At 70.8% G+C, this 54991-nt stretch carries 53 protein-coding genes and 1 tRNA gene (2 of these 54 only partly in view); 23 read left to right on the top strand and 31 right to left on the bottom strand.

Translation table 11 applies throughout. The annotated features are described in order from the left end of the window. Both hrpB and MWN52_RS19425 read left to right on the top strand, forming a co-directional pair. A protein-coding gene (hrpB, locus tag MWN52_RS19430) for an ATP-dependent helicase HrpB (RefSeq protein ID WP_286575943.1) crosses the window boundary here: on the top strand, positions 1–597 show its 3' end. The gene continues 1908 nt to the left of window position 1, outside the view; the window shows 597 of its 2505 coding nt (coding positions 1909–2505); its start codon lies beyond the left edge, outside the window; it ends in the stop codon at positions 595–597. A 268-nt stretch (positions 598–865) separates the two neighbouring features. Next, positions 866–1285 carry a hypothetical protein gene (locus MWN52_RS19425; RefSeq protein ID WP_130520327.1) on the top strand — a complete coding sequence of 140 codons (420 nt, stop codon included), beginning with the start codon at positions 866–868 and terminating at the stop codon, positions 1283–1285. Between the two features lie 116 nt (positions 1286–1401). Here MWN52_RS19425 and MWN52_RS19420 read toward each other — a convergent pair whose 3' ends face one another. From MWN52_RS19420 to MWN52_RS19405, 4 genes are all read right to left on the bottom strand, one after another. Beyond that, entirely contained in the window at positions 1402–1944 is a 543-nt protein-coding gene (locus MWN52_RS19420; RefSeq protein ID WP_286577805.1) for a pseudouridine synthase, read from the bottom strand. A gap of 81 nt (positions 1945–2025) precedes the next feature. After that, positions 2026–2274, bottom strand: a complete 249-nt coding sequence (locus MWN52_RS19415; RefSeq protein WP_286575942.1) for a DUF2164 domain-containing protein — start codon at positions 2272–2274, stop codon at positions 2026–2028. Continuing rightward, positions 2271–2660 carry a hypothetical protein gene (locus tag MWN52_RS19410; protein ID WP_286575941.1) on the bottom strand — a complete coding sequence of 130 codons (390 nt, stop codon included), beginning with the start codon at positions 2658–2660 and terminating at the stop codon, positions 2271–2273. Before MWN52_RS19410 ends, MWN52_RS19415 begins: the two co-directional genes overlap by 4 nt. Positions 2661–2676: 16 nt before the next feature. Further along, positions 2677–3504, bottom strand: a complete 828-nt coding sequence (locus tag MWN52_RS19405; RefSeq protein WP_205956761.1) for a class I SAM-dependent methyltransferase — start codon at positions 3502–3504, stop codon at positions 2677–2679. Positions 3505–3643: 139 nt separating this feature from the next. Here MWN52_RS19405 and MWN52_RS19400 point away from each other — a divergent pair, with 139 nt between their 5' ends. The 6 genes from MWN52_RS19400 to MWN52_RS19375 all read left to right on the top strand — a co-directional run bounded on the left by MWN52_RS19400 (position 3644) and on the right by MWN52_RS19375 (position 11089). Then, on the top strand, positions 3644–4600 hold the full coding sequence (locus MWN52_RS19400) for an aldo/keto reductase (RefSeq protein WP_286575940.1): 957 nt from the start codon (positions 3644–3646) through the stop codon (positions 4598–4600). Between the two features lie 70 nt (positions 4601–4670). Next, positions 4671–4883 carry a hypothetical protein gene (locus MWN52_RS19395; protein WP_286575939.1) on the top strand — a complete coding sequence of 71 codons (213 nt, stop codon included), beginning with the start codon at positions 4671–4673 and terminating at the stop codon, positions 4881–4883. 329 nt (positions 4884–5212) lie between these two features. Then, the gene (bglX, locus tag MWN52_RS19390) at positions 5213–7399 is read left to right on the top strand and encodes a beta-glucosidase BglX (RefSeq protein WP_286575938.1); all 2187 of its coding nucleotides are present in this window, start codon (positions 5213–5215) and stop codon (positions 7397–7399) included. Positions 7400–8155: 756 nt separating this feature from the next. Further along, positions 8156–8226: transfer RNA gene (locus MWN52_RS19385), tRNA-OTHER, on the top strand. Positions 8227–8686: 460 nt separating this feature from the next. Beyond that, positions 8687–9808 (top strand): slipin family protein, encoded by a 1122-nt coding sequence (locus MWN52_RS19380; RefSeq protein WP_286575937.1) that lies wholly within the window; start codon positions 8687–8689, stop codon positions 9806–9808. Between the two features lie 66 nt (positions 9809–9874). Beyond that, positions 9875–11089 (top strand): RtcB family protein, encoded by a 1215-nt coding sequence (locus MWN52_RS19375; protein ID WP_286575936.1) that lies wholly within the window; start codon positions 9875–9877, stop codon positions 11087–11089. Between the two features lie 92 nt (positions 11090–11181). Here the strand turns inward: MWN52_RS19375 and MWN52_RS19370 are convergent, their stop codons facing one another. From MWN52_RS19370 to MWN52_RS19355, 4 genes are all read right to left on the bottom strand, one after another. Beyond that, positions 11182–11916 (bottom strand): DUF4850 domain-containing protein, encoded by a 735-nt coding sequence (locus MWN52_RS19370; protein ID WP_286575935.1) that lies wholly within the window; start codon positions 11914–11916, stop codon positions 11182–11184. Positions 11917–11993: 77 nt separating this feature from the next. Then, positions 11994–12689, bottom strand: a complete 696-nt coding sequence (locus MWN52_RS19365) for an alpha/beta fold hydrolase (protein WP_286575934.1) — start codon at positions 12687–12689, stop codon at positions 11994–11996. Then, the gene (locus MWN52_RS19360; protein ID WP_205956132.1) at positions 12686–13315 is read right to left on the bottom strand and encodes a flavin reductase family protein; all 630 of its coding nucleotides are present in this window, start codon (positions 13313–13315) and stop codon (positions 12686–12688) included. The genes MWN52_RS19365 and MWN52_RS19360 overlap by 4 nt, the downstream gene beginning before the upstream one ends. Before the next feature lie 78 nt (positions 13316–13393). Next, positions 13394–13666: a metal/formaldehyde-sensitive transcriptional repressor gene (locus MWN52_RS19355; RefSeq protein ID WP_130520305.1), complete on the bottom strand. Its 273-nt coding sequence runs from the start codon at positions 13664–13666 to the stop codon at positions 13394–13396. 54 nt (positions 13667–13720) lie between these two features. Here MWN52_RS19355 and dmeF point away from each other — a divergent pair, with 54 nt between their 5' ends. Then, a complete protein-coding gene (gene dmeF, locus MWN52_RS19350) occupies positions 13721–14698 on the top strand; it encodes a CDF family Co(II)/Ni(II) efflux transporter DmeF (RefSeq protein ID WP_286575933.1) in 978 nt (325 codons plus the stop codon). Positions 14699–14858: 160 nt separating this feature from the next. On the opposite strand, the gene MWN52_RS19345 is transcribed toward dmeF, so the two are convergent. Continuing rightward, positions 14859–15605, bottom strand: coding sequence for an anti-sigma factor family protein (locus tag MWN52_RS19345; protein ID WP_130534167.1), 747 nt, complete (start codon positions 15603–15605; stop codon positions 14859–14861). Beyond that, on the bottom strand, positions 15602–16129 hold the full coding sequence (locus MWN52_RS19340) for an RNA polymerase sigma factor (RefSeq protein WP_286575932.1): 528 nt from the start codon (positions 16127–16129) through the stop codon (positions 15602–15604). The genes MWN52_RS19345 and MWN52_RS19340 overlap by 4 nt, the downstream gene beginning before the upstream one ends. Before the next feature lie 344 nt (positions 16130–16473). On the opposite strand from MWN52_RS19340, the gene MWN52_RS19335 reads away from it, so the two are divergent. Both MWN52_RS19335 and MWN52_RS19330 read left to right on the top strand, forming a co-directional pair. Next, complete coding sequence (locus MWN52_RS19335) at positions 16474–17562, top strand: catalase family peroxidase (RefSeq protein WP_286575931.1); 1089 nt, start codon at positions 16474–16476, stop codon at positions 17560–17562. Continuing rightward, positions 17559–18095, top strand: coding sequence for a cytochrome b (locus tag MWN52_RS19330; RefSeq protein ID WP_286575930.1), 537 nt, complete (start codon positions 17559–17561; stop codon positions 18093–18095). The genes MWN52_RS19335 and MWN52_RS19330 overlap by 4 nt, the downstream gene beginning before the upstream one ends. A 228-nt stretch (positions 18096–18323) precedes the next feature. Here MWN52_RS19330 and queF read toward each other — a convergent pair whose 3' ends face one another. From queF to MWN52_RS19310, 4 genes are all read right to left on the bottom strand, one after another. Beyond that, the gene (gene queF / locus MWN52_RS19325) at positions 18324–19142 is read right to left on the bottom strand and encodes an NADPH-dependent 7-cyano-7-deazaguanine reductase QueF (RefSeq protein WP_286575929.1); all 819 of its coding nucleotides are present in this window, start codon (positions 19140–19142) and stop codon (positions 18324–18326) included. A 257-nt stretch (positions 19143–19399) separates the two neighbouring features. After that, positions 19400–20392 carry an aldo/keto reductase gene (locus MWN52_RS19320; RefSeq protein WP_286575928.1) on the bottom strand — a complete coding sequence of 331 codons (993 nt, stop codon included), beginning with the start codon at positions 20390–20392 and terminating at the stop codon, positions 19400–19402. A gap of 175 nt (positions 20393–20567) precedes the next feature. After that, on the bottom strand, positions 20568–21605 hold the full coding sequence (locus MWN52_RS19315) for an aldo/keto reductase (RefSeq protein WP_286575927.1): 1038 nt from the start codon (positions 21603–21605) through the stop codon (positions 20568–20570). A 32-nt stretch (positions 21606–21637) separates the two neighbouring features. Next, positions 21638–22717, bottom strand: coding sequence for an aldo/keto reductase (locus tag MWN52_RS19310; protein WP_286575926.1), 1080 nt, complete (start codon positions 22715–22717; stop codon positions 21638–21640). 96 nt (positions 22718–22813) lie between these two features. On the opposite strand from MWN52_RS19310, the gene MWN52_RS19305 reads away from it, so the two are divergent. After that, positions 22814–23722: a LysR family transcriptional regulator gene (locus tag MWN52_RS19305; RefSeq protein ID WP_130520284.1), complete on the top strand. Its 909-nt coding sequence runs from the start codon at positions 22814–22816 to the stop codon at positions 23720–23722. Positions 23723–23777: 55 nt separating this feature from the next. On the opposite strand, the gene MWN52_RS19300 is transcribed toward MWN52_RS19305, so the two are convergent. Then, a complete protein-coding gene (locus MWN52_RS19300) occupies positions 23778–24998 on the bottom strand; it encodes a serine hydrolase domain-containing protein (protein WP_286575925.1) in 1221 nt (406 codons plus the stop codon). 162 nt (positions 24999–25160) lie between these two features. Here MWN52_RS19300 and MWN52_RS19295 point away from each other — a divergent pair, with 162 nt between their 5' ends. After that, complete coding sequence (locus tag MWN52_RS19295) at positions 25161–26495, top strand: APC family permease (protein WP_286575924.1); 1335 nt, start codon at positions 25161–25163, stop codon at positions 26493–26495. Positions 26496–26599: 104 nt separating this feature from the next. Further along, on the top strand, positions 26600–27874 hold the full coding sequence (locus tag MWN52_RS19290) for a S41 family peptidase (RefSeq protein WP_286575923.1): 1275 nt from the start codon (positions 26600–26602) through the stop codon (positions 27872–27874). 27 nt (positions 27875–27901) lie between these two features. Here the strand turns inward: MWN52_RS19290 and MWN52_RS19285 are convergent, their stop codons facing one another. From MWN52_RS19285 to MWN52_RS19270, 4 genes are all read right to left on the bottom strand, one after another. Next, positions 27902–28657 carry a glutathione S-transferase family protein gene (locus MWN52_RS19285; RefSeq protein ID WP_130524176.1) on the bottom strand — a complete coding sequence of 252 codons (756 nt, stop codon included), beginning with the start codon at positions 28655–28657 and terminating at the stop codon, positions 27902–27904. A 316-nt stretch (positions 28658–28973) separates the two neighbouring features. Further along, the gene (gene purU, locus MWN52_RS19280; protein ID WP_286575922.1) at positions 28974–29825 is read right to left on the bottom strand and encodes a formyltetrahydrofolate deformylase; all 852 of its coding nucleotides are present in this window, start codon (positions 29823–29825) and stop codon (positions 28974–28976) included. A gap of 44 nt (positions 29826–29869) precedes the next feature. Further along, a complete protein-coding gene (locus tag MWN52_RS19275; RefSeq protein ID WP_130524254.1) occupies positions 29870–30295 on the bottom strand; it encodes an XVIPCD domain-containing protein in 426 nt (141 codons plus the stop codon). Positions 30296–30454: 159 nt separating this feature from the next. After that, complete coding sequence (locus tag MWN52_RS19270; RefSeq protein ID WP_286575921.1) at positions 30455–31327, bottom strand: NAD(P)-dependent oxidoreductase; 873 nt, start codon at positions 31325–31327, stop codon at positions 30455–30457. Between the two features lie 244 nt (positions 31328–31571). On the opposite strand from MWN52_RS19270, the gene MWN52_RS19265 reads away from it, so the two are divergent. Genes MWN52_RS19265 through MWN52_RS19240 form a run of 6 tightly spaced genes read left to right on the top strand, consistent with a single transcriptional unit; the run spans position 31572 to position 38919 of the window. After that, positions 31572–32630: a LacI family DNA-binding transcriptional regulator gene (locus MWN52_RS19265; RefSeq protein WP_286575920.1), complete on the top strand. Its 1059-nt coding sequence runs from the start codon at positions 31572–31574 to the stop codon at positions 32628–32630. Further along, entirely contained in the window at positions 32627–33793 is a 1167-nt protein-coding gene (locus tag MWN52_RS19260) for an L-dopachrome tautomerase-related protein (RefSeq protein WP_286575919.1), read from the top strand. The genes MWN52_RS19265 and MWN52_RS19260 overlap by 4 nt, the downstream gene beginning before the upstream one ends. 44 nt (positions 33794–33837) lie before the next feature. Next, positions 33838–34992 carry an aldo/keto reductase gene (locus MWN52_RS19255; protein WP_286575918.1) on the top strand — a complete coding sequence of 385 codons (1155 nt, stop codon included), beginning with the start codon at positions 33838–33840 and terminating at the stop codon, positions 34990–34992. Continuing rightward, complete coding sequence (locus tag MWN52_RS19250) at positions 34989–36362, top strand: cytochrome c (protein WP_286575917.1); 1374 nt, start codon at positions 34989–34991, stop codon at positions 36360–36362. The genes MWN52_RS19255 and MWN52_RS19250 overlap by 4 nt, the downstream gene beginning before the upstream one ends. 28 nt (positions 36363–36390) lie before the next feature. Continuing rightward, the gene (locus tag MWN52_RS19245; RefSeq protein WP_286575916.1) at positions 36391–37137 is read left to right on the top strand and encodes a gluconate 2-dehydrogenase subunit 3 family protein; all 747 of its coding nucleotides are present in this window, start codon (positions 36391–36393) and stop codon (positions 37135–37137) included. 15 nt (positions 37138–37152) lie between these two features. After that, the gene (locus tag MWN52_RS19240; protein WP_286575915.1) at positions 37153–38919 is read left to right on the top strand and encodes a GMC family oxidoreductase; all 1767 of its coding nucleotides are present in this window, start codon (positions 37153–37155) and stop codon (positions 38917–38919) included. Between the two features lie 23 nt (positions 38920–38942). Here MWN52_RS19240 and MWN52_RS19235 read toward each other — a convergent pair whose 3' ends face one another. The 4 genes from MWN52_RS19235 to MWN52_RS19220 form a co-directional block, all read right to left on the bottom strand. Beyond that, a complete protein-coding gene (locus MWN52_RS19235; RefSeq protein ID WP_286575914.1) occupies positions 38943–40055 on the bottom strand; it encodes an NADH:flavin oxidoreductase/NADH oxidase in 1113 nt (370 codons plus the stop codon). 99 nt (positions 40056–40154) lie between these two features. Next, positions 40155–40982, bottom strand: coding sequence for an NAD-dependent protein deacetylase (locus tag MWN52_RS19230; RefSeq protein WP_286575913.1), 828 nt, complete (start codon positions 40980–40982; stop codon positions 40155–40157). Between the two features lie 80 nt (positions 40983–41062). Continuing rightward, positions 41063–41443, bottom strand: a complete 381-nt coding sequence (locus tag MWN52_RS19225) for a VOC family protein (protein ID WP_286575912.1) — start codon at positions 41441–41443, stop codon at positions 41063–41065. A gap of 3 nt (positions 41444–41446) precedes the next feature. After that, positions 41447–42718, bottom strand: coding sequence for an MFS transporter (locus MWN52_RS19220; RefSeq protein ID WP_286575911.1), 1272 nt, complete (start codon positions 42716–42718; stop codon positions 41447–41449). Positions 42719–42821: 103 nt separating this feature from the next. Here MWN52_RS19220 and MWN52_RS19215 point away from each other — a divergent pair, with 103 nt between their 5' ends. After that, entirely contained in the window at positions 42822–43733 is a 912-nt protein-coding gene (locus tag MWN52_RS19215; protein WP_286575910.1) for a LysR family transcriptional regulator, read from the top strand. Between the two features lie 4 nt (positions 43734–43737). Here the strand turns inward: MWN52_RS19215 and MWN52_RS19210 are convergent, their stop codons facing one another. Beyond that, entirely contained in the window at positions 43738–44856 is a 1119-nt protein-coding gene (locus MWN52_RS19210) for an NADH:flavin oxidoreductase (protein WP_286575909.1), read from the bottom strand. A gap of 101 nt (positions 44857–44957) precedes the next feature. Here MWN52_RS19210 and MWN52_RS19205 point away from each other — a divergent pair, with 101 nt between their 5' ends. After that, positions 44958–45359, top strand: a complete 402-nt coding sequence (locus MWN52_RS19205) for a winged helix-turn-helix transcriptional regulator (protein WP_130520245.1) — start codon at positions 44958–44960, stop codon at positions 45357–45359. A gap of 1 nt (position 45360) precedes the next feature. Here MWN52_RS19205 and acpA read toward each other — a convergent pair whose 3' ends face one another. The 5 genes from acpA to MWN52_RS19180 all read right to left on the bottom strand — a co-directional run bounded on the left by acpA (position 45361) and on the right by MWN52_RS19180 (position 51393). Then, positions 45361–47067, bottom strand: coding sequence for an acid phosphatase (acpA, locus tag MWN52_RS19200; protein ID WP_286575908.1), 1707 nt, complete (start codon positions 47065–47067; stop codon positions 45361–45363). Positions 47068–47202: 135 nt separating this feature from the next. Beyond that, a complete protein-coding gene (locus tag MWN52_RS19195; RefSeq protein ID WP_286575907.1) occupies positions 47203–47733 on the bottom strand; it encodes an energy transducer TonB in 531 nt (176 codons plus the stop codon). Between the two features lie 107 nt (positions 47734–47840). Next, entirely contained in the window at positions 47841–48902 is a 1062-nt protein-coding gene (locus MWN52_RS19190; protein WP_286575906.1) for an aldo/keto reductase, read from the bottom strand. Beyond that, positions 48902–50179, bottom strand: coding sequence for an SGNH/GDSL hydrolase family protein (locus MWN52_RS19185; RefSeq protein ID WP_286577804.1), 1278 nt, complete (start codon positions 50177–50179; stop codon positions 48902–48904). Before MWN52_RS19185 ends, MWN52_RS19190 begins: the two co-directional genes overlap by 1 nt. Then, positions 50179–51393, bottom strand: a complete 1215-nt coding sequence (locus MWN52_RS19180) for an MFS transporter (protein ID WP_345783501.1) — start codon at positions 51391–51393, stop codon at positions 50179–50181. Before MWN52_RS19180 ends, MWN52_RS19185 begins: the two co-directional genes overlap by 1 nt. A 227-nt stretch (positions 51394–51620) precedes the next feature. On the opposite strand from MWN52_RS19180, the gene MWN52_RS19175 reads away from it, so the two are divergent. Next, complete coding sequence (locus tag MWN52_RS19175; RefSeq protein ID WP_286577803.1) at positions 51621–52538, top strand: LysR family transcriptional regulator; 918 nt, start codon at positions 51621–51623, stop codon at positions 52536–52538. Between the two features lie 96 nt (positions 52539–52634). Here the strand turns inward: MWN52_RS19175 and MWN52_RS19170 are convergent, their stop codons facing one another. Further along, positions 52635–53720 carry a PA0069 family radical SAM protein gene (locus tag MWN52_RS19170; protein WP_286575905.1) on the bottom strand — a complete coding sequence of 362 codons (1086 nt, stop codon included), beginning with the start codon at positions 53718–53720 and terminating at the stop codon, positions 52635–52637. A gap of 197 nt (positions 53721–53917) precedes the next feature. Next, positions 53918–54991, bottom strand: partial view of a 2-oxoadipate dioxygenase/decarboxylase HglS gene (gene hglS / locus MWN52_RS19165; protein WP_286575904.1) — the 3' portion only. 282 nt of this gene lie beyond the right edge of the window; 1074 of the gene's 1356 nt are visible here — the last part of the coding sequence; its start codon lies off the right edge, out of view; the stop codon is at positions 53918–53920.

The raw sequence follows: 54991 nt of genomic DNA, 5'->3' as shown, positions 1-54991 counted from the left end.
GAACTCGGCCTGGACGCGCTGCCGTGGACGCCGGGCCTGCGCCAGTGGCAGGCGCGCGTGCAGAGCCTGCGCGCCTGGATGCCCGAGCTGGCGCTGCCCGACCGCTCCGATGCGGCCCTGCTGGCCACGCTGGACCACTGGCTCACGCCCGCCTTCGCCGGCAAGACGCGCCTGGACGCGCTGGACGAGGCCACGCTGGGCGAGGCGCTCAAGTCCGGCCTGGACTGGTCCCTGCGCCAGCGCATCGACACCCTCGCGCCCACGCGCATCGCCGTGCCCTCCGGCCTGGAGCGGCCCATCGACTACGGCCTGGAACACGACGGCAGCCCGCGCGCGCCGGTGCTGGCGGTCAAGCTGCAGGAACTGTTCGGCCTGGGCGATACCCCGCGCATCGCCGACGGGCGCGTGCCGCTGACCCTGCACCTGCTCTCGCCGGGCGGCAAGCCGCTGCAGGTCACCCAGGACCTGCGCAGCTTCTGGGCCAACACCTATGCCGAGGTGCGCAAGGAAATGAAGGGCCGCTATCCCCGCCATCCCTGGCCCGACGACCCCTGGAGCGCCACCGCCACCCACCGCGCCAAGCCGCGCGGCACCTGAGCCCCTTCTTCTTGCGTTCGCGCCCACCTGTAGAGCGGAGCTCGCTCCGCTGCTCTTCGTTCGGTTCGTGGGAAAGCCCCAGCGGAGCAAGCTCCGCTCTACAGGCAGGCCGCTGCGAGATTTGTGGAGACGATTGCTCCCACCCAAGAGCGAGTCCCAAGCGAATCCCGGCATTCAGCCTGCGGCAGGCCTCGCGGCGTGGCGCACACAAGCCTTCCACACCGCGGCCGGGACACTGGTCGCCTGTCATCACCCAAGGGGGTCCCCCATGAGCAAGTTCTCCGACATCAGCGATCGCGCCCTGGAAACCGCCCTGGATCTGGTCCACCAGGCAGGCGACGGCCTGCGTCATGCCGGCAGCAGCGCGCGCGACCTGTTGCCCTCGCGCAGCTCCAAGGCCGCCAAGCTGTTCAAGAGCAGCGCCGCGCTGGGTGCGGTGCGCACCGGCGGCAAGGTCGCCGGCAACTTCGTCAAGCGCAATCCGGTGGCCGTGGGCGCCGCCGCCGCGGTGGGCGTGGGCCTGATCGGCTATGCCGTCTATCGCAAGTACAAGGAAAAGCAGGGCCAGCCGCTCAACGGCAGCGCCCGGCGCCTGGAGCCGGCGACCACCCGCGGCAATGCCGGCGTGCGTTCGCGCTCGACCCGCTACAGCCGCGTGGCGCCCAAGGCAACGCCCGCCAAGGACTAAAGGTTTCACGCTGAGTCCTCGGCCGTCGCGCCGCAACGGCGGTAGCGGCGGCCGAGCCAGCTTCTCACCGACACCCGGCACCTCGCCGGGTGTTCGCGTTTTGGGCGTTGGCTGCTTCAGCCCTGCACGACGCGCCATTGCCCCGGCTGCAGGCCGTCCAGCGCGATGCCGCCCATCGCCACGCGCACCAGCCGCAAGGTGGGCAGCCCCACCGCCGCAGTCATGCGCCGCACCTGCCGGTTGCGGCCCTCGCGCAGGGTCAGCGCCAGCCACGCATCGGGCACGGTCTTGCGCACCCGCACCGGCGGATCGCGCGGCCACAGCGCCGGCGGCGGATCGAGCAGGGCCGCGCGCGCGGGCAGGGTGGGGCCATCGTTCAACACCACGCCCGTGCTCAGCGCCTGCAGCTGCGCAGGCTGCGGCGTGCCCTCCACCTGCACCCAGTAGGTCTTGTCCTGCTTGTGGCGCGGATCGGTCAGCCGATGCGCCAGCGTGCCGTCATCGGTGAGCAGCAGCAGGCCTTCGCTGTCGTAGTCCAGCCGGCCGGCGGCATAGACGTCTTTGGGCAGCCCGAAGCCGGCCAGCGTCGGCCGCGGCGTAGCGCTGCGGTCGGTGAACTGGCACAGCACGTTGAACGGCTTGTTGAAGGCGATCAGCACGGCGAAGCGGCGCGGGATGCAGGGGCCGCGCATTATCCCCCGTGCGCAGCGACCCCATCACGAGGATCGCGACGCGCGCCGCTACCTGCGGAACTCGGTCGGCTTCTCGAGCTGCACGATGGCCTCGTTGAGATCGTCCACGCGCGCGGCCAACACAGCCTGCGCGTCGTACAAGCCGCGGTTGTAGAAGTAACCGCCGATCTCCTCGGCGAAGAAGTCCAGCAGGAACTCCGCATCGAAGCGCCCGATCTCCTGGCGCAGCTCCTGATCGAAATACAGCTGGATCCGGCGCACGATCGCCGCCTTCTCCTCGGCCTCGAACCGGATCATTCCCGCGCCTCCGTTCCCGTCGCCGCTCTGGTCCGCCTTGCCGAGATCCACATGCGGACGACCAACAGCACGACGAACGCGATCACTGCGATCCGTGTCAGTACCGGCACCTGCGTTACGCCCTGCGGCCAGAACACGAGCCAGAGCGAAAGCAACGCCAGCGCGGACAGCGCCAGGAAGAGCAGGGCGCGCGCCACGCGCGACGAGAAGGGCCATGCGAGCGCCGGGGCGGAAAACAGCAGCAGGCCGATCGCCTGCATGACCCATCCGGTCTGTCCCTGCGCGACATTGCCTGCGACCGCGGCCGCCAGCATCAGCACGGCCATCGCGGCCAGAACCGCGCCCAGCAGCGCGACCGCGCCGGTCAGCAGGGCTCGCCCGCGCATGCCGGGTCCTCTTCGCTCAGGGTTTGATGAAGCGCAGCGTCATGCGGTCGCTTTCGCCGATGGCGCGGTACTTGGCGTCGTCGGCCGGCGGGTGCTTGTTGGTCGGCGGCAGGGTCCACACGCCACCGGGATAGTCCTTGGTGTCGCGCGGGTTGGCGTTGATCTCGCTCTGCCCCTCCAGCCGGAAGCCGGCCGCGGTGGCCAGCGCGATCACCTGCGCCTGGCCGACGTAGCCGCTCTTGTCGTCGTCGGCCACGTCGCCCTTGGCGCGATGCTCGACCACGCCCAGCGTGCCGCCGGGCTTGAGCACGGCATAGAAGCCCTTGAACATCGCCTCGGCGTTGTCGGCCATGCGCCAGTTGTGCACGTTGCGGAAGGTGAGCACCACATCGGCCGAGCCGGCCGGACCGAACACCGGGGCGGCCGGCGAGTAGCGCACCAGCCTGGCCTTGCCGTAATGCGCCGGATCGGCGTCGAACAGCGCCTGCAGGCTGTCGGCGGCCTTCTGCTGGTAGGCGCGCGAGGATTCGGCCACCGCCGCCGGGTCGACCACTGCGGCGATGTACTGGCCTTCGGCCTGCAGGTAGGGCGCCAGGATTTCCGAGTACCAGCCGTTGCCCGGGGTGATCTCGATCACCGTATCGTGCGGCTGCACGCCGAAGAAGGTCAGCGTCTGGCCCGGATGGCGGTACTTGTCGCGTTCGACATTGTCCGGCTTGCGCCAGCTGCCATCGACGCTGGCCTTCAGCGCGGGCGCCACAACAGACGGCGGGCTCGCCTGCTGTGCGAGGGCCACTGGCGCCAGCGCGGCGCACAGGGTGAGAACGGCAAGCGATCTGCGCATGAGCACATCCCATCAGCGAAGGTGCGCGCGAGCCTAGCATGTCGTGTGGACGTCACCAGGCGTGGACGCGGCGTTAAACGCCCGCGGCCTACCGTGGGGTGTCCTTGTTGTTTCCCCACGTTCAGGACAGGAGTGCCATATGACCATTTCGCAACGTCCGCTCGGCAGGAGCGGCCTGGCCGTCGCACCGCTGGCCTTCGGCGGCAACGTGTTCGGCTGGAGCGTCAAGGACGCGGCCGGGACGGCGAAGCTGCTCGATGCCTTCGTCGACGGCGGCTTCAACCTCATCGACACCGCCGATGTGTATCCGGCCTGGGTGCCGGGCAACCGGGGCGGCGAATCGGAGACGCTGATCGGCCAGTGGCTCAGGTCCAGCGGCAAGCGCGACCAGGTGGTGATCGCCACCAAGGTCGGCAAGTGGGACGAGCTGCCCGGCCTGTCGCCGGACAATATCGAGACCGCGGTGGACCAGTCGCTCAAGCGCCTGGGCGTGGACACCATCGACCTGTACCAGGCGCATGCCGACGACCCCTCGATCCCGCTGGAGGCCACGCTGGGCGCCTTCGCGCGGCTGATCGAGAAGGGCAAGGTCCGCACGATCGGCGCCTCAAACTACAGCGGCGAGCGCCTGGCCGAGGCGCTGGAGGTGGCGCAGGCCCAGGGCCTGCCGCGCTACGAGACGTTGCAGCCGGAGTACAACCTCTACGACCGGGCCGATTACGAGCAGACGCTGGAGCCGCTGGCCAAGGCGCACGGGCTGGGCGTGATCAACTACTACGCGCTGGCATCGGGCTTCCTGACCGGCAAGTACCGCGACCCGGCGGATGCGTCCAAGAGCCCGCGTGGCGAGGCCGCGGTCAGGAAGTATCTCAACGAGCGCGGCCGCCGGATCCTGGCGGCGCTGGACGAAGTGGCCGCCCAGCAGCGCGCCAAACCCGCGCAGATCGCGCTGGCCTGGCTGATGGCGCGCGACTCGATCACCGCGCCGATCGCCAGCGCCAGCAGCGTCGAGCAGCTGCAGGAGATCCTGCGCGCGGCGCAGCTGACGTTGACCCCAGAGCAGATCCAGGCGCTGGACCAGGCCAGCGCGCCCTGACGCGGGTGTAAACCGTTGCGCGGCGTGAAGGATTGCCGGCACGGCGTCCACCCGCGCATGACGAGGCCGGATGGACATTCCGCAGCGCGCCGCCGCCCTAGCATCGCGGCGCGAGGAGGCCGTCGTGAGCGTTGCGCATCGCTGGTTCATCCAGCCCGGACCGTCCCACGAGTCCGAGGATTTCCTGCCGCTGCCGCCGGGCAGCGGCGAACCGCCGTGTCCGGTCCAGGCCGGTGATCCGCCCGAGCGTCGTGAAGACGAAGGCCCGCCACAGCTGCATTAGCGTGGGCGCCATCGTCGCTTTCGATCGCGTCGCCACCTTTTTGTAGAGCGGAGCTTGCTCCGCTGCATTTCGGTTGGATCATCGGGAGAGCCTCAGCGGAGCAAGCTCCGCTCTACAGGGGGTGCCTTTGGGGGCGGTTGCAGCGCGCTTTCCGGGTTCAGGCGCGCGCTCCCGAACCACTGCCGGCCGCCGCCCGTGACCGCGCGCTCACTCGTGTCTCGACAGATGGCACCGACCGGGTGCAGCCTTGGCTGTTTGGAGCCCCCGAGGGCTTGGCATCCCCGGGGCATGGCCTAGAATGGCTGTAAACGTTTTCATGGCGAGACCGGATGTCGAATTCCGAACGGATTGAAGCCCTCATCGCGCAGATGACGGTCGAAGAGAAAGTGGGCCAGCTGGGAATCTTTGCCGACGCGCTGCGGCCGTTCGCCCCGGACGTGAACCCGGAGGCCAACGCGCTGGACGCCGCGCAGGTGCGCGAAGGCATCCGCGCAGGGCGCATCGGCGCGCTGTTCAACGGCGTCGGCGCGGCGCAGGGGCGCGAGGCCCAGCGCATCGCGCTGGAGGAGTCGCGCCTGGGCATCCCGCTGCTGTTCGGCTCGGACGTGATCCACGGCATGCGCACGGTGTTCCCGATCCCGCTGGGCGAGGCGGCCAGCTTCGAGCCCGACCTGGCCCGGCGCACCGCGCGCGCCACCGCCGTGGAAGCCACCGCCGCCGGCATCCACTGGACCTTCGCCCCGGCCGTGGACATCGCCCGCGACCAGCGCTGGGGTCGCGGCGCCGAGGGCGCCGGCGAGGACGTGGTGCTGGGCTGCGCCTTCGCCGCCGCGCGCGTGCAGGGCTTCCAGGGCCAGGCCGGGCTGCAGGCCGAGGACTGCCTGCTGGCCACGCCCAAGCACTTTGCCGCCTACGGCGCGGTGGCCGGCGGCCTGGAGTACGCCAGCGTGGACATCTCCGAGCAGACCCTGCGCGATGTGCACCTGCCGCCGTTCAAGGCCGCCTTCGATGCCGGCGCGATCACGGTGATGAGCGCCTTCAACGACATCAACGGCGTGCCGGCCAGCGCCAACCGCTGGCTGATGACCGACCTGCTGCGCGGCGCCTGGCAGTTCCCCGGCCTGGTGGTGTCCGACTACACCGCCGACATGGAACTGATCGCGCACGGCTACGCCGCCGACGAACGCGACGCCACGCGCCGCGCGTTCACCGCCGGCCTGGACGTGAGCATGCAGAGCGGCTTCTACCAGCGCCACCTGGGCGCGCTGGTGGAGAGCGGCGAGGTGTCGATGGCGCAGCTGGACGAGGGCGTGCGCCGCGTGCTGTGGGTGAAGGAGCAGATCGGCCTGTTCGACAATCCCTACCGCTCGCTCGACGCCGCCCGCGAGGCCGACACCACGCACCTGGCCGAGCACGAAGCGCTGGCGCGCGACGCGGCGCGGCGTTCGATCGTGCTGCTGAAGAACGACGATGCGGTGCTGCCGCTGCGCAAGCAGGGCCAGAAGATCGCGCTGATCGGCCCGTTCGTGCGCGACCGCGACAACATCGAGGGCTGCTGGACGCTGTTCGGCGACAAGTCGCGCTACGTCACCCTCGAGGCCGGCGTGCGCGCCGCGCTGGGTGAGCAGGCGCAGCTGATCGTCGAAGACGGCTGCGGGCTGGAAGCGGCGATCGAGGGCGGCATCGAGGCCGCCGTCGCCGCGGCGCAGGCCAGCGACGTGGTGGTGCTGGCCATCGGCGAGCCGCAGCGCTACAGCGGCGAGGCGCAGTCGCGCACGCAGATCGTCGTGCCGGCCGCGCAGCAGGCCCTGGCCGAAGCGCTGGCGGCGACCGGCAAGCCGCTGGTGGTGCTGCTGCGCAACGGCCGCGCGCTGGCGCTGCAGGGCGCCGTGCGCGACGCGCAGGCCATCGCGGTGACCTGGTTTCTGGGCAGCCAGACCGGGCATGGCGTGGCCGACGTGCTGTTCGGCGACTACAGTCCCTCGGCCTGCCTGCCGGTGAGCTTCCCGCAGGACTCGGGCCAGCAGCCGCTGTTCTACAACCACCCGCGCACCGGCCGTCCCGAGCTGCCCGACGTGCACGAGTACAAGTCGCGCTGGCGCGAGTTCACCGCCGACGCGCTGTATCCCTTCGGCCACGGCTTGTCCTACACGTCCTTCGCCTACGGCACGCCGCAGCTGTCCACGGCGCAGCTGGGCTGGGACGAGACGCTGGTGATCACCACCACCGTCACCAACACCGGTGCGGTGGCGGGCGAGACCGTGGTGCAGCTGTACGTGCACGACCGCGTCGCCAGCCGCGTGCGCCCGGTGCGCGAGCTCAAGGGCTTCAACAAGATCGCGCTGCTGGCCGGCGAATCGGCGCAGGTGCAGTTCCAGCTGGACCGCCATCTGCTGGCCTTCACCGGCACCGACCTGGTGTTCGGCGCCGAGCCCGGCCTGTTCGACCTGTGGGTCACCGACTCGTCGGCCAACGGCAGCGCGGTGCAGTTCGAGCTGCTGGCGCCGAAAGGCTGATCGATCCGCCGGGCGCCGTCACCGCGGCGCCCGGCGATGATGCGGCGATATGTGTGGGTCGCGCCGATTATCTCGGCGGGCCGATTATTTTTAGAAAAAGTGCTTGCGCACCGATTATGTGCGGTGTATCGTGCGCGCCCATCGCAGGACGCTCCTGCGTTTTAATCCAGCCAATCCAAGCTCATGAACTTCCAGCCCCGCCACCAGATCATCCGCATGACGCAGCTGCTGCGCGTCGCGGGCCTGCGTGCGCTGGAAGCGGCGCGCGGCGCGCACAAGGCGGACAACCGCTGACGCCGGTCGACTCCACGGGAGATCGGCCACCGGCGATCTCCCGAGGCACTGCGAATGCCCTCGGGTCTTGAAAACCCGGGGGTTTTTTCTTTCCAGGCATTCGCAAAGGCTTTTCGTGCGACCACGCACAACCCACCAACATGGCTTTCCGATCCGGAACCGACAGGTTCTGCCCTGGAGCATCCAGGCGTGCTGGCGCACGCCCTGAGGCAAGGGCGCGGCTGCAACCGGCGCATGTGCGCCGCGTGGTGATGCTCCAGCGCGGGTGGCGCGGGGCGGGAATCCATCATTAACTCGTCCGATTAACAAAATCGGACGCACCACATTATCCGCGGATCTGCGCGGGTAATCGGGGAAGTATTGCCTGATGTTTCCAGCGGCCCGGATTTTCATTCCGGCCGGTGCGCGCGGCGCTGCCGTGGCGTATGCCGGAAGCACGCAGGAATGCGGCCACGACGATGCGGGCGGTAGCTCACCTGGAGAGAGCGCCGGGGCGACCCGGAGGGTCAGGTTCGACACCTGGACGCCCACCACTGGATAGCTCAGTTGGGTAGAGCAACGGACTTGTAATCCGTCAGTCGCGGGTTCGAATCCCGCTCCACGCTCGCAAGAGCACATGACCTTTCACGTCATGACACCGGGCGCAAGCCCATCAGGAAACACCCCGTGCGCAAGCGGGGTCGCCCCGGCGAAGGACCGCCGGGCGACAGGCGCGGCGCAGCGGCGCTCGCACCGGGCCGGGGCCCGCGTGGGTCGCGGCGACGGAGGTCGGAACGTGCGCATCGCAATGCATCGCGGTGCGCACGCTCCGGCGCCGTCGGCCCCGGCACATCGCGCGCCTCACGCTCCGTGCGGTCGACGTCCAGGGGTGTTTCCACCTTCTTACTTCTGCCCGCGGCGCGGTGCCGCAGGCGCCGTCCGCGCGTCTTCGTCGATCTGCGCGCGGGCCTGTCTCTTTCGATCGACGACGCCAGACCACAAGGAGAAAGTGCCATGTTCTGGACCAAGCGGGTCGTGATCGGTGACGGCGAGCGCGGCCTGGTGTTTGCGGATCGTCAGTTCCAGCGGGTGCTCGACCCGGGCGTGTACCGCCTGTTCGACGCCTTCAACAAGATCGAGGTGCGCGTGCATCCCACCGTGCCGGCCGAGTACGCCGGCAAGGACAGCGAGGTGCTGATCGCCGCGCTGGGTGCGCGCCTGGACGCGAGCTTCGTGCTGGCCGACCTGGGCGCCGACGAGGTCGGCCTGGTCATGAAGAACGGCAAGCTCGAAGACGTGCTGCCGCCCGGCACGCGCAAGCTGTACTGGCGCGGCCCGGTCGACGTCGAAGTGCGCGCGCTGCCGCTGACCGCCGGCCTGGAAGTCCCGGCCGAGGTCATGCGGCGCCTGCGCCAGCTCGGCGCGCTGTCCAGGCAGGCGGTGGTGGCCGATGTGCCGGCCGAGTTCGCCGGCCTGGTGTTCATCGACGGCAAGCTGGCGCGCACGCTGGCGCCGGGCAGCATGGCCTTCTGGAACTTCCAGAAGAACGTGGTCGTGGACCTGATCGATCTGCGCGTGCAGGCGATCGAGGTGCAGGGCCAGGAGCTGCTGACCCGCGACAAGGTCTCGCTGCGCGTCAACCTGGCCGCCAGCGTGCGCGTGACCGACCCGGTCGCCGCGCGCACCAAGGTGGCCAAGTACGTCGACCAGCTGTACCGCGAGCTGCAGCACGGCCTGCGCAAGGTGGTCTCGTCCAGGACCCTGGACGAACTGCTGGGCGACAAGGCCGGGCTGGATGCGGAGATCTTCGCCGCCGTGCGCGGCAAGCTCGACGCGTTCGGCGTGGAGGTGCTGGGCGTGGGCATCAAGGACGTGATCCTGCCCGGCGAGATGCGTCAGATCCTCAACGGGGTCGTGCAGGCGGAGAAGCAGGCCCAGGCCAACCTCATCCGCCGTCGCGAGGAGGCCAACGCGACGCGTTCGCTGCTCAACACCGCCAGGCTGGTGGACGAGAGCCCGGTGCTGATGCGCCTGAAGGAGCTGGAGGCATTGGAGAAGGTGACCGAGAAGATCGATCGCCTGACCGTGTTCGGCGGCCTGGATGGCGTGCTCAAGCAGCTGGTCACGCTGAAGTAGCAACACCCCGGGCGCGCCGCAGGGACGCGGCGCGTGCGGGTTCAACCAAGGATCGAGGTGAAACAGATGAGTACATTCGAATTGCTGCACGCCGAGGGCAGCGCCACGCCGATCAAGGGCTGGGTGCGCGGCGTGCCGCTGGAGGAACAGGCCCACGCGCAGCTGCGCAACATCGCCGCCATGCCCTTCGTCGGGCCGTGGGTGGCGGTGATGCCGGACGTGCACCTGGGCAAGGGCGCCACGGTCGGCTCGGTCATCCCCACGCAGGGCGCGATCATCCCGGCGGCGGTCGGCGTGGACATCGGCTGCGGCATGGCGGCCGTGCGCACCACGCTGCGCGCCGAGGACCTGCCCGACAGCCTGGCCCAGCTGCGCAACAGCATCGAGCGCAGCGTGCCGGTCGGCAACGGCCGCGGCGGCGAGCACCACAGGCTGCCCGACAGCATCGGCACGCGTGTGGCGCAGTCAGGCTTGGCCGCGAACCTGGATGCGATCAAGGCCAGGCACCGCAAGATCCGCACCGACAAGCTGGACGGCCAGCTGGGCACGCTGGGCGGCGGCAATCACTTCATCGAGCTGTGCCTGGACGAGACCGGCGCGGTGTGGGTGATGCTGCACAGCGGCTCGCGCGGCACCGGCAACCTCATCGGCACGTACTTCATCGAACGTGCGCGCGAGCAGCTGGCGCATCGCGTGCTGGGCTATCACGTGCCGGACAAGGACCTGGCCTTCTTCATGGAAGGCGAGCCGCTGTTCGACGACTACGTGGAGGCGGTGTCGTGGGCGCAGGACTACGCCCGCGAGAACCGCGAGGCGATGATGGCGCGGGTGCTGGCCGAGATGCGTCACCGTCTGCCGAAGTTCCAGCTGCAGGCACAGGCGGTGAACTGTCACCACAACTACGTGCAGAAGGAGACGCACGCAGGGCAGGAGCTGCTAGTGACCCGCAAGGGCGCGGTCAGCGCCAAGGCGGGCGAGCTGGGCATCATCCCGGGCAGCATGGGCACGCGCAGCTACATCGTGCGTGGCCGCGGCAATGGCGAGAGCTTCCACAGCTGCAGCCACGGCGCCGGCCGCGTCATGAGCCGCACCCAGGCACGCGCCAGCATCACCTTGGCCGAGCACCGCCAGGCCACCGCCCACGTCGAATGCCGCAAGGACCAGGGCGTGATCGACGAATCGCCCGCCGCCTACAAGGACATCGACGCGGTGATGGCGGCCCAGGCGGATCTGGTGGAGGTGGTCCACACGCTGCGCCAGGTGTTGTGCATCAAGGGCTGACGCGTATCGTCGGCCCACTGAACGGCTGCCGCGAGGCGGCCGTTCTTTTTTTTCGCCTTCCTGCCGCTACCAGCGCGTCCCGTGGTCCGCGCTCAGCGCGCGTCCTTCTCCGGCAGGCGCCAGTCGAGGATGGCGCGGGCCAGGGCGTGCTGGTCCGGCGGCAGGCGCACGCGCAGGTCGTGGTAGGGCAGGTCGGCCTTGCCGTCGAACCAGGCCAGCCCGTCCACCGACAGGGCGCCGGCCTGGCTGTGGTAGCCCAATGTGTGCGGGCCCAGCGCGGTGGTCTTCAGGTCCGGGCCCGCGCCTTCGTAGACGAAGAAGTCCTCCTTGTGCCCCTGCTCGCGGGCCTGGGCGAAGAAGGCGCTGGCCGCGCCGACCGCGCAGCCCACGCAGGCGCCGGCGTCGTACAGCGAAACCTCGCCCTGGCCGTCCTCGGCAAGGAAGGCGATCGAAGCCGAGCCGTCCACGCCCAGCGCGCCGCGTACCGGCTGCCAGCCGCGTGGCACCAGCAGCCAGCCGCGCGGGGTGGACCAGGCGGTGAGCCGGGCGGCCAGAGCCGGAGCCAGCGTGGCGTCCAGGGTCAGCGGCGGCGCGTCCGCGGTGCTCCAGCCGCTATCTTCCGTCGGATCGACCGCGATGAGCTGCATCGCCGGCAGGCGCACGCCGTTGTTCAGCGCCAGCTCGCCCAGCGCGCGGCTGCGCGGCGTGGCGTCGGCGGACGCGCGTTCGGGCGGGGTGTCCAGGCGATAGATCTCGGCCTGGGCCAGGCCTGCCAGGAGCAGCAACAGCAGCCCGCTGCAGGGGCGCAGGAAGGACGGGAGCGACATCGGCATCGACTCACAGGGGCGGCGTGCGCGGAGCATAGGCAGCCGGTTTGGCGGGCGTGTGTCGCCCCCGGTGGCTGCTAGCGCAACAGCCAGTCGCGCAGGGCGCGGCTGACCGCGTCGGGCTGCTCCAGCGGGCTCAGGTGACCGCACTGCGCCACCCGCACGAGGGTGGCGTCGGGCAGCAGGGCGGCCATCTGTTCGTGCACCGCCGGCGGGGTGATCGCGTCGTGCTCGCCGACCAGCACCAGCGCCGGCCCGGCGAAGGCGCGCAACACCGCGCTGCCATCGACACGCGCGAACGCGCTCTGGCGCAGGAAGACCTCGGCGCCCAGGCGCTGGGTCATGCCGCGGATGCGCGCCAGCAGCGCGGCATCGCCGTGGTGCGAGGGATCGGTATAGGCCCGCATCAGCGCCTCGCCGAAGCCATGGAAGGCGCCGCGCCGGACCGCGGCCTGCTGCGCGCGGCGCTGTTCGGCGCGGGCCGGCGTGTCGGGCAGGTAGGAGGTGTCCAGCAGCGCCAGCCGCGTGACCCGCTGCGGGGCGATGCGCAGGATCTCCTGCGCGACGTAGCCGCCCAGCGAGAAGCCGGCCAGGGCGAACGCCGGCGGCGCGGCCGCCAGCACCTGCTGCGCCACCGCGTGCAGGCTCTCGCCCTGGGTCAGGTCGCCGACCTGGCAGTCGGCCAGGTCGGCCAGTGCCTCCAGCTGCGCATGCCACAGCTCGGCATCGTTGAGCAGGCCGGGCAACAGCAGCAGCGACTCGCGTGCGCTCATGCCTTGGTCGGACGGCGCATGTCGAACATGGCCTCCGGGCCCACGCGCACATACGCGCCGGGTCCGCCGGCGCGCAGGATCGGCGCGGCCGCGGCGGTGTCGTACACGCCATCGACCAGGAAGCGCCGGTCGATGTGCACGCCGACCACCTCGCCGAGCACCAGCCACTGCGGCAGCGCGCGGCCCTGCGCGTCGTTGAGCTGGATCAGCTGGGTCAGCCGGCACTCGAAGGCGGCCGGCGTGCCGGCCACGAACGGCGCATCGACCACGCGCCCGGGCAGGGCCTCCAGGCCGCTGCGTTCGAACTCGTCGACCTCGGCCGGGAACGGCGCCGAGCTCTGGTTCATCTGCGTGGCCTGCGCGGCGGTGGCCAGGTTCCAGGTGAACACCCCGGTGGCCTGGATGTTGCGCACGCTGTCCTTCCATCCCGAACTGCTGAAGCCGATGAGCGGCGGCGTGTCGCCGAAGGCGTTGAAGAAGCTGTAGGGCGCCAGGTTGCGCACGCCTTCGGGCGAGACCGAGCCGATCCAGCCGATCGGTCGCGGCGCGACGATGGCCTTGAAGGGGTCGTGCGCCAGGCCGTGGCCGTCGGCGGGGCGATAGAAGTGCAGGTCGGGCACGCGCAGGTCCAGGGCGACACCAGGGGCGCACAGCATGCCTGCGCGCGCGTGCCGACGCCGGCAACGTCCGCGCCCGGCGTCCCGCTATTTGAGATACGAGCGCAGGATCTTGTTCACGGCGGCGACCTCGGCGCGGCGCGCGGCGGGGTTCTTCTCCTCGGCCACGTGCGACTGCATATGGCCTTCCAGCACTTCCAGCAGCAGGCTCTGCGCCGCGCCGCGGATGGCGGCGATCTGGGTCAGCACGGCCAGGCATTCCGGCTCGCCGGCCAGCGCCTTTTCCAGGGCGGCGACCTGGCCCTTGAGGCGCTTCACGCGCGGGGTCAGGCGCGGGGCGTCGTGGATCACATGCGACATGGGGCCGGGCTCGTGTATACCATGGGGGGGTATCCTACACCCCGGACCCGGCCCATGTCCCTCGACCACGCGCTGCATGCGCATCGCCACGACCACCAGTTCGTCACCGGCAATGCCGCCGGCGAGCGCAACACCCGCCGCGCCGTGGTGCTGACCGCGCTGATGATGGTGGCCGAGATCGCCGGCGGCTGGCTCTTCAACTCGATGGCGCTGCTGGCTGATGGCTGGCACATGAGCTCGCACGCGCTGGCACTGGGCCTGTCGCTGCTGGCCTACGCGGCGGCGCGGCGCTATGCGCGCGACGCGCGCTTCGCCTTCGGCACCTGGAAGATCGAGATCCTGGGCGGCTACACCAGCGCGGTCCTGCTGCTGTGCGTGGCGCTGCTGATGGCCTGGCAGTCGGTGCAGCGCCTGGTCGATCCGCTGCCGATCCGCTACGACCAGGCCATCGTGCTGGCGGTGCTGGGCCTGGCGGTCAACCTGGTCTGCGCGTGGTGGCTGAAGGACGACCACACCCATCACCACCACGGGCACGACCACGGCCACGCGCATCACCATGACGATCACCACGGGCATGCCCACGGCGACCACGCCCATCACGCCGACCTCAACCTGCGCGCCGCCTACCTGCACGTGCTGGCCGATGCCGCCACCTCGGTGCTGGCGATCGCCGCGCTGCTGGCCGGGCGTTTCTTCGGCGCGGCCTGGCTGGACCCGGTGATGGGGATCGCCGGCGCGGTGCTGGTCACGGTGTGGGCCGTGGGCCTGCTGCGCGCCACTGGCCGGGTGCTGCTGGATGCGGAGATGGATGCGCCGGTGGTGGAGGAAGTGCGCGAGGTGGTCGCTGCGCTGCCGCAGCCGACGGCGATCAGCGACCTGCACGTGTGGCGCGTCGGCCGCGGCCAGTATGCGGCGATCGTCTCCCTGGTCAGCGCCGCCGCGCTGTCGCCGCAGGCGGTGCGCGCGGCGCTGGCCGTGCATGAGGAGCTGGTGCACGTCACGGTGGAGATCAATGCCGCGCAGGCGGCCTGATCCGCGGGCTGTGTGTCGCTGGCAGCAATCGCCACCCAAATCTCGGTAGAGCGGAGCTTGCTCCGCTGCTCTTCGTTCGGGTTCGTGGGGAAGGCCCTAGCGGAGCGAGCTCCGCTCTACAGGGGGAGCCATCGCGATGGCTTCCACAACCGTGCAAGCCTCAGCCGCGCGGCGCCAGCGCCGAGGCGACGCTGCGGGCGCGCGGATCGTCGAACGGGCTGACCACCGCGAAGCTGGCATCGCCGCGCGACCAGTACTGGGCGAGCAGGTCGCCGTCACGGCGCTGTCCGGGCCGGCGGAACCAGCCGCCCGGGCGCACGTACAGGCCCAGGCGCGTGCCCTGCGCGTCGGCGTAGACCAGCATGGCCGCCGCGCCCTGCTCGGTGGACAGACGCTGGCCGCCGACCAGGTGGAAGCCCTGGGCCGAGAGGTCGGGCACCCGGTCGAGCGCGCCGAAGTGCAGGGCCAGCCAGTCGCGCAGCTGCGCGGGCGAGGCGCTGTCCAGCGAGGCCAGGGTGTCGCTGGTGGCGAACAGCCGGTAGGCGGCCACCGCATCGGCCATCGGCAGGCGCGCGACCGGGTTCTGCGCCTGCTTCGCCTGCCAGCCCAGGCCGACGCCGACGCACAGCGACAGCGCCATCGCCGCGGCCATGCCCAAGCGGGTTCTGCGCCGCGCGCGGACCTGGCGGCGCAGGCGGGCCGGGTCCAGCAGCGGGTTGGCCGGCCAGTGTTCGGGCAGCGCCTGCTGCACGCGCAGGCGCTCGGCATCGCGCTTCCAGTCGGCCACCACCGCCGCACGCTCGGGGTGGGCGGCCAGCCAGCGCTCGATCTCGGCGCGCGCACTCGCGTCGAGCTGGCCGTCGACATAGGCGTGCAGGTCCGCTTCGCTGGGCGCCAGATGGATCATCGCAGCACCTTCAGCGCCGGCCGCGCCGGCTTGGGTTCGGTATCGCTGGCCGCGCGCAGCGCCTGGCGCGCGCGGGCCAGGCGCGACATGACCGTGCCGATCGGCACGCCCAGCGTGTCGGCGACCTCGCGATAGCCGAAGCCCTCCACGCTGACCAGCAGCAACAGCGCGCGCTGTTCGGCCGGCAGGGTGTCGAAGGCCGCCAGCGTAGCGTGCGAGGCGGCCACGCGTTCGGCCGAGGGCGCGGTCTCGGCGTCGCCACCGCCGAACAGCTGCGCCAGCCGCCGCCAGCGCTGGCCGCGGCGGTGTTCGTCGATGAACTGCCGGTAGAGGATCGAGAACAGCCAGGCCTGCAACGCATCGGGCGTGTGCCGGCGGCGGGCGTGGAGCAGCGCGCGTTCCAGCGTGGCCTGGACCAGATCGTCGGCCGCGGCGGGCTCGTGCACCAGCGAGCGCGCGAACCGGCGCAGACGCGGGATCAGCGTGCGCAGCGTGGCGTCGTCGAGATCGGTAGGGGTGGGCATGGCGGCCAGGCGTCGCGGGGATCTGGATAGGACGAACCAGGGCGCAGGGTATTCCCGAATGGCAGGCTTTGCGTGAGCAGCGAGTCTGGAGGCGCATGGACCATCGAGGCAGCTGCCGACTGCTCCCTCCCTTTCACGCGCAGCGTGAAGGGGAGGGTTGGGGAGGGGTGCTTTTGTTGTTGCTTCTCGCTCCAGACGACAGCAAAAGCAAAGGCCAACCCCTCCCCAGCCCTCCCCTTCGCTGCGCGAAAGGGAGGGGGCAAAAAGCGCTGCGGCGCGATGCGGGAATAAATCCCCCGCCGCAACGTCCTACCTGCACTCCCCAGCCATCGCCAGGTCCGCCCATGTCCCAGCCCCCTGCTCCCCCGCCCAAGCGCAGCGCCGTGCCCGCGCTGGCCGGGATCGCCGCCATCGTCGCCGTCCTGGCCGTGGCCTTCGCCTGGGTCGGCGGCTGGTTCGGCCGCGGCCTGACGCCGCAGCAGATGACCGACACCATCGAGGCCGGCAAGCCGCATCCAGGCTTCCGCCGTGCCCACACCAAGGGCGTGTGCGTGGCCGGCGCGTTCACGCCCAGCGCGCAGGCGCCGCAGCTGTCCAAGGCGCGGGTGTTCACCCAGCCCAGCACGCCGATCCTGGGGCGGCTATCGATCGGCGGCGGCGATCCGCATGGCGCCGACAGCCAGGCCCGGGTGCGCAGCGTCGCGCTGCTGCTCAAGACCGATGACGGCCAGGAATGGCGCACGGCGATGAACAGCTTTCCGTTCTTCGTGGTCGCCACACCGGAAGGCTTCCAGGCGCAGAACCTCGCCTCGGCGCCCGATCCGGCCACCGGCAAGCCGGACCCGGCCAAGATGGCCGCGTTCCTGGCGCAGTATCCGGAAGCCAAGAAGTTCCTGGCCTGGGCCAAGTCGGCGCCGTGGTCCAACAGCTGGGCCAATACCCAGTTCAACGGCGTCAACAGTTTCTGGTTCACCAATGCGCAAGGCGAGCGCCATGCGGTGCGCTGGTCGTTGCGGCCGCAGGCGCCGTTCGAGGCGCTCAGCGAAGCGCAGCGTGCGCAATCCGACGCGGACTTCCTCAGCGAGGAGTTCGATACGCGCCTGGCCAAGGGCCCGGTGAAATGGGATCTGGTCGTCACCGAGGCCGGCGACGGCGATCCGATCGACGATCCCTCGCAGCCCTGGCCCGACGACCGCACCCGGATCGTGGCCGGCACGGTGAGCTTCACCGCCACCTCGCCGCAGGACACCGGCGCCTGCCGCGACATCAATTACGACCCGACGGTGCTGCCCGATGGCATGGCGCCGTCGAAGGATCCCATCCTGGCGGCGCGCTCGGCGGTGTATTCGGTCTCCTTCAACCGCCGCGAGCACGAAATCGGCACGGGCCAGGCGCCCGAAGCCACCGGCGCCGCGAAAGGAGACGCGAAATGAACCGCGACGGGCACTTCGACGCGCTGGCGCGCGGGCTGCATTGGCTGATGGCCGCGATGATCCTGGCGATGCTGTTCATCGGCGCCGGCATGGTGGTCTCGCTGGCCTGGCGGCCGACCCTGCTGGACCTGCACCGGCCGCTGGGCATCGCGATCCTGCTGCTGGTGATCGTGCGGCTGATCAACCGGCTGCGCAGCCCGCCGCCGCCGCTGCCGGCCGACCTGCCGGCGATCCAGACGCTGGCCGCGCACGCGTCGCACTGGCTGCTCTACGGACTGATGTTCGCCATGCCGCTGATCGGCTGGGGGATGCTGTCGGCCGGCGGCTATCCGATCGTGCTGTTCGGCGGCGTGCATCTGCCGCCGATCGCGCCGCACAGCGCCGACCTGTACGCGCTGCTGCGCCCGGCGCACACGGTGCTGGCCTATGTGCTGTTCGCCACCGTGCTGGGCCATCTGGCCGCCGCGCTGTTCCACGCCTGGGTGCGCCGCGATGGCGTGTTCGCCAGCATGGCGCGCAGCGGGAAGCGGTAAGGCATGGGTCGTGGTGGTGGGTGCTTGGGTGTTGGGTGGGAGCCGCCACGGCGGCGAGAAGGCTTTACCGGCAAAGCCTTATCGCCGCCATTGCGGCTCCCACCTGTAGAGCGGAGCTCGCTCCGCTGCTCTTCGTTCGGTTAGTGAGGAACGCCCCAGCGGAGCGAGCTCCGCTCTACAGAAGTGCGGCTGCTGGAGTTGAGGAGACAGTTGCTCCCACCCAGCGAGTCACTGCCGCAGTTCGCGGATCGGCGCGGTGATGCCGGCGTCCCAGCCGGGCGTGATGCGCCAGGGATTGATGTCCAGGCCGCCGCGGCGGGTGTAGCGCGCCTCCACCGACAGGCGCTGCGGGGCGCAGCGCGCGGACACGTCGGCGAAGATGCGCTCCACGCACTGCTCGTGGAAGCCGGCGTGGTCGCGGAAGCTCACCAGGTAGCGCAGCAGGCCGGCGTGGTCGATGCGCGGGCCGTCGTAGCGCAGCACCACCGTGCCCCAGTCCGGCTGGCCGGTGACCGGGCAGTTGGACTTGAGCAGGTGCGAGACGAGCGTCTCGCTGGCCGGGTCGTCCGCGTCGGCCGCCAGGTGCGCGGGGTTGGGCGGGCCGTAGTCGTCGATGTCCAGCTCCAGCGCATCCAGCAGCGTGCCCGGCTGCTCACCGAAGGGCGGCAGGCCGGCCTGCACCGTCACCGCGCCGCCGGCGCGCGCGGACAGGTCGGCCGCCACGCGTTCGCAGACCGCATCGAGGGTCTCGAAGCGCTCGGCATTGAGCGAGTTGAGGTAGAGCTTGAGCGACTTGGACTCGATCAGGTTCGGCGCATCGGCCGGCACGGTCAGCGTGGCGATGGCGACCTGCGGCTTGCCGCGCGTGTCCAGCCATGCCAGTTCGTAGGCATGCCAGCGGTCGTGGCCGGTGAAGGGCAGGGCGGCCGCGTCCAGGCCGATCTCGGCGCGGGCGGCCGCGCGCGGGATCGGGAACAGCAGGGCCGGGTCGTAGTGCGAGGGATAGGCGACCTCGCGACCGAGCAGGGACTCTTGTGGGGTGTTCATGCGGGCATTTTAAGCCCGACGCCGGAACCCTACTGCGGCGGCCGCCGGCGCCTGCCACCGGATCTTGCGGTGCAACGTGCTTTCGCCCTGGGCGACGTACTCCTGCATCGACGCGGCGTACTGTCACGGCAGCGGTGGGCATACAGGGCCGCACTCGTGCGGAGCAGTAGAAGTCGCGAGCGGTCGCCTTTCGCAAGGCGCCGCTCGTCGTCGGCCAAGCGCCCCTGCGCAAAGGCAGAGGCGCCCGCCCGAGTCCCTCAGCGATGCACGGCCGCCATGCTCTGCTCCGGATAGCGCGTGCCCGCCGCAGCACCGACGGGGAACACCGCGTCGATCGCGGCCAGGTCGGCCGCATCCAGCACCAGATCGATCGCGCCCAGGTTCTCCTCCAGATTGGCGATGCGGCGGGTGCCGGGGATCGGCACCAGGTCCTCGCCCTGGGCCAGCACCCAGGCCAGCGCCAGCTGGCTGGCGGTGACGCCCTTGGCCTCGGCCAGCGCGCGCACTTTGTCCACCAGCGCCAGGTTGCGGTCGAAGTTGTCGCCCTGGAAGCGCGGGTTGTGGCGGCGGAAATCGTCGGCGTCGAAGTCCTCCGGCCGCTTGATCGCCCCGCTCAGGAAGCCGCGTCCCAGCGGTGAGTACGGCACGAAGCCGATGCCCAGTTCGCGCACCGTGGCCAGCACGCCGTTCTCTTCCGGATCGCGGGTCCACAGCGAGTACTCGGTCTGCAGCGCGGTGATCGGGTGCACGGCATGCGCGCGACGCAGGGTGTCCGGCGCGGCCTCGGACAGGCCGAGATAGCGCACCTTGCCTTCCTCCACCAGGCGCGCCATCGCGCCCACGGTGTCCTCGATCGGCACGGTCGGGTCCACGCGGTGCTGGTAGTACAGATCCACGTGGTCGGTACCCAGGCGGCGCAGGCTGCCCTCGATGGAGGCGCGCACGTACTCGGGGCGGCCGTTGATGCCGCGCGCCTGCGGGTTGGCCGGGTCGCGCACGATGCCGAACTTGGTGGCGACGAACACGGCCTCACGGCGTCCCTGGATCGCCTTGCCCACCAGTTCCTCGTTGGTGTGCGGGCCGTACATGTCGGCGGTGTCCAGCAGGGTCACGCCCAGGTCCAGGGCGCGGTGGATGGTGGCGATCGAGGTCGCGTCGTCGCGCGCGCCGTAGAAATCGCTCATGCCCATGCAGCCCAGGCCGAGCGCGGAGACGGTGGGGCCATTACGGCCGAGGATGCGGGTCTTCATGGGATGCTCCTGTGGAGGGAAATCGGTGCAGCGGCCGCGCGCGCGCGGCGATCTGTCGTCATTGTCTGGTGCGGATGCGTAGGTGACGGTGCACATGGATGCGCCGCACTGTTTCCTGCGCGCCGATGCCCCGCTCTGCGGGACGCTGCCTGGGGACAGGGTCTGCGCAAGGCGATCAAGGGGCCCGGTCCACCATCGCCGCCTCGGTCGCGCCGTAGCGCGGGCCGGCCACGTCGGGCACGAACACCGCCTCCAGCCTGGCCAGCGCGTCGGCGTCCAGCTGCACGTCTACCGCGCCGGCGTTGTCCTCCAGGTACTTGCGGCGCTTGGTGCCGGGGATGGGAACGATGTGGAGTTCGTTGCGGCCGTCCGCGGCGCGCGCGGGCTCGCCCTGTGCCAGCACCCAGGCCAGCGCGACCTGGGCGGGGGTGGCGCCGACGTCGGCGGCCACCGCCTTGACCGTGTCGGCCAGGCGCAGGTTGGCGGCCAGCGCTTCGGCCTGGAAGCGCGGGTTCTTGCGGCGGAAGTCGTCCTCGTCCAGCTGGTCCGGCGTGGCGATGGCGCCGGTGAGGAAGCCGCGCCCCAGCGGCGAGAACGGCACCAGGCCGATGCCCAGTTCGCGCACGGCCTCGAGCACGCCGTTGCCTTCCAGTTCGCGCGTCCACAGCGAGTACTCGCTCTGCAGCGCGGTGATCGGATGCACGGCCTGCGCCCGGCGCAAGGTATGCGCGGAGACTTCCGAGAGCCCCAGATAGCGCACCTTGCCCTCCTCCACCAGGCGCGCCATGGCGCCGACGGTGTCCTCGATCGGCGTGGCCGGGTCGAGCCGGTGCAGGTAGTACAGGTCGATGTGGTCGGTGCCCAGGCGCACCAGGCTGGCCTCGACCGCCTGGCGCACATAGGCCGGCGAGCCGTCCACCCGTGGGCCCTGCCCGGCGCCGAACTGGCCGCTGCCCGCGATGAAGCCGAACTTGGTGGCCAGGAACACCCGCTCGCGCCGGCCCTTGAGCGCGCGGCCGAGCAGGGTCTCGTTGGTGTGCGGGCCGTAGATGTCGGCGGTGTCCCAGAAGTCGATGCCGAGCTCCAGCGCGCGATCGAGCGTGGCCAGCGATTCGGCGTCGTCGCCGGTGCCGTAGGCGTGGCTCATGCCCATGCAGCCCAGGCCGAGGGCGGAGACAGTGGGGCCATTGCGGCCGAGGGTGCGGGTCTTCATGGGGAACTCCTGTCGTCTTGTAGGGAAGGGACTCAGGCCGCGCGCGGCTGGACCCGCGTGCCGCCGAACACCAGCTGCTGCGGGATCGGGCTGCGCGCGAAGTCGTGCGGGAAGCCCAGCGCCACCGCGCTGACCTCGTCCAGGCGCTGCAGCTGGGACGCGTCCAGGCGCACGTCGAGCGCGCCCAGGTTGTCCTGCAGCTGCTGCGACGTGCGCGCGCCGATGATCGGGATCGGCGCGTCCGGGCGCTGCAGCAGCCAGGCCAGCGCCACCTGCGCGGCCGAATGCCCGGTCTCGCCGGCCACGGCCTTGACCACCTCGGCGATGGCCAGGGTGCGCTCGTCGAACATCGCATGGGAATAGGCCACCGCGCCGCGGCCGCCCTCGCCGCCGGGCGTGCTGCCGCTGCCCTGGGCGCGGGCGCGCTCCAGGTCGGCATGGGTGTACTTGCCGGTGAGGATGCCCATGGCCAGCGGCGACCAGGCCAACACCGACAGCCCCAGGCCGGCGGCCATCGGCACCAGCTCGCGTTCGACCGTGCGCTGGGCCAGCGAGTACTCGATCTGCAGGGCCACCAGCGGCGCCCAGCCGCGCAGCTCGGCCAGGGTCTGCATGCGTGCGACCTGCCAGGCCGGCGTGTCGGAGATGCCGGCGTAGAGCAGCTTGCCGGCGCGCACCAGATCGTCGAAGCCGCGCATCACTTCTTCCACCGGCGTGGTGCCGTCCCAGATGTGCAGGTAGAGCAGGTCCAGGTAGTCGGTGCCCAGCCGCTTGAGGCTGGCCTCCACCGACTGCATCAGCGCCTTGCGGTGGTTGCCGCCGCCATTGGGATCGCCGGGGAAGGGGTTGAGCGTGTACTTGCTGGCGATCACCAGCCGGTCGCGCCGGCCGGCGGCGAAGCGGCCCAGCAGGGTCTCCGAACTGCCGTCGGTGTAGAGGTTGGCGGTGTCGAGGAAGTTGCCGCCGGCATCGACATAGGTGTCGAACAGGCGGCGGGCGTCGGCTTCGTCGGCGCCCCAGCCCCAGTCGGCGCCGAAGGTCATGGTGCCCAGGCACAGCGGGCTGACGCGCAGGCCGGAGCGGCCGAGCAGACGGTAGTGGTCCAGGGACATGGCAGGGCCTCGTTGGGGGGAGGGCGACAGTCTGGAACTGGCGGACCTGCGGATAAACCGGGATGATCCGGATCGTCCTTGAAGCAAGGCTTCACAATGGCCGCCTATCCGCTGCCCGCCGTCGTCGCCTTCGCCTGCGTGGCCCGGCACGGCAACTTCACCCGCGCCGCCGCCGAGCTGGGCGTGTCCACCTCGGCGCTGTCGCAGAGCGTTCGCGCGCTGGAGGGCCAGCTGGGCGTGCGCCTGCTGGCCCGCACCACGCGCCGGGTGGGCCTGACCGAGCATGGCGAGCGCTTCCTGCAGCGGGTCGCGCCCGGCCTGCAGCAGATCGACGCCGCCTTCGCCGACCTGGACTTCCTGCGCGACCGGCCCGCCGGGACGCTGCGCATCAACCTGGCCGCGGTGGCGGCCGAACAGCTGGTGTGCCCGTATCTGCCGGAGTTCCTGGCGCGCTACCCGGAGGTGACGGTGGAGCTGTTCGTCGACCGCCGCCTGGCCGACATCGTCGAGGGCCACTTCGACGCCGGCATCCGCCTGGGCGAATGCCTGCAGCGCGACATGGTGGCCCTGCCGCTGGGCCCGCTGCAGCGGCAGACCATCGTGGGCACGCCGGCCTATCTGGACCGGCACGGCGTGCCGGCCACGCCCGATGACCTGGCGGGGCACGCCTGCCTGCGCTGGCGCCGCAGCGACGGCCGGATGCAGCCCTGGGAGTTCACCCGCGACGGCCGCGATTTCGAGATGGAGGTCGATGGCCCGCTGGTGGTCAACGACACCGTGCTCGGCCTGGACGCGCTGCGGCGCGGGCTGGGGCTGGGGCAGGTGTTCGCCTGGCAGGTGCGCGAGGACATCGCCGCCGGCCGCCTGCGCAGCGTGCTGGACGACTGGCAGGCGCCGTTTCCGGGCTGGTACGTCTATTACCCGCAGCGCGAGCACCTGGCGCCCAAGCTGCGGGTGTTCATCGACTTCCTGCGCGAGCGGCTGGCTGGCGCGCCGTGCCCGTAGCCGCGACGGCCGCGCTCGCGCGCCGCAGACCTTCGCGCAGGGCGCGCCGCCGCCCTCAGGGCTGGGAAGAGGGCACCGTGCGGCCGTACACCGCATCGCGCACCTGGCCGACCAGCGGGCCGGACATGCCTTCGAAGGCGGTGTCGGTCAGCAGGATCACGCTGAGCCTGTTGGCCGGGTCGACGAACCAGTTATGCCCGTAGGCGCCCCCCCACTGCAGCGTGCCCTTGCCCTGCGGGCTGTGCGCGGCGGCCGGATCGTCCAGCACCGCCCAGCCGTAGCCGAAGCCCCAGCCGGGGCCCTGCGTCTGCGCCTGGGCGCCGACCTGGTCGCGGCGCGCGTCGGCCAGCGTGGCGGGCTTGAGCAGGCCGCCGCTGCCGGTGCGCACGAACTCCAGCAGGCGCAGATAGTCGTCGGCGGTGCCGATCATGCCGGCGCCGCCGGACGGGAAGGCCTTGGCGTCGAAGGCGCGCCTGGGCGAGAAGCGCACCGCCGACCCCAGGCCTTCGGGCAGGGGCACGTCCATGTTCTCGGTCATCCGCAGCGGCGGGTGGCCATCGGCATAGGGCACGGCCAGCGGCGTGCCGGGCGCGGCGACGAAGGCGAGGTGATCCAGCCGCAGCGGCCCGGTCACCAGGGCGTGCACGGCCTCCGGCAACGGCGTTCCGGTGACCTGTTCGATCACCGCGCCGACCACGTCGATGCCCAGCGAATAGCGCCAGCCCTGGCCCGGCGGGAAGTACAGCGGCGCCTGCGCCAGGCGCTTGAGGTTGTCCTCCAGGCCCAGGCCCGCATCGTCCAGGCCGTCGGACACGCCCAGCCGCGCGTAGACGCCCTCGGCCGGTTCCTCGAAGCGATAGCCCAGCCCGGCGGTGTGGGTGAGCAGCTGGGCCAGGGTGATGGCCGGCGCGGTGCCATCGGCCAGCCGCGGTCGGAACCACGGCAGGTAGCGCGTCACCGGCGCCTGCAGCTCCAGCCTGCCTTGTTCGGCCAGGCGCAGCGCGGCCAGCGTCACCACCGGCTTGGTCATCGACGCCAGCCGGAACGGCGTGTCCGGCGTCATCGGCGTGCCCGCCTCGCGGTCGGCCTGGCCCACCGCGCGTCGATACACCACCTGCCCGTCGCGGGCCACCAGCACCACCGCGCCGACGATGCGCTGTTCGGCCACGGCCGTGTCGAGCACGGCGTCCAGGCGCTTGGCCAGCGCGGGATCGGGCGGCGCAGGCGTCGGCGTGGCGAGCATCCCGCCCAGCAGCAGACCGGTCAGCGCAAGCATTGGACACCTCTCGACTCGCAACGGAAGCGGGCCGATCATGCGCGCCGCGTTCGGGCCCGCTCAACGACGCCTGGGCAACGCGGTATTCCATGCGGGGCACGTGGACCATGGCATGGCGCGGGCGGGCATGCGACGCTGCCGCGTCTTCCCAGCGCCGCGCCCATGTCCGCCTCCACCCCGACCAAACCCCTGCAGGGCGACGCCGCCCTGATCCGCGCCGTGGGCGCCTTCGCCCTGACCGCGGCGGTGATCAACATCATCGTCGGCGGCGGCATCTTCCGCATGCCGGCCGCGCTGTCGCTGCAGATGGGGCCGACCGCGCCGCTGGCGCTGCTGGTCGGCGCGCTGGCGGTGATCCCGGTGACGCTGTGCTTCGCCGCCATCGGCAGCCGCGCCAGCGCCACTGGCGGGCCGTACACCTATGTGGGCACCGCGTTCGGCCCGTTCGCCGGCTTTATCACCGGCGCGCTGATGTGGATCGGCAACGTCGCCTCCAGCGCGGGCGTGGCCGCGGCCTTCGCCACCCAGGTCGCCAACCTGGTGCCGGCGCTCGCCGGCCCGGGCGCGCGCATGGGGCTGATCGCGGCGCTGTATGCGGTGCTGTTCGCGCTCAACGCCTTCGGCGTCAAGCTGGGCGCGCGCGCGATCGCGGTGCTGGCCACGGTCAAGCTCACGCCCCTGTTTCTGCTGGTGGCGTGCGGGATCTGGTTCGTGGACTGGAGCCAGGTCAGCTTCCTGCCGGGCGAGGTGCCATCGTGGAGCGCGCTGGGCATGTCGATGGTGCTGGTGATCTTCGCCTACTCGGGCGTGGAGACCGCGCTGATCCCCTCGGGCGAGGTGCGCGACCCGTCGCGCAACGTGCCGCGCGCGACGCTGGCGGCCATTCTTCTGGTGGTGGTGTTGTACCTGGGCCTGCAGATCGTCAGCCAGGGCCTGCTCGGGCCCGCGCTGGCGCACAGCGGCGTGCCGCTGGCCGACACCGCCGCGGCCCTGTGGGCGCCGGCGCGCGCGCTGCTGCTGATCACTGCCTGCGTGTCGATGGCCGGCTTCGTACTGGGCAATCTGCTGGCGTCCTCGCGCTCGCTGTTCGCGCTGGGGCGCGACGGCTTCCTGCCGTCGGCCTTCGCCCGGGTCAGCGCGCGCCACCGCGTGCCGCTGCTGGCGCTGGCGGTGCACGCGTCGATCGCGCTGGCGCTGGCCCTGGGCGGCAGCTTCGATGCGCTGGTACTGGTCTCCGGCGGCGCCAACTGCCTGGTCTACCTGCTGGTCTCCATCGCCGCCTGGCAGGCCCAGCGCCTGGACCTGCGCGAGCGCGGCGAACCCTTCGTGCTGTGGGGCGGGCCGCTGGTGCCGGTGCTGGCGGTCGGGTCGATGGCGGCCATCGTCACCACGCTGACGCGCAAGGAATGGCAGGCCATCGGCGTGGCGCTGCTGATCCTGGTGCTGATCTATGCCGTGCTGCGCGCGATGGGGCGCAAGGTGCGCGCGCCGGAGTAAACACGTAAAAGCAAGCATTCTCCAGCACTGGTAGGGCGGTGATAAAAAAGGTTCGTGCGTTCCAGCGGGGCCTGGACGATGAACTTTTCTTCCAAGGAATGAAAATGATGCCTATCAAGCGACTCACTCTCTGGCTCCTGTGCGCGGTATGCATTCATGTCTCCGCCGCAAACGCAGTCGAACCGCAGCGTTGGACCGAAAAGGAGAGACTACATCTGGTCAATCTGGCGATCGGACTGGTAAGTCATCCTCAAGTTTACGGCGCACATCCTTGGCAAAGCCTGGATTCGGAGCGGCTCTTCGAAATTTACCTGCGGGAGCTCTCCAAGCGCGGCAAGATAAAGATGGCGATCGCCGGAGATACACAGAAATTTCGGGGCGAATTCTCCAGTGGAGCGTGGAGGAGCGACCTAAGTCCTGTTTATACGCTCTATGCGGATCAAGAGCAGAGTGGCGCCGTCATCAGTGAGGCGGATAAAGATGAGGCCATCTCCATCCTGATATCCGCGATCGCGGGGCTTCAGTACCGGAATAATGTTTTCTCGGTCGGCGGAAAACCTTACTCGGTATCCGATAAGGCCGCCCGAAATGACACGATACCCACGACTTCCAGCATGATGGGAAACATCGCCATCGTCCGGCCTGGAAACAAAAGCATTACGACAGCCGTCCTCTTGCCGAATACTGCCGATTTGGGCGCCGAGCTCAAGGCACTCGGTCGGCACGATGCCGATGGCATGATCGTCGATCTGCGGTCGCATCCGGGATTCGGCCTGAAGGATCTGCTTGCGCTCGTGGGACTATTCGCTGGAGAAGGGCCCGCGATGCAGATCAAAGCAGCGAACGGCGCGGTTGATCGTGTGAATTCAACAGGAAAACAGGTCTGGCATCGACCCGTCGCGGTTTTGGTCGATCAAGATACCGGGAGCGGCGCCGAGGCATTCGCGGCTGTTCTGCAGGATAGAAGTCGTGCGCTGATCATCGGTCGACGCACAGCAGGCGACATGAGGATCAGAAGCAATATCCTGATGAGCGATCCGGCTGAAAAATCCGCAAATGACCAGGTGGAAGTAACGGTCGTCGTCGCGGAATTATTTAGGCTCGATGGCATGCCCATCGATGGCGCTGGTGTAGAGCCCGACATCCGGCTCGGTCCTGTGGAGGCCAAGCCCAGCGAGACAAGTCGCCTGGAGACGATTTCGCCTTGGCCAGGGCTGGCCCGGAGGAAGGACGCAAAAGTGGATACACCCGGTTCGCACGACGGGCCTTCCTGCCCGCCTCGACAAGGTTCGGTCGACGTTTGCCTGCAGAACGCCGTGCAGGCATTCCAGCAGGCGCTCGCAACGCAGCGTGGCCATGAGGGCAATGCGGACAGTTGACATCGCGCGTGATTCACGAGCGCGGCGCTAGTCCAGCCGCATCACACCCTTGCGCGCCACCTCGGTGCCCAGCGTGGCCTCGCTGAGCGGTTCGCCGAGCGAACGCAGCAGCGCGCGCTGTTCGCTCAACGGCGTGCGGGCGATGGTGTCCTCGATGCCGGCCAGACGCGCGAACTCCGGCAGCGTCAGCACGCGCCGCAGCCAGGCCGCGGTGCGCGGCCAGCGGGCGGCGTCCACTTCCACGCGCACCATCGCCGCGTTGCGGAAGAACGCGGCGATGGCGATGTCGGCGATCGACAGCGCGCCGAGCAGGAAGCCGTCCTGCGGCATCTGCGCCTCCAGCCAGTCCAGGCTGGCGGGCAGGGCCACGTCGCGGGCGTGGTTGAAGCGCGCCTCGTCCACGGGCTCCTTGAACAGGAAGCGCTTGGGCCCGCGCTGATAGAACAGGTCGGCGACGATCACCTCGCCCAGGCGGGCATCGGCGTACTCCTCCAGCCAGCGCGCCTGCGCGCGTTCGCCGATGTCGGCCGGGTACACCGAGGGGCTGGGGTGGCGATCCTCCAGGTACTGGCAGATCACGCTGGAGTCGTTGATCACGCGCGCGCCGTCGATCAGCACCGGGACGCGGCGCAGCGGGCTGATGCGCTGGAAGGCATCGCCGCCGACGAACGGGGCGATCGGGTCGATGGTGTAGCGCAGGCCCTTGAGCGCCATCACCACCAGCACCTTGCGCACGTAGGGCGACACATAGCTGCCCACCACGTGATAGATCGGATCGCTCATCGCACCCTCCCGGATCGAAGCAGAAGCGCAAGCCTACCGGCTTGTGGTGGTGGTTGTTGCCACCTGTAGAGCGGAGCTTGCTCCGCTGGGGCCTTCTCTACGAACCCAACGAAGGGCAGCGGAGTCCCCAGGAGGGGATTGCCACAAGCTCCGCTCTACAAGGAAGGCGCGAGGTGAGCGGGAGAGAAGGTTGTCCCAGAAAGCTGGAAGCCTCAGCGCTTGCGCTTCTCCAGCAGCAGCTTGATGCCCACCGCGACCAGCGCGATCACGAAACCCGCCGCCAGCGCGATCAGGATCAGCAGCAGCCACGCGCCCATCAGCGGAACACCACGGTGCGGTGGCCGTTGAGCAGGATGCGGTGCTCGACATGGCGGCGCACCGCGCGCGCCAGCACCAGCGATTCGGTATCGCTGCCCAGGCGCACCAGCTCGCGCGGCGTCATGGCGTGGTCCACGCGCGCCACGTCCTGCTCGATGATCGGGCCCTCGTCCAGGTCCGGGGTGACGTAGTGCGCGGTGGCGCCGATGATCTTGACCCCGCGCGCGTGCGCCTGGTGATACGGCTGGGCGCCCTTGAAGCTGGGCAGGAAGCTGTGGTGGATGTTGATCGCGCGTCCGGCCAGCGCCGCGCACAGCGCCGGCGAAAGGATCTGCATGTAGCGCGCCAGCACCACCAGGTCGATGCGCTCGCGTTCGACCAGGTCCAGGATCGCGCGCTCCTGTGTGGCGCGCGTGGCCGCATCGACCGGCAGGTAATGGAACGGCACGTCATAGGACGCCGCCAGCGGGGCGAAGTCCTCGTGGTTGGAGGCCACCGCGGCGATGTCCACCTTCAGCTGGCGGCTGTGCGCGCGGAACAGCAGGTCGTTGAGGCAGTGGCCGTGCTTGCTCACCAGCACCAGCAGGCGCGCGCGGGCCTGCGCGTCGTGCAGCTGCCAGTCCATGTCGAAGGCGGCGCCCAGTTCGGCCAGCCGCGCGCGCAGCGTCTCGGGCTCCAGCGCCTCGGGCCGGTCGAAGTGCACGCGCAGGAAGAAGCGTCCGCTGTCGGCATCGCCGAACTGCTGCGCATCGAGGATGTTGCAGCCGGCGTCGAACAGCAGGCCGCTCACGCGGTAGACGATGCCGGTGCGGTCCGGGCAGGAGAGGGTGAGGATGTGGTCGCGGGGCATAGGGCGGGCATCTTACGCACAGGCCCACCGCGGCGGCGACGGTTTCAGTCGGTGCCGTCTTCGCCGCGGCCGCGGCGCTGGCGCCGCCGGCGCGCGTTGGCCTCGTCCAGCCGGCGCAGCGAGTCGGCCACGGGCGTGGCGGTGGCCTCGTCGGTGGTGATGAAGGCGCGCTTGTGGCCGGGATCGTCCAGCCGGCCCTGCACCAGGAACACGTGCTCGCCCTGTTCGACCAGGCCGATGTGGCGGCTCAGCACCACGTGGTCCACGCGCCTGAAGCCCTGCTCGCGCGCCAGCGGCATCAGCCGGGCGATCATGCGCGCGCTGGCCGCGTCCGGCGTGCGCCCGGCCTCGGCATCGAGCCGGTGCACGCCGCGCGCGATCTGGGTGTAGAGGCGGTGTTCGGGGTGCTCGGGATGTTCCGGGCCGATCACCTCGGAGGACTGCGCCTGCACCGGTGCCGAGGCCCTCATCGCGGCCATGCGCCGTGCCGGTGGTGGATGTCCCTGGATGCGTGCATGTGTCCTTCCGTTGAACGCGCCGTCGTGCCGAGCGCCTGCGCACCTTAGTCGCAGCGCGCCGCGCGGCTCAAGCCGCGCCGCGGCGATCCGCGACGCAGGTCCGCCGCGCGCCTAGGCCTGCCCGGCGCGGCGGGCGGAGACCTTGGCCAGCGCCGACCAATCCAGTTCGCCATCGCCCTGGGCGATGCCTTCGAGCAAGCCGTCGCGCAGGGTGCTGGCGATGGGCATGGGCACATGCTTCGCCTCGCCGGCGGCCAGGGCCAGGCGCACGTCCTTCAGGCCCAGGGTCATCTTGAAGCCGGCCGGCGAGTACTGCTGGCGTGCGATCAGCCCGCCATAGCCCTGGTAGGCGGGCGCGGCGAACACGGTGGAGGTGAGCATGGCCAGGAAATCCGCCGGCGCCACGTCGTGCCCGCGCACCAGCGCGCCGGCCTCGGCCATGGTGCCGATGGCGCTGGCCAGGCAGAAGTTGGCCGCCAGCTTGACCGCATTGGCCTGCTCGGGCCGGACGCCGAAGTGCCAGGTCCTGGCGCCCAGCACATCCAGCAGCGGCTGCACCCGGGCGATGTCCGCGGGCTCGCCGCCGGCCAGGATGTTGAGCTTGCCGGCCTGCGCCACGTCCACGCGGCCCAGCACCGGCGCGGCCACGTAGGCCACTCCGCGCGCGGCGTGCGCCTGGGCCAGTTCGTGTGCGAAGGCGACCGAGACGGTGGCCATGTTCACGTGGATCGCGCCCTTTGGCAGGGCGTCGAGCAGGCCGCTGTCCAGCACACTCTCGCGCACTGCCTGGTCGTGGGCCAGCATCGAGATCAGCACCGGTGCGGCGGCCTGGCGCGGGGTGTCGCAGGCGTGGGCGCCTTCGCCGGCCAGGGGTTCGCGCGGGGCGGCGCCGCGATTCCAGACGCGCAGGCTGTGGCCGGCCTTGAGCAGATTGCGCGCCATCGGCGCGCCCATCGTGCCCAGGCCCAGGAATCCGATGTCCATCGTGAAGGTCGCTTCGGGGGAACGGGGAGCACCAGTGTCGACCCGCGCCGGTATGGGAGGCGCGAAGCACGCCCCGGGTGCGGCACCGCCTGACGGGCTCGTGCGCGGTTTCATGCGGTGATCGCGTCCCGGGCTGGTATGGTTGCGCAACCATCCACGCTTTGATCGCCATGTCCGCCCCCCGGTTTACCCCAGGCTGTCCCGGCTTCGGCCCGCGCTGCGCGCTCGCTTCGCGGGGGGCCGCGTGAGCGGCGCACGCGTCGGCAAGCGGCCGGTCACGCTCAAGGACGTGGCCGCGCGGGCCGGCGTGGGGGCGATCACGGTCTCGCGCGCGCTGCGCGAGCCGGCCGCGGTCTCGGCCGCCCTGCGCGCCCGCATCGAACAGGCCGTGGCCGAACTGGGCTACGTCGCCAATCACGCCGCCAGCAGCATGGCCGCCGGCCACAGCCGGATCGTGCCGGTGGTGGTGCCCACCCTGGCCCATCCGGTGTACGTGCCGTTCCTGGACGGGGTCAACGCCGTCCTGGACGAGCAGGGCTACCAGGTCCTGCTGGGCACCACCGAGTACCGTCAGGACCGCGAGGCGCGCCTGGTCGAGGGCCTGCTGGGCTGGGCGCCGGCCGGGCTGCTGCTGGCCGGCGTCGACCACACGCCGGCCCTGCGTGCGCGGCTGCAGGCGCTGGCGCGCACCCGGCCGCTGGTGGAATTCATGGACCTGGACGGCGAGCCGATCGACCTGATGGTGGGCTTCTCGCATCGGGCGGTGGGCCGGGCGGTGGCCGACTGGTTCGCCGATCGCGGCTTCCGCCACATCGCCATCGTCAGCACCGGCGCCGAGCACGACCTGCGCGCCGCGCGCCGTGCGCAGGCCTTCGCCGAGGCGCTGGCGGCGCGTGGGCTGCGCAACGACTACATCCTCGATGGCCAGGGCCCCTCGTCCATCGCCGGCGGCGGCCTGCTGCTGGCCGAGCTGTTGCGGCGCCATCCGCAGGTCCAGGCGGTGTTCCTGGCCAACGACGACCTGGCCGCCGGCGCCCTGTTCGAGGCCCAGCGCCGGGGCCTGCGCGTGCCGCAGGACCTGGCGCTGATGGGCTTCAACGATGCGCCGATCGCCGCGGCCGTGGTGCCGGCGCTGTCCTCGGTGGCCGTGGACCGGCGCGGCATGGGCCACACCGTGGCCACGCTGCTGCTTGAGCGCCTGGCCGGCGCCACGCCGCAGGCGCGCGTGATCGACACCGGCTTTTCCATCGTGGCGCGCGCCAGCACCGACGCGCCGCCGCGCCCGACCGGAGACCTGACATGACTCCCTTGCGCGCCGCGTTTGCGCTGGCCTGCCTGCTGTCCCCGCTGCTGGCCTGGGCCGGCGAGGCGCACGACCCGGCCGCGCTGCCGGTCGGCCAGCTGGAGGTGGTGGCCCGCTTCGACGGACCCGGCCCCTCGGGCATCGCGGTGACGCCGTCAGGACGGGTGTTCGTCGGCTTCCCGCGCCACGCCGAGAACCATGCCGGCATGACGCTGGGCGAGCTGGTGCAGGGGCGGCTGGTGCCGTTTCCCAATGCGGCCATGAGCCTGCCCTCGCAGGTGCCGGACGCGCAGCGGCTGGTCTCGGTGCACGGCATGACCACCGATGCCAAGGGCAATCTGTGGGTGATCGACGACGGCAAGCGCGCCGGCGTGCCGGGCATCCCGGACGGCGCGGCCAAGGTGGTGGGGTTCGACCCGGCCAGCGGGCGGGTGCTCGCCTCGGTGGTGCTCAAGGCGCCGACGCTGCTGCAGGACAGCCACATGAACGACCTGCGCGTGGACCTGAGCCATGGCGCCAAGGGCACGGCCTATGTCAGCGATTCCTCCTTCGGCACCTCGCCGGCGCTGGTGGTGGTGGACCTGGCCAGCGGGCGCCAGCGCCGCGTGCTGGCCCATCACCCCTCCACGCAGCCCGACCCGGGCTTCGTCGTCACCCTCGACGGCAAGCCCATGCGCTACAGCGCCAGGTCGCCGACCTTCCCGGTGGGCGGCGTGGATGCCGTCGCGCTGAGCCCCGACAACGGCACGCTCTACTTCGCGCCGCTGAGCAGCCGGCGCCTCTACAGCATCTCCACCGACGTGCTGGCCAACTTCGACAACGACGAGGCCACGCTCGCCGCCGCGGTGCGCGACCTGGGCGAGAAGGGCTTCGCCGATGGCATGGACAGCGACGCGCAGGGCCGGCTGTACATCACCGACAGCGAGCACGACGCGATCGTGCGGCGCTGGCCGGATGGGCACTTCGACGTGGTCGGCCGCGATCCGCGCATCGTCTGGCCCGACGGCATCGCGGCCACCGATCGGTACGTGTACGTGACCCTGGGCCAGTGGGACCGCCTGCCGAGCTTCAACGGCGGCAAGGACCTGCGCCAGCCGCCGTACCTGCTGGTGCGCCTGCCGACCGATCCGGCCGGTCCGCTCAGCGCGGCGGGTGCGCCATGAGCGCCTGCGCCGCCGATGTTCCCCTTTCGCCACTGGAGCACACCATGCTGCATCGCCGCCGTTTCCTGACCGCCGCCGCCGCCGGGACCGCCGCCCTGGCGGCCAGCCCGCTGCTGGCCCAGTCGACCGCGCCGGGGCCGGGCAGCGTGCTGCCGACCAAGGGGCGCGGCACCGGCGCCCCGCTGCCGTCCAATGCGCCGCGCAGCGGACGGTTCCGGCCGACCTCGCGCCTGGGCCTGGGCGGCGTGGCGATCGGCAACGGCTTCGCCCCGGCCACCGACGCGCAGAGCGAACAGACCCTGGCCGCGGCCTGGGCGGCGGGCGTGCGCTACTTCGACACCTCGCCCTGGTATGGGCTGGGGCTGAGCGAGCGCCGCTTCGGCCACCATCTGCACACCCATCCGGCCGATCGGTACGTGCTCTCCACCAAGGTCGGGCGGCTGCTCACCGCCACCGCCGGGCCGCTGCAGGAGACGATGTGGCAGTCGCCCTCGCCCTTTCGCTATGGCTACGACTACTCGGCCGCCGGCACGCGGCGCTCGGTGGAGGACAGCCTCAACCGGCTGGGGGTGGCGCAGCTGGACGTGGTGTTCATCCACGACCTGTCGCCGGACAACGAAGAAGATCTGGGCATGCCCTGGGAGCAGCGCTTCGCCGAGGCCGCCAAGGGCGCCATGCCCGAGCTGACCCGCATGCGCGAGGAGGGGCTGATCAAGGCCTGGGGCTTCGGCGTCAACCGGCCCGAACCGGCGCTACGCGCGATCGAGGAGGCCGACCCGGACATCTTCCTGCTGGCCTGCCAGTACTCGCTGCTGGATCACGCCAGGACCCTGCACGAGACCTTTCCGAAGATCGCCGCGCACGGCGCGTCGGTGGTGGTCGGTGCGCCGCTGCTGGCCGGCTATCTGGCCGGGCGCGATCGCTATCTATACGACGGCAAGGTGCCGGACTGGGCACCGGCCAAGCGCGCCAGGGTGCAGGCGGTGTGCGATCGCCACGGCGTGGACCTGCGCACGGTGGCGCTGCAGTTCGCCAACGCGCCGGCGGTGGTGTCGGCGGTGATCCCCGGCGCGCGCACGCCGGCGCAGGTGCAGGCCAACGTCGCCTCGATGGCGGTCGCGGTGCCGCAGGCACTGTGGGATGAGCTCAGGCACGAGGGCCTGATCGACGCCGACGCGCCGGTGCCGGCGGCGGCATGATGCGGAAGAAGCGTCTGTTCATCGCCGCGCTGGTGGCGGCGATCCTGTTCCTGTCGGCGTTCGCCATCGCGCTGCTGCCCACGCGGACCCGCGCCATCGCCCCGGTCGCGCAAGGGCAGGCCGCCGCGCTGCTGGAGCAGGGCCGCTATCTGGCCGCGGCCGGCGACTGCACCGCCTGCCATACGGCACAGGGCGGCGCACCGTTCGCCGGCGGTCTGCCGATCGCCTCGCCGATCGGCACCATCTACAGCACCAACATCACACCGGACCCGGACACCGGCATCGGTCGCTATTCGCTGGACCAGTTCGACCGCGCGCTGCGGCACGGCATCCGCGCCGACGGCGGCACGCTCTATCCGGCCATGCCGTATCCGTCCTATGCGCGCATCGGCGACGACGACGTGCGCGCGCTGTATGTCTATTTCATGCAGGGCGTAAAGCCGGTCGAACGCCACAACCAGCCCACCGGCATCGCCTGGCCGCTCAGCCTGCGCTGGCCGCTGGCGCTGTGGCGGCGCATGTTCGCGCCCTCGCCCGATGCGCTGGCGGCCAGGCCCGCGCTGGCGGATGCCCGGCTCGCCCGGGGCGCCTATCTGGTCGAAGGCCTGGGCCACTGCGGCAGCTGCCACACCCCGCGCGCGCTGACCATGCAGGAACAAGCGCTGGACGCCTCAAACAAGGCCTACCTGAGCGGCGGCCAGGTGATCGATGGCTGGACCGCCATCAACCTGCGTGGCGATGCGGGCAGCGGGCTGGGCGGCTGGTCCGAGCAGGACATCGTCGATTCGCTGCGCACCGGCCGCAATCCGCACGCGGGCACCATCGGCAGCCCGATGGGCGATGTCACCGTCCACAGCATGCAGTACCTGCGCGCGGACGATCTGCACGCCATCGCGGCCTACCTCAAGACCCTGCCGGCGCAGGATCCGGCGCATCCCGGCTTCCGCGCCGACCCGTCTACCGCCGCGGCCCTCGCGCAGGGCGAGGACGCTACGCCCGGCGCGGCGCTGTACCTGGACAACTGCGCCGGCTGCCACCGCAGCGACGGCGCCGGCGATACGCGCACCTTCCCGTCGATCGCCGGCAACCCCACCGTGCTGGCGCCCGCGCCGACCTCGCTGCTGCGCCTGATCCTGGACGGCAGCAGGATGCCGGCCACGCCGGCGGCGCCTTCGGACCTGGGCATGCCCGGCTTCGCCTGGCGGCTGGACGATGCGCAGGTCGCGCAGCTGGCCAGCTTCGTGCGCGCGGGCTGGGGCAATCGCGCCGACCCGGTCAGCGCCGCCCAGGTGCGCAAGGTCCGCGCCCAGCTCGAGCGCGAGCGCGCCGACCGCGCCAAACCCCACGACCCGACTTCCACGCGCGATTGATGCGCGCCGCTGCCCCTTGGTGACCCGCATGAGCAAGTCTCCCCAGACGCCCCAGGCCGATGCGCCGACCGCGACGACCCGCCGCGCCTTCCTGCGCCTGTCGCTGGCCGTGGCCCCGGCCGCGGTCGCCCTTGGCGCGTGCGACGGCCAGCAGGGCGAGGCCGGCCGGCGTGAAGGCGCCAGCGCCGCGGATCCCGCGCCTTATCAGCCCACGTATTTCAGCGCGGCCGAATGGGCCTGCCTGCAGGCCGTCGTGGCCCGGCTGATCCCCGGCGACGCCCAGGACCCGGGCGCGCTGGAGGCCGGCGTGCCCGAATACATCGACCGCCAGATGGGCACGCCCTGGGCGGCCGGGCGGTTGTGGTTCATGCAGGGGCCGTTTCAGCCCGATGCGCCGGCCACGCTGGGGTATCAGCTTCGGCTGGCGCCGCGCGAGCTCTACCGGCTGGGGCTGGCCGATCTGGACCAGGCCTGCCATGCCGCGCACGGCAAGGCCTTCGCCGAACTCGACGCCGCGCTGCAGGACGGCGTGCTGCAGCAGCTGGAAGCCGGCGCGCTGGCGCTGGCGCAGGTGCCGCCCAAGGCGCTGTTCGGCCTGCTGCTGGCCAACGCGCGCGAGGGCTTCTTCAGCGATCCGCGCCACGGCGGTAACCGCGACCTGGTGGGCTGGAAGCTGATCGGCTTCCCCGGCGCGCGCGCGGACTTCATGGACTGGGTCGAGCGCGACGTGGCCTATCCGCTGCCGCCGGTGTCCATCGACGGGGTGCGGGGCTGAGCCATGGCGACCACGATGAAGAAGACCGATGTGGTGGTGGTGGGCTTCGGCTGGGCCGGGTCGATCATGGCGCGCGAGCTGACCGAGGCCGGCCTGCGCGTGGTCGCGCTGGAACGCGGCGCCGCGCGCGACACCCAGCCCGACGGTGCCTACCCGAGCACGCTGGACGAGCTGACCTACAGCGTGCGCAAGAAGCTGTTCCAGGATCTCTCGCGCAGCACCGTCACGATCCGTCATACCGAGGCGGATACCGCGCTGCCGTATCGGCAGCTCGGCGCCTTCCTGCCTGGCGATGGCGTCGGCGGCGCCGGCCTGCACTGGTCCGGCGTGCACTTCCGCGTCGACCCGGTGGAGCTGAAGCTGCGCAGCCATTACGAGCAGCGCTACGGCAAGCGCTTCATCCCCGAGGGCATGACCATCCAGGACTTCGGCGTGAGCTACGAGGAGCTGGAGCCGCACTTCGACTTCGCTGAGAAGGTGTTCGGCACCTCCGGCAGCGCCTGGAGCGTGCGGGGCGAAGTGGTGGGGCGGGACAAGGGCGGCAACCCGCTGGCGCCGGACCGCTCGGCGCCGTTCCCGCTGCCGGCGCAGAAGCGCACCGTCTCGGCGCAGCGCTTCTTCTCGGCCGCCGCCGGGCTGGGCTATCACCCCTACGACATGCCCTCGGCCAACGCCTCCGGCCCCTATACCAACCCCTACGGTTGCCAGATGGGCACGTGCAACTTCTGCGGCTATTGCAGCGGTTATGCCTGCTACAACTATTCCAAGGCCTCGCCCAACGTCAACGTGTGGCCGGCGCTGCGCCAGCAGCCGCTGTTCGAGCTGCGCACGCATTGCGAGGTGACCCGGGTGGAGCTGGCGCCCGATCGCAAGACCGCCACCGGGGTGACCTACGTCGATGCGCAGGGGCGCGAGGTGTTCCAGCCCGCGGACCTGGTGATCGTCTCGGCCTTTCAGTTCCACAACGTGCGCCTGCTGCTGCTCTCGGGCATCGGCACGCCTTACGACCCGGCCAGCAACACCGGCGTGGTCGGGCGCAACTTCGCCTACCAGAACATGGCCACGGTCAAGGCGTTCTTCGGCCGGGACGTGCACAGCAACGAGTTCATCGGCGCCGGTGGCAACGGCGTGGCGATCGACGACTTCAACGCCGATCACTTCGATCATGCGGCGGCCGGCTTCGTCGGCGGCTCACCGATGTGGGTCAACCAGGCCGGGGTCAAGCCGATCAGCGGCATCGCGCTCCCGGCGGGCACGCCGGGCTGGGGCCAGGCGTGGAAGCGCGCGGTGGCCGAGCACTACACCCACACCGTGTCGATGGACGCGCACGGCGCGCACATGAGCTATCGCAGCAACTACCTCAGCCTGGACCCGACCTATACCGACGTCCACGGCCTGCCGCTGCTGCGCATGACCTTCGACTGGCAGGAGAACGACACGCGCATGGCGCGCTTCATGGCCGACAGGCTCGACGGCATCGCCAAGGCCATGGGCCCGGCCTCCACCCGCAAGCTGGTGCGCGACTTCGGCGATCACTTCGATACCACCAGCTACCAGACCACGCATCTGAACGGCGGCGCGATCATGGGCACCGACCCGGCCACCAGCGTGCTCAACCGGTATCTGCAGAGCTGGGACGTGCACAACGTCTTCGTCCCCGGTGCGTCGGCCTTCCCGCAGGGCTTGGGCTACAACCCCACCGGGCTGGTGGCCGCGCTGACCTACTGGTCGGCGAAGGCCATTCGCGACCAGTACCTGTCCTCGCCACGCGCGTTGGCGTAACCAACGCGCGTCTCGGGATCGCCTCAGCGCGGCTTGAACACGCCGCGCGCCTCGCGCGGTTCGCTGCGCAGGTACTGCGAGGCGATCGGCAGGGTCGCGCCCAGCGCCACCGCCGCGTGCCAGGGCCAGCGCGGGTCGTACAGCGCGGCGCGGGCGATGGCCACCGCATCGGCCTTGCCTTCGGCCACGATGCGCTCGGCGTGCGCCGGCTCGGTGATCAGGCCGACCGCGACCACCGGCATGGTGGACAGCGCCGCCTTGATGTCGCGGGCGAACGGCACCTGGTAACCGGGTTCCACCGGGATCTGCTGGCGCGGATCCAAGCCACCGCTGGACACGTGCAGATAGCTGCAGCCGCGTGCTTCCAGCGCCTGCGCCAGGGCGATGCTCTGCGCCACGTCCCAGCCGCCTTCGACCCAATCGCTGGCCGAGATGCGCATGCCGACCGCCATGCTGTCCGGCACCGCCGCGCGCACCGCGTCGAACACCTGCAGCGGCAGGCGCAGGCGGTTCTCCAGCGAGCCGCCATAGGCATCGGTGCGATCGTTGCTCAGCGGCGAGAGGAACTGGTGCAGCAGATAGCCGTGCGCGCCGTGCAGCTCGATCAGGTCGAAGCCCAGCCGGTGCGCGCGCTGCGCGCTGTCGACGAAGGCCTGCACGATCGCCTCGACGCCGGCCTCGTCCAGGCGCTGCGGCGCCGGATCGCCTTCCGCGTACGGACGATCGGTGGAGGAGACCGTCTGCCAGCCGTGCGGCGCGTCCGGCGCGATGGCCGCGCCATCGTGCTCCCACGGCTTGTGGGTGGAGCCCTTGCGCCCGGCGTGGGCCAGCTGGATGCCGAGCCGGATCGGCGACCAGCGCCGGATGCCTTCCACCACAGGGCGCAGGGCCTGCTCGGTGGCGTCGTCCCACAGGCCCAGATCGGCCCAGGAAATGCGTCCACGCGCCTCGACCGCGGTGGCTTCCAGAATCAGCAGGCCGGCGCCGGACTGCGCCAGATGACCCAGATGCATGGCGTGCCAGGCATTGGCCTGTCCATTGTCATCATCACAGGAGTACTGGCACATCGGCGCGATGACGATGCGGTTGTCCAACGACAGCGGCCCCAGGGACAGGGGCGAAAACAGCGTGCTCACGAAGTGTGGCCTTACAACGGGGGGAGAGCCCACATTGCAACGCGCGGCGTTAGCACCCCGCAAGCGCACCGCTGGATCAGCCTGTCGCGCGCACGACGCTCACGCCGTCACACCGTCCTCGAGAAAGGCCAGCGCCTGCGCGCAGTCGTGCTGCACCTTCAGCGTGAGCAACGCGTCGGCGCGCGTGCGGCCGTGGTTGAGCGCGGCCACCGGCAGGCCGGCCGCATGCGCCCACTGCACGAAGCGCAGGCCCGAGTACACCATCAGCGAAGAGCCCACCACCAGCAGCGCATCGCTGCGTTCCAGCACCTCGCGCGCGGCGACCACCCGCTCGCGCGGCACGTTCTCGCCGAAGAACACCACGTCCGGCTTCAGCACGCCGCCGCAGTGCGCGCAGGCCGGGATGTCGAATGCCGCGAAGTCCACGCCCTCCAGATCCGCATCGCCATCGGGCGCGATACCGGCGTGATGCCGGTCCCAGCCTGGATTGCGCGCGACCAGCTCGGCCTGGAAGTCCTCCCGCGGCGTGCGTCGCTCGCAGCCCATGCAGCGCACCACATCCAGCCGGCCATGCAGATCGATCACCTGGCGGCTGCCGGCGGCCTGGTGCAGGCGGTCCACGTTCTGGGTCAGCAGCAGGCAGAGCTGCCCGCGCGCCTCCAGCGCCGCCAGCGCACGGTGCACGCCGTTGGGCCGCGCGGCGCCGAAGCGCGGCCAGCCGACCAGGCTGCGCGCCCAGTAGCGCTGGCGCGTGGCCAGCTCGCCCATGAAGGCCTGATAGGTCACCGGCTGCGGCCGCTTCCACGCGCCGTCGCGGTCGCGGTAATCGGGGATGCCCGAATCGGTGCTGCAGCCCGCGCCGGTCAGCACGAACAGACGCTCGTGGCGTTCGATGAAATCGCGGAGGGCGGGGTGCGGGACGTTCATGCGGGCCTGACCGGGCTGGCGTGTGTCCTATCTTGGGGGCGCACCGCGACACCGCAAGGACAGGCCCGTGCGTCGGCGCGTCAGGCCGGGCGGCTGATCTCGATCAGGTTGTCGTCCGGGTCGCGGAAGTACAGCGAGGTGATCGGCCCGGTGGCGCCCGTGCGCGCGACCGGGCCTTGCTCGATGACCACGCCCAGCGCCTGCAGCTGCGCCTGGGCCTGCTCGATCGGCGTGTCGATCAGCAGGCACAGGTCGCCCGAGCCCGGCGTGGGTGTGCGCGCCTTGGGTTCGAACTCATGCCCATGCCGGTGCAGGTTGATCTTCTGCTGACCGAAGGCCAGCGCCTTGCGGCCCTGGCCGAAGGTGATCACCTCCATGCCCAGCACGCGCGCATAGAAGGCGCAGCTGGCCTCGACGTCGGCGACGGTCAGGACCAGGTGGTCCAGGCGTTCGACTTTCATCGCTCATTCTCCTCTGGGCGGGTGCGGACCGAAGCGTCCGTAGGGTCTGCTGTCGTCGGCGCCCTTGCGCAGCACCTGCGCGGCCAGCAGCGCCAGCGCCTGCAGCGCCAGGCAGAAGATCACCAGCGCGCCCCAGCCGCCGTGCTGCCAGAACCAGCCGCTGACCGAGCCGATCACGCTGGAGCCGATGTAGTAGGCCAGCAGATACAGCGAGGCCGCGTGGCTCTTGCTGGCCTTGCCCAGCCGGCCGACCCAGGCGCTGGCGGCCGAGTGGGCGATGAAGAAGCCGATGGTCAGCAGCACGATGCCGAAGATCACCAGCCACAGGACATGCGACAGCGTCATCGCCACTCCGGCGATCGCGCAGACCGTGCCGGCCAGCACCACCGGCCCACGGCCGAAGCGATCCGAGGCCGATCCGGCCACCGAGGACGAGACGATGCCGAACACATAGGCCGAGAAGATCAGGCCGATCTGGCTCTGGCTCAGGCCGAACTCCGGCCCGCCCAGGCGGAAGCCTGCGTAGTTGTAGACGCTGACGAAGGTGCCCATCAGCAGGAACGGGATCGCGAACAACCACGGCAGATAGCGGTCGCGCAGATGCCCGCCCCAGGCCTGCACGTGGTAACCCAGCCGCACCCCGGTCTTGCGCACGAAGTTGCGCGAGGGCGGCAACAGCAGCACGAAGCCGATCGCCACCAGCAGGTCGACCGCGCTGAGCGTGGCCAGCGCCGTGCGCCAGCCCAGGTGGTCGGTCAGCACGCTCATGCCGATCCGGCCCATCATCCCGCCGAAGGCGTTGCCGGCCACGTACAGGCCGGTGGCCGCGCCCAGCTTGTGGCCCGGAAGCTCCTCGGCCAGGTAGACCATGGCCACCGCCGGCACGCCGCCCAGCGCGATGCCCGAGAGCATGCGCACCACCACCAGCGACTCCCAGTGCGGCAGGAAGGCGGCCACGCCGTTGAGCACCGCGGCCAGCGCGATGGAGGCGAACATCAGCCCGCGCCGGCCCAGGTTCTCCGACACCGCACCGGCGCAGAAGATCGCCACGGCCAGCCCACCGGTCGCCAGCGACAGCGGCAGCGAGCTGGCGGCCGCGCTGACCCCGAAGCTCCTGGCGAACTCGGGCAGCAGCGGCTGCACGCTGTAGAGCAGCGAGAAGGTGGCGAACCCGGCCAGGAACAGCGCCAGGCGGATGCGCCCCAGCGGCAAGGACGTGTCGAGGTCGGCGGACGCTGGACCTGCGTCCAGGGCAGTGGCGGAAGCGCGGGGCATGGCGAACGAAGCTGGCGCAGGGGGAGGGCAGTATCTGACCGCCATGACCACGCGTCCAATATATGATGCAGGCAGTCGCCATACGTCCTACATATGGAGCATCATGGAGTTGCGACACCTGCGCTACTTCCTGGCCGTGGCCGAGGAGGCCAACTTCACCCGCGCCGCCGCGCGCGTCGGCATCGGCCAGCCGCCTTTGAGCCAGCAGATCCAGGCGCTGGAGAAGGAGCTGGGCACGCCGCTGTTCGTGCGCACCCCGCAAGGCGCCCAGCTGACCGACGCCGGTCAGGCCTTCCTGCTGGAGGTGCGGCGCGTGCTGGTCGACGTCGAGCGCGCCGCCGACAGCGCGCGCCGGGCCGCGCGCGGCGAGAGCGGCCGCCTGCGGCTGGGATTCACCGCCTCGGCCGCGTTCAACCCGGTGGTGCCGCAGCTGATCCGCGACTACCGCCGCGCCTGGCCCGCGGTCGAACTGGCGCTGGAGGAGACCAACACCGCCGGCCTGCTCGACGGCCTGGCCCAGGGCCGGCTGGATGCGGCCTTCATCCGCTACAGCGTGGCCACCCCGCCGGAGCTGGCGCTGATCCGCTTCCCGGACGAGCCGATGAAGATCGCCGTGCCGGCCGCGCATCCGCTGGCGGCCCGGCGCAGCGCGCCGCTGTCGGTGCTGGCCGGCGAGCCCTTCATCCTGTTCCCGCGCAGCTTCGGCACCAGCCTGTACGACGAGATCCTGTCCGCCTGCCGCCAGGCCGGCTTCAGCGTGGCTATCACCCAAGAGGCGCCGCAGATGTCCTCCATCGTCAACCTGGTCGCGGCCGAGCTAGGCGTGTCGGTAGTGCCCGAATCCACCGCCCAGCTGCAGCTGCCCGGCGTGCGCTATCTGGACATCGAGGGCCCGGTGCCGATGGCGCGGCTGGCGCTGGCGGCCATGCCTACCCAAGCCCATACCCCGCCACCCTTGCGCCATCTGCTGGCGCTGGCGCGCGGCGCCGACCCGATGCAGGCCGGCGCCGCCTGAGCGATCAGTCCAGCCGGCCCAGCGCCGCGGCGTCGAAGTCGCGCAGTTCGTCGGTGGCGCCGCGGTGGATCTTCTCCGCCCAGCGCGCATCGCTGAGCAGCGCACGGCCGACGGCGATCAGGTCGAACTCCTCGCGTTCCATGCGGGCCACCAGCCGGTCCAGGCCGACCGCGCTGGAGCCCTCGCCGCCGAAGGCGCCCATGAAGTCGCCCGACAGGCCGACCGAGCCCACGCTGATCGTCGCCGCGCCGGTGAGCTTCTTCGCCCAGCCGGCGAAGTTGAGCCCGTCGGCCCCGTCGATCTCCGGGAATTCGGCCTCCCAGAAGCGCCGCTGCGAGCAATGCAGCACGTCCACGCCGGCCTCCACCAGCGGCACCAGCCAGGCAGCCATCGCCTCGGGCGTGTCGGCCAGGCGCGCGCTGTAGTCCTGCTGCTTCCACTGGCTCAGGCGCAGGATGATCGGGAAGTCGGGCCCCACGGCCGCGCGCATGGCCTGCACCACCTCGACGGCAAAACGCGAACGCTCGGCCAGCGTGGCGCCGCCGTAGCGATCGTCGCGCGTATTGGTTGGCGCCCAGAAGAACTGGTCGAGCAGATAGCCGTGCGCGCCGTGGATCTCCAGCGTGTCGAAGCCCAGGGCCTGGGTGTCGGCCGCCGCGCGCGCATAGGCGGCGATGGTGTCGGCGATGTCCTCCTCGGTCATCGCCCGGCCGCGCGGCTTGCCCGGCGCCTCCAGGCCCGACGGACTCTCGACGCCGTCCTGCTCCCAGGCCGTCTGGAAGCTCTGCACCGCGCCGACATGCCACAGCTGCGGGCCCATCCGGCCACCGGCCTGGTGCACCCCGTCGATCACCGCACGCCAGCCGGCCAGCGCCGCCTGCCCGTGGAAGACCGGGATGCCCGGGTCGTTGCGCGCGCCCGGCCGGTCCACGACCGTGCCCTCGGACAGGATCAGGCCGACCTGGTGTTCGGCGCGACGCCGGTAATAGGCCGCCACGTCGGGGCCTGGCACGCCCTCAGGCGAGAACGCGCGCGTCATCGGCGCCATCACGATGCGATTCTTCAGCGCCAGCGACTTGACCTGGAAAGGGCGGAACAGCACCTGCGCAGCAGCAGAGGACATGGGCAACTCCGTGGGGGAAGGGAGGCGCAAGAGAGTATATTTCGTATACCAGGTGTCAATCAGGCACCCTCAAGCGACCAGGTATCTCCAAGGAAACCACCATGCACGCGCCGCAGCCCCAGGTGCTCTCCGCCGCCGATTGCCCCAGCCGCCTGCTGCTGGACCAGATCGCCGACAAGTGGTCGGTGCTGGTGCTGGCCGCCCTCTGCCGCCAGCCGCTGCGCTTCAACATGCTCAAGCGCACCCTGGAAGGCATCACCCAGAAGGCGCTCACCCAGACCCTGCGCCGGCTGGAGCGCAACGGCATCATCGAGCGCCGCGTGGTCACCGCCTCGCCGATTGCGGTGGAGTACCGCATCACCGCGCTGGGCCGCACGCTCAAGGCGCCGTTCGAGGCGCTTCACGCCTGGACCCGCGAGCACCTGCCCGATGTCGAGCGGGCGCGCGAGGCCTTCGACGCCCGCGAGCAGGCGCAAACGCTGCCCGCGGCCGCCAACGACTGATTCAAGCCTGGTTGAAATCCAGCGCGCCGGTCAGATCGCCCGGCGGCGGGCCGCCGGCGGCGACCATCGCGTCCTCGCGCAGCTTCAGGCCCGGCAGCTTCTCCAGGCCGAAGCGGCGCGTGATCAGGCGCGCGATCGAGCCGGTGTCGTAGATCGTGTGGTCCACATGCCCGCGCTTGGCGAAGGGCGAGATCACCAGCGCCGGGATGCGCGTGCCCGGCCCCCAGCGATCGCCCTTGGGCGGCGCCACGTGATCCCACCAGCCGCCGTTCTCGTCGAAGGTGATCACCACGACCATCTGCTTCCACTGCGGGCTGTTCTGCAGGGCGTGCACGATCGCCGCCAGGTGCCGGTCGCCGGCCTCGATGTCCGAGTAGCCGGCATGCATGTTGAGATTGCCCTGCGGCTTGTAGAACGCCACCGGCGGCAGCTTGCCGGCCTGCGCGTCGGCGATGAACTTGTTGGTCGCCGCGGTCTCGCCCAGGCCGCCATCACGCAGGTGCTGCTTGCGCGCCGCGCTGCCCGGCGCCAGCGAAGCGAAGTAGTTCAGCGGCTGGTGATGGGCCTGGAAGTTGGGATGGCTGGGGAAGCTGCCGTCGTTGCTGTCGCCCATGCCGTCCAGCGCCGCCTGGAACGCACCGGCGTACCAGGCCCAGTCCACGCCCTTGGCGCTCAGCATGTCGCCGATGTGCTTGTGCGACTGCGGCGGGCAGGTGTTGGCGCTGCTGGCATCGGCCAGCGCGGGATTGGCCTTGTCCACGTTGAAGCCCGGCGAGTACGGCGGCCCGATCGTGTTGACCGCCCAGTAGTCCGGCGTCAGCGTCGGGCGCGAGGTGAACTTGGCCACGCCGTCCATCGCGCTGGCCGGGCTGTTCTCGGCCGGGATCAGCGCCTTGCCGTCGGGCTTGCCGTCGGCGGTCTTGGCGATGTGCAGCTTGGCCGGACTCTTGTCGGCGTTCGGATAGAACGGCGGCTGCGCGGCGACCAGGTACTGGTGATTGAGGAACGAGCCGCCGAAGGCGCCCATGAAGAAGTTGTCGCACAGCGTGTACTGCTGGGCCAGCCGCCATAGGCGCAGGTTCACCGCCGTGTCGGCGTAGTGCCCCATCAGCAGCGCGCCGGTGTCGCCCCAGGCGACGAAGCCATCGTTCTTGCCGCCATTGATCTGCATCTGGTTGCGGTAGAACTCGTGCACCAGGTCGCGCGTGACCACGCCGTGCGGCAGCGGCTCGCCGGCCGGCGTGCGCAGCGCGAACGGCGCATTGGGCAGGCCGGTGATGTCCTCCTGCTTGATCTGATAGCTGCGGTGATTGACCACCTGGGCATCGGGCACCATGCCGTCCCAGATCGGCGGCAGGGTCTTGAGCGGCGTGCCGTCGCGGTCCTTCTGCACCGCCTTGGCCGGGTCGAGCGCCTTCAGCGGCTGCTGCAGTCCCGGGAAGTCGGCGAACAGGTTGTTGAAGCTGCGGTTCTCCGCATAGAGCACCACGATGGTCTGCACCTGCTCGCGCAGCTGGGCATCGGTGACCGGCGTGGCCGCGCGGCTGCCGGCCTTGGCCGAAGCCGCGGCTCCGACGCCGGCGGTCTTGGCGGCGGCCTCGCCGCCCAGCCCCAGCGCGGCGCCCGCGGCGGCAAGCCCGCCCAGCAACCGGCGGCGCTGCGGATCGGAGAGAAAGGACTCGGGCAAATCGTCGTCGTGCTGGCTCATCGTGGACTCTGTGCGGAAAACGAAGAAGGCGCTCCTCTCGGAGCGCCCCCTAGTGTGCAGAGTCTTGATGACCGCCGTCAGGCACGAAGGTCATGCCGTGGGCGGCCGGTCACATTGGCAGGCTTGTCCTGCCGGTCAAGCGCGCTTTGAACCGGAAGTCGCGGGCGGCTGAGAGGGCTGCTGCGGAGGCGGCGACGGCGGGGTGTGCAGTTCGCGATTGAATTGCGGCGGCATGGCCTGGCGCGGCATGGACGGGCCGCGGAAATCGTCCACCAAGGCATAGCGGTCGCCATCGAGTCGCCAGAACCAGGCGCCGAAAGGCACCTGCTTGCCATCCACCGGCACGAACTTCGCGGCGTACCGGCCATCCTCCATCGGCGTGAGATTCAGTTTCATCCGCAGCACCATCTGGCTGTTGACCGGATGGTCGTCGCGCAGCGCCGGCGCCACGATGGCTTCATCGAGGTTCTTGCGAAGCAGCCGGTTCATCGACGGCTTCAAGGTCTGCGAAGCCTGTACCCGGGTGATCTTGCCTTGGCTGTTCACCGAAACCAGCACAGGGACCACACCTTCTTCGAAGCGGGCCACGGTCAGTTCCGTGGCGGCGCAGCCAAAACTCGCAAGCGCGAGAGCGCCTGCGCATAACCGTGCAAGAGAGCGTTCCATCTTCGAACTCCTTGTCAATCGAGGGAAACGAGCGTTGGTCGAAGCAGCCGCCAGCTCCGTGCTCACGAAGCATCGCCTTCCCGAATCTACTCCGCCCAGGCTGCTTGTCAAATCGCCGCAGGTGTGGTTGCGGCGGCGGCAACCGCCACCGGACTACGCTCGGCGAACTGACCGCGCCAGTACGGGTAATACGGATACGGCGGCTCCACCGCGCTGGCGGCGTCCAGGCGGGCGATCTGCTCGGCCGTCAGCGACCAGCCGACCGCGCCGAGGTTGTCGCGCAGCTGCGCCTCGGTGCGCGCCCCGATCAGCACGCTGCTCACGGTCGGACGCTGCAGCAGCCAGTTGATCGCCACCTGCGGCACCGTGCGGCCGGTCTCGGCGGCGATCGCGTCGAGCACATCGACGATGGCGAACAGGCGTTCATCGCCGATCGCCGGCGCGAAGGCGGCCGTATCGTGCAGTCGGCTCTGCGCGGGCAGCGGCTGGCCGCGGCGCAGGCGGCCGGTCAGGCGGCCCCAGCCCAGCGGGCTCCACACCACCGCGCCCAGGCCCTGGTCCAGGCCCAGCGGCATCAGTTCCCACTCGTAATCGCGCCCGGCCAGCGAGTAATAGGTCTGATTGGCGACGAAGCGGCTCCAGCCTCGCGCGTCGGCCACCGCCAGCGACTTCATCAGCTGCCAGCCGGCGTAGTTGGACGCGCCCAGGTAACGGACCTTGCCGGCCCTGACCAGGCCGTCAAGCGTGGACAGGGTCTCCTCCACCGGCGTCATCGCATCGAAGGCATGCAGCTGCAGCAGATCGATGTAGTCGGTGCGCAGGCGTCGAAGCGAGTCGTCGACCGCGCGCAGCAGGCGCAGGCGCGAGGCGCCGGCGTCGTTGGGTCCCTCGCCCAGACGCAGCCCGGTCTTGGTGGAGATCAGCGCCCGCTCGCGGCGCCCGGCCAGCGCCGCGCCCAGGATCTCCTCCGACGCGCCGTCCGAGTACACGTCGGCCGTATCGAACAGATTGGCGCCGGCCTCCAGGCACAGATCGACCAGGCGCCTGGCCTGCTCGACGCCGGTGTTGCCCCAGGCCGAGAACAGCGGCCCCTTGCCGCCGAAGGTGCCGGCACCGAAGCCCAGCACGGGCACCTTGAGGCCGGAGCGGCCAAGCAGTCGGGTTTCCATCAATTTGGTTCCTTGAGGTGGGAAGTCGTGGCGGCGTGGGCGTCCAGGCCGGCCAGGACCGTGGCGACCGCATGGGCGATCGCCGCATAGCCGGCATCGCCGGGGTGCAGGTGATCGCCCGAGTCGTAGACCGGCAGCAGCCGCAGGGGCCGTGCAGGATCGTGCAGCAGGAGGTCGAGGTCGACGACCGCATCGAATGAGCCGTCCTGGCGGATCCAGCGGTTCACCGCCTGGCGCGTGCGCTCCTTGTCGGCGCTGTAGTAGCCAACGATCGCACTGTCGGCCAGTGCGCCCTCGAACGGCGGCATCGTGGCCCCGACGATGCGCACCCCGCGCGCCCGGGCCCGTGCGATCAGCTGGCGGTAGCCGCCGATCAGCGCCGCCGACTCGACCGGCGGCGCCGCTGGCGCGAGCACGGTCCCGGGCCAGCCGATGTCGTTGATGCCCATCAGCACTACCACGGTCTCGATGCCTGGTTGCGCGAGCACATCGCGGTCCAGGCGAGCCAAGGCGCTTTCGCCCATCAGCGTCGACAGCACCCGCGCGCCGGAGATGCCTGCGTTGGCCACGGCGATGCCGCGCGGGGCAAGCGCATCGGCCAGGACGTCCGGCCAACGATGATCGGCGCCCGGGGTGGAGCCGGCTCCGTCGGTGATCGAATCGCCCAGGGTCGCCACCAGCCGCGGCGCGGCAGTCTCCACCTGGATCGCAGTGGCGAACAGTCGCACCTCGGCCGCGCCGGTCGCCGTCAGGCTTGGAGCGCCGGTGACATCGCCATCGGCCAACCAGGCCTGATCCAGTCCCTCCCAGTGGAAGGTCGCCGGCGGCGTCGGCTCGGGCAGATACAGGCTGAGCGCGAGCCGTTCGCCATCCGCAACGTCCAGCGCGACCGGGTCGCTGACCCAGGCGGCACCGGCGGGGATGGCGACCGACGCCTGCCCGTCGAAGTGCAGCACGCGATCGCTAGCGGCGAGGATCGACGACCCATCGGCCGCCTTGGCCAGATGCGCCGCGCCGATCACCAGCGGCGCGCTGCCGTAGGCATTGGACAGCACCACGCGTAGGCGCTTGCCGCCGACGCTGACGCGCACCACCTGGCGAACGGTCTGGTTCCACAGGTGATAGGGCAGCTTGGTGGGCAGTGGAAACGCCCCGTCCCAACGCGGCTGCGGGTTGGCCGACCACGTGGTGACCCAGGACGCCGCAGGAGCCGCCTGCAGCGCGACGGGTGCGCACAGGCATAACGCCAGCAGCCCCTTATGGAGGTTAGCGGACATCAGTGCAGCTCCCCACGGCAGTGTTCGGTGTCGACGGCGTACTCGCTTCGCACGCTGAACCACGCGACGGCCAGACCGGCCAGCGTGATCAGGGCCGCGACCCACGGCGTGGCCGGCAGGCCGAGCGAGCTGGCCACCACCACGCCCCCCAGCCAGGCGCCCAGGGCGTTGCCCAGGTTGAAGGCGGCGATGTTCAGGCTGGAGGCCAGGTTCTGGCCCGCACCCTGCGCCTGGTCGAGCACGCGCAGCTGCAGCGGGGCCACGGTGGCGAAGGCGGCGGTCCCGAGCAGACCGACGAAGGCGATCATCGCGACCCGCGAATGCAGCGCCAAGGCCATCAGTCCCAGGACCAGCGCAAGTGCCAGTAGCGAGCCAAGCAATGCGGGGGTGGGCCTGCGGTCGGCCAAGCGCCCGCCCAGCAGGTTGCCGAGGATCATGCCGACGCCGAACACCAGCAGCACGGGCGAGACCGCGGACTGGCTGAAGCCGGTGACCTGCACCAGCAGCGGCTGGATGTACGTGAAGACCGCGAACACACCGGCATAGCCCAGCACGGTCATCGCCAGCGCCAGCAGCACCTGGCCGCGGCCGAGCACGGCCACCTCCTGGCGCCAGTGCATCGCCTGGCCGGCGCCGGCCGAGGCCGGCACCCACAGCGCGACCACGGCCAGGGCGACCACGCCGATCGCGGTCACCGCCCAGAAGGTGGCGCGCCAGCCCAGGTGCAGGCCCAGCCAGGCGCCGGCCGGGACGCCAAGCAGGGTGGCCACGGTCAGCCCGGCGAACATGATCGAGATCGCCGACGCCTTGCGTACGGCTGGCACCAGGGAGGTCGCCACCACCGCGCCGACACCGAAGAAGGTGCCGTGGGCCAGCGAGGTCAGCACGCGGGCGGCCATCAGCGCGGTGTAGTCCGGCGCTAGCGCGCAGGCCAGGTTGCCTACGGTGAAGATCCCCATCAGCGCGACCAGTACGGCCTTGCGCGGCAGCTTGGCCGTGGCCAGGGTCAGTATCGGCGCGCCGACGAACACGCCCAGCGCATAGCCGCTGATCAGCATGCCGGCGGCGGGAATGGACACGCTCAGGTCCGCGGCGACTTGCTGCAGCAGACCCATCAGGATGAACTCGGTGGTGCCGATGCCGAAGGCGCCGATGGTCAGCGCGTACAGCGCCGCCGGCATGCGGGTGCTTCGGGGAGAGGACAGGGATGACATGGCAGGTTCCTGGAGGGGGACGACGAGCCGCCGCGACCTGGGCCTGATCCATCGTCCAGGTGGCCTGCGGGACACGCAGTGGGCCCGCGGGGCGATGGTTCGAAGCCATGCACGTGGCGCAGCGCGGGTCCGGAGCGTGGGAAGAGGCCGCCTAGCCTGCCCGGCGACATCCAATCAAAAAAGCACTGTTATCCTGAATCACTTTCAATGCATCGTTGAGAATGGCCATGGGCCGCGTCGGCGACATCGCCTTGTTCCTGCGGGTGCTGGACCTGGGCTCGATCAGCGCCGCCGCCCGCCAGCTGGACCTGTCGGCCGCCGTGGCCAGCCAGCGGCTCAAGCGCCTGGAGCGCGAGCTGGGCGTGCGCCTGCTGCACCGGACCACGCGCCGCCTGCATCCCACGCCCGAGGGCCAGGCCCTGGCCGAGCGCGGCCGCGTGCTGGTCCGCGATCTGGAGGCCCTGGGCGAGGACCTCCGCGAAAGCGCCCAGCAGGTCTCGGGAACCTTGCGCGTCACCCTGTCGGCCTCGTTCGGCATGCTCTACGTCGCGCCGCTGCTGCCGGAATTCCAGCGTCTGCATCCCCGGCTGCGCGTCAGCGCGCATCTGAGCGATCACCTGGTGGACCTGGTGAAGGAAGGCTTCGACCTGGCCATCCGCATCGGCCCGCTGGCCGACTCGGGCCTTTACGCGCGCAGCCTGGCCTCCAATGCGCGTGTCTTGTGTGCCTCACCCGAGTACCTGCGCCGGATGGGCACGCCCAGGACGCCGGCCGACCTGGCCACCCACGATGGCGTGCTGCTGATGGGGCGCGACGGCCGCCAGGATGTCTGGACCCTGGTCGGCCCGGACCGGCAGAGCGTGCGGGTGCGCATGGCCAGCCGTTTCGAGAGCAATTTCGGCGAAGTCCTGCGCGAGGCCGTGCTCGCCGGGCAGGGCATCGCCGTGCACTCGCTCTGGCATGTCGCCGCCGACCTGCGCGCCGGGCGGCTGCTCGCGGTGCTGCCCGACTGGCGCCCGCCGGTCACGTCCATCAGCGCCGTCACCCCGGCGCGGCTGCAACCGCCGCGGGTGCGGCGGTTCGTCGAATTCCTGACCGCCCGGCTGGGCGACCCGCCGCCGTGGGAGCGGCTGGAAGCGCGGTGAAGCCCTCAGCGCAGGCTTTGCAGTGAGGCCTCCCGCGGCGCGGCAAAGCTGTGGCGAGGCGAGATCGGCAGCGCCGCGGTTCGCGAACGCAAGCGCTCAGAACAACACACCCTGCGGCGATGTCGGCCGCGGCGGCAGCGGCCTGACGAAGCGGCTGCAGTCCAGGCTGCGGCGGGGAGTATCGGCGTAACCCAAGCGCTTGTGCGCCAAGGCGAAGCGCCGCGCCAGCAGGTCGGCATACACCCCTTGGCCCCGCATGCGCTTGCCGAAGGCGCTGTCGTAGTCCTTGCCACCGCGCAGCTGACGCACCGTGCTCATCACGTGCGCGGCGCGGTCGGGATGGTGCGCCCGCAGCCAGTCACGGAACAGCGGCGCCACTTCGTGCGGCAGGCGGAGCAGCACGTAGCCGGCGGACTCGGCGCCGGCGTCGCGAGCCGCCTCCATCACCGCTTCCAACGCCTGGTCGTTGATCCACGGGATCACCGGCGCCACCATCACCCCGACGGGCACTCCGGCCTCGTGCAGGGTGCGCATCGCGCGCAGCCGCGCATGCGGCGCCGATGCGCGTGGCTCCAGCCTCGCCGACAGACGCGGGTCCAGCGAAGTCACCGAGAAGTGCACGCTGACCAGATTGTCGCGTGCCAGCGGCGCCAGCAGATCCAGGTCGCGCTCGACCAGCGCGTTCTTGGTGATCAGCGAGAACGGGTGGCGGGTCTCGGCGAAGACCTCGATCAGCCGACGGGTCAGTCGCAGCTTGCGCTCGATCGGCTGATAGGCGTCGGTGTTGATCCCCAGCGCGATGGGGCTGGGCACGTAGCCGGGCCTGGCCAGCTCGCGCCGCAGCAACTCCGGCGCATTGGTCTTGGCGAACAGCCGCGTCTCGAAATCCAACCCCGGCGACAGGTTCAGATAGGCGTGGCTGGGGCGGGCGAAGCAGTAGCTGCAGCCGTGCTCGCAGCCGCGGTAAGGGTTGACCGACTGGGTGAAGCCCACGTCCGGCGACTGGTTACGACTGATGATGCTGCGCGCGGTCTCCTCGCTGACCTGCGTGCGCAAGCGCGGCGCGGCGAACTCCTCGCTGTCCTCGGCATGCCAGCCGTCATCCTCGGCCTGGCTGACGGTCCGTTCGAAGCGGCCGGGCAGGTGACTGCCGGCGCCGCGGCCCTTGATGAAGTTGCTCATGTGCGCAGGCTACGCGCCTGCCATCTCGACGGATGCGACGCGGCCCGTCGGCGACGGGCGAGCCCCATCGTGACGGTGTTCCGGAGCCAAGCCATAAACGCCGCGCACCAGAGCACTGCGGTGGTGACTGCCCATGATCGCAGCGACGCGAGACCTGTCGAATCTCGATCGTCGCCGTGGAAGGGCGGTCAGGCCCGTCAGCGCAGGCTTTGCAGCGAGGCCTCCTGCAGCGCCGCGTAGATCGCGAACTCATCGGCCACTGGCGCCCCCAGCGCCGCCTCGAACTCGGCCCGACGCGCATTGGCCGCATAGGCATGCTGCTCGGCCCCGCCCAGATTCGACTGGAAGATGCCGGCCGCGCTGACCGGCAGGAAATCCTCGTAGACGATCGGGTCGGCCGTGGCCAGGCCGCGCGCGATCAGCACCTCGGCCGGCGCATCGCGCTCGGCCGCCGGCGCCGCGCGCCCGCGCCCGGTCAGCGCGTAGCGGAAGTAGCCAAGGCCCTCGCGCCGCAACGTGTCCAGATCATCGGGGAACTGCGCGAACGCCGCCGCCAGCCGCGCGGGATAGTCCGCCCCGGTGCTGCCGGCGCCCGCATCGCGCGCCTGGTCCAGCAGCGCGTCGTACAGCGCCCGGCCCTTCGGCGTCAGCGCCAGGCCGCGCTGCTCGATCTCGCCGAAGCGCGCGGTATGCGTGCCCGCCTCGGCCGCCTCGCCGTTCGGGAAGGACACCGCCTCCTCCAGCGCCTTGAAGCTGGTCTGGCGCAGCAGGATCGGCACCGCGCGCGGCGGGGGCCCCTCGATCACCGCCTTGGCCTCGATCCCACGCGCCAGCATCTGCGCCTGGGCCGCATCGATGTCCAGCGTGCGCGGCGTGAGATGGTTGATATGCGGCCCGTGGAAGCACACCACGTCGGCGATCAGCCGGTGGGCGTCGCTCAAGGCCTGATAGATGGCGCGCGAGACCGTCGCATCGCCGTGCCAGCGGAAGGTCTCCAGCGCCTCGGCGACAAAGCGCCTGGCCTCCTCCTCGCCCAGCCCGCCATCGCGTTCGTACTGCGCGATCAGCGCCCGCACGCCAGCGGTGAAGATGTCGCGCCTGGCCAGGATGTCCGCGGCCTGCGCGCGCAGCGCGGCATCGTCGATCAGCTCCAGCCGCAGCAGCGAGGTGAACACACGGAAGGGATTGGCCGCCAGCGCCTGCGCCGTGGTCGGGCGGAAGGCGGTCGAATGCACCGGCACCCCGGCGACGGACAGATCGTAGTAACCCAC

Source organism: Pseudoxanthomonas winnipegensis (assembly GCF_030322905.1).
Classification (GTDB): Bacteria; Pseudomonadota; Gammaproteobacteria; order Xanthomonadales; family Xanthomonadaceae; genus Pseudoxanthomonas_A; species Pseudoxanthomonas_A winnipegensis.
The sequence above is the reverse complement of the archived record's forward strand: the minus strand, read 5'-3'. Positions and strand labels throughout refer to the sequence as shown.

Bases quoted from the DNA above. Each gene is read 5' to 3' on its own strand.
- MWN52_RS19425 (WP_130520327.1), top strand. From the start codon at position 866: ATGAGCAAGTTCTCCGACATCAGCGATCGCGCCCTGGAAACCGCCCTG.
- MWN52_RS19415 (WP_286575942.1), bottom strand. From the start codon at position 2,274: ATGATCCGGTTCGAGGCCGAGGAGAAGGCGGCGATCGTGCGCCGGATC.
- MWN52_RS19410 (WP_286575941.1), bottom strand. From the start codon at position 2,660: ATGCGCGGGCGAGCCCTGCTGACCGGCGCGGTCGCGCTGCTGGGCGCG.
- MWN52_RS19405 (WP_205956761.1), bottom strand. From the start codon at position 3,504: ATGCGCAGATCGCTTGCCGTTCTCACCCTGTGCGCCGCGCTGGCGCCA.
- MWN52_RS19400 (WP_286575940.1), top strand. From the start codon at position 3,644: ATGACCATTTCGCAACGTCCGCTCGGCAGGAGCGGCCTGGCCGTCGCA.
- MWN52_RS19395 (WP_286575939.1), top strand. From the start codon at position 4,671: ATGGACATTCCGCAGCGCGCCGCCGCCCTAGCATCGCGGCGCGAGGAG.
- bglX (WP_286575938.1), top strand. From the start codon at position 5,213: ATGTCGAATTCCGAACGGATTGAAGCCCTCATCGCGCAGATGACGGTC.
- MWN52_RS19380 (WP_286575937.1), top strand. From the start codon at position 8,687: ATGTTCTGGACCAAGCGGGTCGTGATCGGTGACGGCGAGCGCGGCCTG.
- MWN52_RS19375 (WP_286575936.1), top strand. From the start codon at position 9,875: ATGAGTACATTCGAATTGCTGCACGCCGAGGGCAGCGCCACGCCGATC.
- MWN52_RS19370 (WP_286575935.1), bottom strand. From the start codon at position 11,916: ATGTCGCTCCCGTCCTTCCTGCGCCCCTGCAGCGGGCTGCTGTTGCTG.
- MWN52_RS19365 (WP_286575934.1), bottom strand. From the start codon at position 12,689: ATGAGCGCACGCGAGTCGCTGCTGCTGTTGCCCGGCCTGCTCAACGAT.
- MWN52_RS19355 (WP_130520305.1), bottom strand. From the start codon at position 13,666: ATGTCGCATGTGATCCACGACGCCCCGCGCCTGACCCCGCGCGTGAAG.
- dmeF (WP_286575933.1), top strand. From the start codon at position 13,721: ATGTCCCTCGACCACGCGCTGCATGCGCATCGCCACGACCACCAGTTC.
- MWN52_RS19345 (WP_130534167.1), bottom strand. From the start codon at position 15,605: ATGATCCATCTGGCGCCCAGCGAAGCGGACCTGCACGCCTATGTCGAC.
- MWN52_RS19340 (WP_286575932.1), bottom strand. From the start codon at position 16,129: ATGCCCACCCCTACCGATCTCGACGACGCCACGCTGCGCACGCTGATC.
- MWN52_RS19335 (WP_286575931.1), top strand. From the start codon at position 16,474: ATGTCCCAGCCCCCTGCTCCCCCGCCCAAGCGCAGCGCCGTGCCCGCG.
- MWN52_RS19330 (WP_286575930.1), top strand. From the start codon at position 17,559: ATGAACCGCGACGGGCACTTCGACGCGCTGGCGCGCGGGCTGCATTGG.
- queF (WP_286575929.1), bottom strand. From the start codon at position 19,142: ATGAACACCCCACAAGAGTCCCTGCTCGGTCGCGAGGTCGCCTATCCC.
- MWN52_RS19320 (WP_286575928.1), bottom strand. From the start codon at position 20,392: ATGAAGACCCGCATCCTCGGCCGTAATGGCCCCACCGTCTCCGCGCTC.
- MWN52_RS19315 (WP_286575927.1), bottom strand. From the start codon at position 21,605: ATGAAGACCCGCACCCTCGGCCGCAATGGCCCCACTGTCTCCGCCCTC.
- MWN52_RS19310 (WP_286575926.1), bottom strand. From the start codon at position 22,717: ATGTCCCTGGACCACTACCGTCTGCTCGGCCGCTCCGGCCTGCGCGTC.
- MWN52_RS19305 (WP_130520284.1), top strand. From the start codon at position 22,814: ATGGCCGCCTATCCGCTGCCCGCCGTCGTCGCCTTCGCCTGCGTGGCC.
- MWN52_RS19300 (WP_286575925.1), bottom strand. From the start codon at position 24,998: ATGCTTGCGCTGACCGGTCTGCTGCTGGGCGGGATGCTCGCCACGCCG.
- MWN52_RS19295 (WP_286575924.1), top strand. From the start codon at position 25,161: ATGTCCGCCTCCACCCCGACCAAACCCCTGCAGGGCGACGCCGCCCTG.
- MWN52_RS19290 (WP_286575923.1), top strand. From the start codon at position 26,600: ATGATGCCTATCAAGCGACTCACTCTCTGGCTCCTGTGCGCGGTATGC.
- MWN52_RS19285 (WP_130524176.1), bottom strand. From the start codon at position 28,657: ATGAGCGATCCGATCTATCACGTGGTGGGCAGCTATGTGTCGCCCTAC.
- purU (WP_286575922.1), bottom strand. From the start codon at position 29,825: ATGCCCCGCGACCACATCCTCACCCTCTCCTGCCCGGACCGCACCGGC.
- MWN52_RS19275 (WP_130524254.1), bottom strand. From the start codon at position 30,295: ATGAGGGCCTCGGCACCGGTGCAGGCGCAGTCCTCCGAGGTGATCGGC.
- MWN52_RS19270 (WP_286575921.1), bottom strand. From the start codon at position 31,327: ATGGACATCGGATTCCTGGGCCTGGGCACGATGGGCGCGCCGATGGCG.
- MWN52_RS19260 (WP_286575919.1), top strand. From the start codon at position 32,627: ATGACTCCCTTGCGCGCCGCGTTTGCGCTGGCCTGCCTGCTGTCCCCG.
- MWN52_RS19255 (WP_286575918.1), top strand. From the start codon at position 33,838: ATGCTGCATCGCCGCCGTTTCCTGACCGCCGCCGCCGCCGGGACCGCC.
- MWN52_RS19250 (WP_286575917.1), top strand. From the start codon at position 34,989: ATGATGCGGAAGAAGCGTCTGTTCATCGCCGCGCTGGTGGCGGCGATC.
- MWN52_RS19245 (WP_286575916.1), top strand. From the start codon at position 36,391: ATGAGCAAGTCTCCCCAGACGCCCCAGGCCGATGCGCCGACCGCGACG.
- MWN52_RS19240 (WP_286575915.1), top strand. From the start codon at position 37,153: ATGAAGAAGACCGATGTGGTGGTGGTGGGCTTCGGCTGGGCCGGGTCG.
- MWN52_RS19230 (WP_286575913.1), bottom strand. From the start codon at position 40,982: ATGAACGTCCCGCACCCCGCCCTCCGCGATTTCATCGAACGCCACGAG.
- MWN52_RS19225 (WP_286575912.1), bottom strand. From the start codon at position 41,443: ATGAAAGTCGAACGCCTGGACCACCTGGTCCTGACCGTCGCCGACGTC.
- MWN52_RS19220 (WP_286575911.1), bottom strand. From the start codon at position 42,718: ATGCCCCGCGCTTCCGCCACTGCCCTGGACGCAGGTCCAGCGTCCGCC.
- MWN52_RS19215 (WP_286575910.1), top strand. From the start codon at position 42,822: ATGGAGTTGCGACACCTGCGCTACTTCCTGGCCGTGGCCGAGGAGGCC.
- MWN52_RS19210 (WP_286575909.1), bottom strand. From the start codon at position 44,856: ATGTCCTCTGCTGCTGCGCAGGTGCTGTTCCGCCCTTTCCAGGTCAAG.
- MWN52_RS19205 (WP_130520245.1), top strand. From the start codon at position 44,958: ATGCACGCGCCGCAGCCCCAGGTGCTCTCCGCCGCCGATTGCCCCAGC.
- acpA (WP_286575908.1), bottom strand. From the start codon at position 47,067: ATGAGCCAGCACGACGACGATTTGCCCGAGTCCTTTCTCTCCGATCCG.
- MWN52_RS19195 (WP_286575907.1), bottom strand. From the start codon at position 47,733: ATGGAACGCTCTCTTGCACGGTTATGCGCAGGCGCTCTCGCGCTTGCG.
- MWN52_RS19190 (WP_286575906.1), bottom strand. From the start codon at position 48,902: ATGGAAACCCGACTGCTTGGCCGCTCCGGCCTCAAGGTGCCCGTGCTG.
- MWN52_RS19185 (WP_286577804.1), bottom strand. From the start codon at position 50,179: ATGTCCGCTAACCTCCATAAGGGGCTGCTGGCGTTATGCCTGTGCGCA.
- MWN52_RS19180 (WP_345783501.1), bottom strand. From the start codon at position 51,393: ATGTCATCCCTGTCCTCTCCCCGAAGCACCCGCATGCCGGCGGCGCTG.
- MWN52_RS19175 (WP_286577803.1), top strand. From the start codon at position 51,621: ATGGGCCGCGTCGGCGACATCGCCTTGTTCCTGCGGGTGCTGGACCTG.
- MWN52_RS19170 (WP_286575905.1), bottom strand. From the start codon at position 53,720: ATGAGCAACTTCATCAAGGGCCGCGGCGCCGGCAGTCACCTGCCCGGC.